This is a genomic window from Bifidobacterium vansinderenii (genome assembly GCF_002234915.1).
GTDB lineage: Bacteria > Actinomycetota > Actinomycetes > Actinomycetales > Bifidobacteriaceae > Galliscardovia > Galliscardovia vansinderenii.
Genome location: NZ_NEWD01000004.1, coordinates 1 through 57,671, shown reverse-complemented (window position 1 = coordinate 57,671; position 57,671 = coordinate 1). Strand labels below are relative to the sequence as shown.

49 protein-coding genes and 1 pseudogene are annotated in these 57,671 nt (G+C 62.9%); 21 read left to right on the top strand and 29 right to left on the bottom strand.

Annotated features, from left to right (window positions below):
• Positions 1–281: 281 nt before the first annotated feature.
• Together Tam10B_RS01270 and Tam10B_RS01265 are read left to right on the top strand one after the other, a co-directional pair.
• A complete protein-coding gene (locus tag Tam10B_RS01270; protein WP_093959471.1) occupies positions 282–1,298 on the top strand; it encodes a hypothetical protein in 1,017 nt (338 codons plus the stop codon).
• 138 nt (positions 1,299–1,436) lie between these two features.
• Positions 1,437–2,426: a cobalt transporter gene (locus tag Tam10B_RS01265; protein ID WP_093959470.1), complete on the top strand. Its 990-nt coding sequence runs from the start codon at positions 1,437–1,439 to the stop codon at positions 2,424–2,426.
• A 76-nt stretch (positions 2,427–2,502) separates the two neighbouring features.
• On the opposite strand, the gene Tam10B_RS01260 is transcribed toward Tam10B_RS01265, so the two are convergent.
• The gene (locus tag Tam10B_RS01260) at positions 2,503–2,907 is read right to left on the bottom strand and encodes a hypothetical protein (protein WP_093959469.1); all 405 of its coding nucleotides are present in this window, start codon (positions 2,905–2,907) and stop codon (positions 2,503–2,505) included.
• Between the two features lie 178 nt (positions 2,908–3,085).
• Here Tam10B_RS01260 and Tam10B_RS01255 point away from each other — a divergent pair, with 178 nt between their 5' ends.
• Complete coding sequence (locus Tam10B_RS01255; RefSeq protein ID WP_093959468.1) at positions 3,086–3,796, top strand: SOS response-associated peptidase; 711 nt, start codon at positions 3,086–3,088, stop codon at positions 3,794–3,796.
• A 71-nt stretch (positions 3,797–3,867) separates the two neighbouring features.
• Here Tam10B_RS01255 and Tam10B_RS01250 read toward each other — a convergent pair whose 3' ends face one another.
• The 4 genes from Tam10B_RS01250 to Tam10B_RS13760 form a co-directional block, all read right to left on the bottom strand.
• The gene (locus tag Tam10B_RS01250) at positions 3,868–4,860 is read right to left on the bottom strand and encodes a CPBP family intramembrane glutamic endopeptidase (RefSeq protein ID WP_158214088.1); all 993 of its coding nucleotides are present in this window, start codon (positions 4,858–4,860) and stop codon (positions 3,868–3,870) included.
• Positions 4,861–5,052: 192 nt separating this feature from the next.
• The gene (locus tag Tam10B_RS01245) at positions 5,053–5,622 is read right to left on the bottom strand and encodes a PIN domain-containing protein (RefSeq protein WP_093959466.1); all 570 of its coding nucleotides are present in this window, start codon (positions 5,620–5,622) and stop codon (positions 5,053–5,055) included.
• 16 nt (positions 5,623–5,638) lie between these two features.
• Entirely contained in the window at positions 5,639–6,040 is a 402-nt protein-coding gene (locus Tam10B_RS01240; RefSeq protein WP_093959465.1) for a helix-turn-helix domain-containing protein, read from the bottom strand.
• A gap of 216 nt (positions 6,041–6,256) precedes the next feature.
• Positions 6,257–6,550: a hypothetical protein gene (locus Tam10B_RS13760; protein ID WP_332881249.1), complete on the bottom strand. Its 294-nt coding sequence runs from the start codon at positions 6,548–6,550 to the stop codon at positions 6,257–6,259.
• Between Tam10B_RS13760 and Tam10B_RS01230 the strand changes: the two genes are divergently transcribed.
• The 6 genes from Tam10B_RS01230 (at position 6,446) to Tam10B_RS01205 (ending at position 11,267) form a co-directional block, all read left to right on the top strand.
• Positions 6,446–7,165, top strand: coding sequence for a hypothetical protein (locus Tam10B_RS01230; protein WP_233133526.1), 720 nt, complete (start codon positions 6,446–6,448; stop codon positions 7,163–7,165). The genes Tam10B_RS13760 and Tam10B_RS01230 overlap by 105 nt on opposite strands.
• Before the next feature lie 205 nt (positions 7,166–7,370).
• Positions 7,371–8,081, top strand: a complete 711-nt coding sequence (locus Tam10B_RS01225; RefSeq protein ID WP_158214087.1) for a LuxR C-terminal-related transcriptional regulator — start codon at positions 7,371–7,373, stop codon at positions 8,079–8,081.
• Positions 8,060–9,280, top strand: a complete 1,221-nt coding sequence (locus Tam10B_RS01220; RefSeq protein WP_143248495.1) for a sensor histidine kinase — start codon at positions 8,060–8,062, stop codon at positions 9,278–9,280. The genes Tam10B_RS01225 and Tam10B_RS01220 overlap by 22 nt, the downstream gene beginning before the upstream one ends.
• A 138-nt stretch (positions 9,281–9,418) precedes the next feature.
• On the top strand, positions 9,419–10,312 hold the full coding sequence (locus Tam10B_RS01215; protein WP_233133525.1) for an EamA family transporter: 894 nt from the start codon (positions 9,419–9,421) through the stop codon (positions 10,310–10,312).
• A 162-nt stretch (positions 10,313–10,474) separates the two neighbouring features.
• On the top strand, positions 10,475–11,008 hold the full coding sequence (locus Tam10B_RS01210; protein WP_143248494.1) for a hypothetical protein: 534 nt from the start codon (positions 10,475–10,477) through the stop codon (positions 11,006–11,008).
• Positions 10,974–11,267: a chorismate mutase gene (locus tag Tam10B_RS01205; protein WP_093959461.1), complete on the top strand. Its 294-nt coding sequence runs from the start codon at positions 10,974–10,976 to the stop codon at positions 11,265–11,267. Before Tam10B_RS01210 ends, Tam10B_RS01205 begins: the two co-directional genes overlap by 35 nt.
• Before the next feature lie 138 nt (positions 11,268–11,405).
• On the opposite strand, the gene Tam10B_RS01200 is transcribed toward Tam10B_RS01205, so the two are convergent.
• On the bottom strand, positions 11,406–12,107 hold the full coding sequence (locus Tam10B_RS01200; RefSeq protein ID WP_198947494.1) for a response regulator: 702 nt from the start codon (positions 12,105–12,107) through the stop codon (positions 11,406–11,408).
• A complete protein-coding gene (locus Tam10B_RS01195) occupies positions 12,104–13,282 on the bottom strand; it encodes a sensor histidine kinase (RefSeq protein WP_158214086.1) in 1,179 nt (392 codons plus the stop codon). The genes Tam10B_RS01200 and Tam10B_RS01195 overlap by 4 nt, the downstream gene beginning before the upstream one ends.
• A gap of 242 nt (positions 13,283–13,524) precedes the next feature.
• On the opposite strand from Tam10B_RS01195, the gene Tam10B_RS01190 reads away from it, so the two are divergent.
• Entirely contained in the window at positions 13,525–14,316 is a 792-nt protein-coding gene (locus tag Tam10B_RS01190; protein WP_198947493.1) for an ABC transporter ATP-binding protein, read from the top strand.
• Positions 14,313–16,847: an FtsX-like permease family protein gene (locus Tam10B_RS01185; RefSeq protein WP_093959458.1), complete on the top strand. Its 2,535-nt coding sequence runs from the start codon at positions 14,313–14,315 to the stop codon at positions 16,845–16,847. The genes Tam10B_RS01190 and Tam10B_RS01185 overlap by 4 nt, the downstream gene beginning before the upstream one ends.
• 75 nt (positions 16,848–16,922) lie before the next feature.
• On the opposite strand, the gene Tam10B_RS01180 is transcribed toward Tam10B_RS01185, so the two are convergent.
• Together Tam10B_RS01180 and Tam10B_RS01175 are read right to left on the bottom strand one after the other, a co-directional pair.
• Positions 16,923–18,044, bottom strand: a complete 1,122-nt coding sequence (locus tag Tam10B_RS01180; RefSeq protein WP_093959457.1) for a 5-methyltetrahydropteroyltriglutamate--homocysteine S-methyltransferase — start codon at positions 18,042–18,044, stop codon at positions 16,923–16,925.
• 161 nt (positions 18,045–18,205) lie between these two features.
• A complete protein-coding gene (locus tag Tam10B_RS01175; RefSeq protein WP_093959456.1) occupies positions 18,206–18,847 on the bottom strand; it encodes an HAD family hydrolase in 642 nt (213 codons plus the stop codon).
• A gap of 221 nt (positions 18,848–19,068) precedes the next feature.
• Between Tam10B_RS01175 and Tam10B_RS01170 the strand changes: the two genes are divergently transcribed.
• The gene (locus tag Tam10B_RS01170) at positions 19,069–19,854 is read left to right on the top strand and encodes a methyltransferase domain-containing protein (RefSeq protein ID WP_093959455.1); all 786 of its coding nucleotides are present in this window, start codon (positions 19,069–19,071) and stop codon (positions 19,852–19,854) included.
• A 163-nt stretch (positions 19,855–20,017) separates the two neighbouring features.
• Positions 20,018–20,323, top strand: a complete 306-nt coding sequence (locus tag Tam10B_RS01165) for a YhbY family RNA-binding protein (protein WP_093959454.1) — start codon at positions 20,018–20,020, stop codon at positions 20,321–20,323.
• 180 nt (positions 20,324–20,503) lie between these two features.
• On the opposite strand, the gene Tam10B_RS01160 is transcribed toward Tam10B_RS01165, so the two are convergent.
• Complete coding sequence (locus Tam10B_RS01160) at positions 20,504–21,160, bottom strand: moaA protein (protein ID WP_143248493.1); 657 nt, start codon at positions 21,158–21,160, stop codon at positions 20,504–20,506.
• Between the two features lie 807 nt (positions 21,161–21,967).
• On the opposite strand from Tam10B_RS01160, the gene Tam10B_RS01155 reads away from it, so the two are divergent.
• Entirely contained in the window at positions 21,968–22,747 is a 780-nt protein-coding gene (locus Tam10B_RS01155; RefSeq protein WP_143248492.1) for a DNA/RNA non-specific endonuclease, read from the top strand.
• 208 nt (positions 22,748–22,955) lie between these two features.
• Positions 22,956–25,895, top strand: coding sequence for a CAP domain-containing protein (locus Tam10B_RS01150; protein WP_093959451.1), 2,940 nt, complete (start codon positions 22,956–22,958; stop codon positions 25,893–25,895).
• 737 nt (positions 25,896–26,632) lie between these two features.
• Here Tam10B_RS01150 and Tam10B_RS01145 read toward each other — a convergent pair.
• The 4 genes and pseudogenes from Tam10B_RS01145 to Tam10B_RS01130 form a co-directional block, all read right to left on the bottom strand.
• Positions 26,633–27,627, bottom strand: a pseudogene (locus Tam10B_RS01145) (IS1249 family transposase).
• Between the two features lie 645 nt (positions 27,628–28,272).
• Complete coding sequence (locus tag Tam10B_RS01140; RefSeq protein ID WP_093959450.1) at positions 28,273–29,529, bottom strand: glycoside hydrolase family 1 protein; 1,257 nt, start codon at positions 29,527–29,529, stop codon at positions 28,273–28,275.
• Between the two features lie 52 nt (positions 29,530–29,581).
• Positions 29,582–32,380: an alpha-L-rhamnosidase gene (locus Tam10B_RS01135; RefSeq protein ID WP_093959449.1), complete on the bottom strand. Its 2,799-nt coding sequence runs from the start codon at positions 32,378–32,380 to the stop codon at positions 29,582–29,584.
• An 86-nt stretch (positions 32,381–32,466) separates the two neighbouring features.
• On the bottom strand, positions 32,467–33,780 hold the full coding sequence (locus Tam10B_RS01130; protein ID WP_093959448.1) for an MFS transporter: 1,314 nt from the start codon (positions 33,778–33,780) through the stop codon (positions 32,467–32,469).
• 258 nt (positions 33,781–34,038) lie between these two features.
• Here Tam10B_RS01130 and Tam10B_RS01125 point away from each other — a divergent pair, with 258 nt between their 5' ends.
• Positions 34,039–34,872, top strand: a complete 834-nt coding sequence (locus tag Tam10B_RS01125) for an IclR family transcriptional regulator (RefSeq protein ID WP_158214085.1) — start codon at positions 34,039–34,041, stop codon at positions 34,870–34,872.
• Between the two features lie 305 nt (positions 34,873–35,177).
• Positions 35,178–36,554 carry a hypothetical protein gene (locus Tam10B_RS01120; protein ID WP_143248491.1) on the top strand — a complete coding sequence of 459 codons (1,377 nt, stop codon included), beginning with the start codon at positions 35,178–35,180 and terminating at the stop codon, positions 36,552–36,554.
• Between the two features lie 418 nt (positions 36,555–36,972).
• On the opposite strand, the gene Tam10B_RS01115 is transcribed toward Tam10B_RS01120, so the two are convergent.
• Positions 36,973–39,462, bottom strand: a complete 2,490-nt coding sequence (locus Tam10B_RS01115) for a hypothetical protein (RefSeq protein WP_143248490.1) — start codon at positions 39,460–39,462, stop codon at positions 36,973–36,975.
• A 344-nt stretch (positions 39,463–39,806) separates the two neighbouring features.
• Here Tam10B_RS01115 and Tam10B_RS01110 point away from each other — a divergent pair, with 344 nt between their 5' ends.
• From Tam10B_RS01110 to Tam10B_RS01100, 3 genes are all read left to right on the top strand, one after another.
• Positions 39,807–40,940: an esterase/lipase family protein gene (locus Tam10B_RS01110; RefSeq protein WP_093959720.1), complete on the top strand. Its 1,134-nt coding sequence runs from the start codon at positions 39,807–39,809 to the stop codon at positions 40,938–40,940.
• A 78-nt stretch (positions 40,941–41,018) separates the two neighbouring features.
• The gene (locus Tam10B_RS13440) at positions 41,019–42,107 is read left to right on the top strand and encodes a hypothetical protein (protein ID WP_233133524.1); all 1,089 of its coding nucleotides are present in this window, start codon (positions 41,019–41,021) and stop codon (positions 42,105–42,107) included.
• Between the two features lie 51 nt (positions 42,108–42,158).
• Positions 42,159–43,082, top strand: a complete 924-nt coding sequence (locus Tam10B_RS01100; RefSeq protein ID WP_093959444.1) for a LysR family transcriptional regulator — start codon at positions 42,159–42,161, stop codon at positions 43,080–43,082.
• A 357-nt stretch (positions 43,083–43,439) separates the two neighbouring features.
• Here the strand turns inward: Tam10B_RS01100 and Tam10B_RS13435 are convergent, their stop codons facing one another.
• The 12 genes from Tam10B_RS13435 to pyrB form a co-directional block, all read right to left on the bottom strand.
• Positions 43,440–43,646, bottom strand: a complete 207-nt coding sequence (locus Tam10B_RS13435) for a hypothetical protein (protein WP_233133523.1) — start codon at positions 43,644–43,646, stop codon at positions 43,440–43,442.
• Positions 43,647–43,790: 144 nt separating this feature from the next.
• Positions 43,791–44,153 (bottom strand): DUF2513 domain-containing protein, encoded by a 363-nt coding sequence (locus tag Tam10B_RS01090; RefSeq protein ID WP_093959443.1) that lies wholly within the window; start codon positions 44,151–44,153, stop codon positions 43,791–43,793.
• A gap of 2 nt (positions 44,154–44,155) precedes the next feature.
• Positions 44,156–44,419, bottom strand: coding sequence for a hypothetical protein (locus Tam10B_RS01085; RefSeq protein ID WP_093959442.1), 264 nt, complete (start codon positions 44,417–44,419; stop codon positions 44,156–44,158).
• Positions 44,420–44,653: 234 nt separating this feature from the next.
• Positions 44,654–45,580: a hypothetical protein gene (locus Tam10B_RS01080; RefSeq protein ID WP_093959441.1), complete on the bottom strand. Its 927-nt coding sequence runs from the start codon at positions 45,578–45,580 to the stop codon at positions 44,654–44,656.
• Positions 45,581–45,876: 296 nt separating this feature from the next.
• The gene (locus tag Tam10B_RS01075; protein ID WP_093959440.1) at positions 45,877–46,131 is read right to left on the bottom strand and encodes a hypothetical protein; all 255 of its coding nucleotides are present in this window, start codon (positions 46,129–46,131) and stop codon (positions 45,877–45,879) included.
• Positions 46,132–46,245: 114 nt separating this feature from the next.
• Positions 46,246–46,944: an orotate phosphoribosyltransferase gene (pyrE, locus tag Tam10B_RS01070; protein ID WP_093959439.1), complete on the bottom strand. Its 699-nt coding sequence runs from the start codon at positions 46,942–46,944 to the stop codon at positions 46,246–46,248.
• Positions 46,945–47,063: 119 nt separating this feature from the next.
• The gene (locus Tam10B_RS01065) at positions 47,064–48,026 is read right to left on the bottom strand and encodes a dihydroorotate dehydrogenase (RefSeq protein WP_093959438.1); all 963 of its coding nucleotides are present in this window, start codon (positions 48,024–48,026) and stop codon (positions 47,064–47,066) included.
• Positions 48,017–48,874, bottom strand: coding sequence for a dihydroorotate dehydrogenase electron transfer subunit (locus Tam10B_RS01060; protein ID WP_093959437.1), 858 nt, complete (start codon positions 48,872–48,874; stop codon positions 48,017–48,019). The genes Tam10B_RS01065 and Tam10B_RS01060 overlap by 10 nt, the downstream gene beginning before the upstream one ends.
• Positions 48,871–49,959 carry an orotidine-5'-phosphate decarboxylase gene (pyrF, locus tag Tam10B_RS01055; protein ID WP_198947492.1) on the bottom strand — a complete coding sequence of 363 codons (1,089 nt, stop codon included), beginning with the start codon at positions 49,957–49,959 and terminating at the stop codon, positions 48,871–48,873. Before pyrF ends, Tam10B_RS01060 begins: the two co-directional genes overlap by 4 nt.
• Before the next feature lie 89 nt (positions 49,960–50,048).
• Positions 50,049–51,470 (bottom strand): dihydroorotase, encoded by a 1,422-nt coding sequence (locus tag Tam10B_RS01050; RefSeq protein WP_093959436.1) that lies wholly within the window; start codon positions 51,468–51,470, stop codon positions 50,049–50,051.
• Positions 51,471–51,625: 155 nt separating this feature from the next.
• Positions 51,626–52,045: an aspartate carbamoyltransferase regulatory subunit gene (locus Tam10B_RS01045; RefSeq protein WP_093959435.1), complete on the bottom strand. Its 420-nt coding sequence runs from the start codon at positions 52,043–52,045 to the stop codon at positions 51,626–51,628.
• Positions 52,045–53,073 carry an aspartate carbamoyltransferase gene (gene pyrB, locus Tam10B_RS01040; RefSeq protein ID WP_093959434.1) on the bottom strand — a complete coding sequence of 343 codons (1,029 nt, stop codon included), beginning with the start codon at positions 53,071–53,073 and terminating at the stop codon, positions 52,045–52,047. The genes Tam10B_RS01045 and pyrB overlap by 1 nt, the downstream gene beginning before the upstream one ends.
• A 240-nt stretch (positions 53,074–53,313) precedes the next feature.
• On the opposite strand from pyrB, the gene Tam10B_RS01035 reads away from it, so the two are divergent.
• Positions 53,314–55,338 carry a cation:proton antiporter gene (locus Tam10B_RS01035; protein WP_093959433.1) on the top strand — a complete coding sequence of 675 codons (2,025 nt, stop codon included), beginning with the start codon at positions 53,314–53,316 and terminating at the stop codon, positions 55,336–55,338.
• Between the two features lie 233 nt (positions 55,339–55,571).
• On the opposite strand, the gene Tam10B_RS01030 is transcribed toward Tam10B_RS01035, so the two are convergent.
• Both Tam10B_RS01030 and Tam10B_RS01025 read right to left on the bottom strand, forming a co-directional pair.
• Complete coding sequence (locus Tam10B_RS01030) at positions 55,572–56,681, bottom strand: ATP-binding protein (RefSeq protein ID WP_093959432.1); 1,110 nt, start codon at positions 56,679–56,681, stop codon at positions 55,572–55,574.
• A 437-nt stretch (positions 56,682–57,118) separates the two neighbouring features.
• On the bottom strand, positions 57,119–57,671 hold a 553-nt coding region (locus tag Tam10B_RS01025; protein ID WP_456297847.1), incomplete at its 5' end, for a [protein-PII] uridylyltransferase family protein.

The window sequence follows — 57,671 nt, the reverse complement described above, 5'->3', positions numbered from 1 at the left end:
CAGCGCACCCCGGCATGCGCACCCCGCCACACAAGGCAATCGTACGCATGTTCTAACCGACGGCTCCCCTCGACGAGGGGAGCCGTTCGCATATCGGAGACAGTATTCGGCACAACGGCTTGCCGAACAGCGAGCAGCATGCTAAGATACGGTCTCGTGCATTGATTTTCATGCCTTCGTTCCCCAATTGGAACGCCTCGACCAGAAACCGAGGGAGTAGTGTACCCACACGCTCTCAAGGGGACTGGAACAGGACAACCAAACAGGAACGAAAGGATACCATGACGACGATCCAGTCGATCAGCCCAGCACACACCACCAGCATCTCCCCCATCAACCTGTCCGCCCTATCCGAACGCCTCCGCGCATCGACGCGCACCATCGAGGTGACCGACATGGGCAACGGGCTCATCGTCACCGACGAACGCACCCCATACCTCAGGACCTACATCCGCCCCGACGGCATCGTCCTGCCCCGCTGGGAATACCCGGCACCCGACCGCCGCGGCCGCATCCGCGGACTCAAGCCCTTCGACGTGCAGGCCGTCCGCCAGCTCGCCTCCCCCATCATCCCCCTCACCCCGTTCACCCTGACCGGCGACACCGGCCAGCAGACGCTGCTCATGCGCCTGCACCTCGACCGGCAGGCCAACCGGCTCGCCCCGCACCAGGTGCACACCATGCTGCGCCTCGACCAGCTGACCGTCTCCGCCAACGCCCGCCACGACGTGTGGGGAGCCTTCCAGCACCTCCTCGCCGACGCGATCGACGCGGGTGGCACCGACCGCCTGTTCGCCGACGACCCGAACCGGGACATGCAGATCCTCATCGACGCCATGGCCTCCCCGGCCGCGCCAAGCCTCATCGCCGCGCTCATCATCGGCGAAGTCGAACGCCTCATCCCCGACAAGGACCGGACGGCCCGCGACCGCGAACTACGGTTCATCATCGACGACATCAGCTACGAGAGGGACCACGACACGCAGGCCGACCAGGCCGAACGGCTCACCGGCATCGCCGTCGAACTCCTCTCCCACACCCGGATCCGCCCCGACCAGACGCGCGTGCGCATGATGCGCGCCCTGCTCACCGGCATCGCCAACCGGCTGCCCGCCAGCGCGCTCGCCGCCTCCGACGTCAGCCGGGCCAGCCTCGGCGGCACACTCATCCTCATCTCCTGGTGGCTGGGCCGCGACCTCGACCGGCTCGCCGAAGCGGCGCTCCGACTGGAGCTCGCCACCGGAGCCACCACCGGCACGCGCGCCGTACGCAACGGCCGGCCCGGCTGGCTCAGCTAAGCCCCTGGCGGTGCGGGTGGCCTCCCCACTACGCCGGGAGGCCACCCGCTCTCCCGTCCCATGGCACGCCCTGCGCGAACGCGATGTCAGCTGCGAATGGCACGATGTGTGGCACGAACGGCACGACACGGAGGCGGCATGGGACAACACGCACACTACGGACAAGGCGGCCGGCGCGGCGGCATCGGCGCGGCGCTCGCGGTGATGCTCACCCTGGTCGCCGCGCTCACCGCCATCGCCATGATCGCCCTCCTGATCAACCTGCGCCGCACGGACACCACACCCGCCCCACGCTCCGCATCCGACGCCTACTGCACGGCCGGAACCGACACCATGCCCCTCAACCCCACACAGGCGGCGAACGCGGCGCTCATCACCCGAATCGCCATCGACCGGGGCCTGCCCGACCATGCGGCCACCGTGGCGCTCGCCACCGCCATGCAGGAATCCAAGCTCACCAACATCGCCTACGGCGACCTCGACTCCGTGGGACTCTTCCAACAGCGCCCCAGCCAGGGATGGGGCACCGTCGACCAGCTCACCGACGAAACCTACGCGGCCAACGCGTTCTACGACGCGCTCGTCAAGGTGCCCGACTGGCAGACCATCCCCACCGAGGACGCCGCACAGGAGGTGCAACGCTCCGGATACCCCGACCTGTACGCGAACTGGGACGGGCTCGCCCGCGCCTGGGCACAGGCCCTGACCGGCGAGGTGACGGCCGGCGCCACCTGCGCGCTCGAACCCGCGAGCGTCTCCGACCGTGACGGGCTCGCCGCCGCGCTCGGCAAGACGTTCCCCACGATCGGTGTCGCGACGGGCGCCGCGAGCGCGACAGGCGGCAGCGCATCCCCGTCCGCATCGGCGTCATCGGCATCGTCATCCCCGGCTTCCTCGTCGGCGAGCGCGGCGGATGATGCGAAGACGCTCAAGCTGACATTGCCGGCCGGCCTGTCCGACGCGGATGCCACGCGCCTGGTCTGGCAGGCGGCCACATGGCTGGTCACGCAGGCGCGCGCGTACGGCATCGACGCCGTGCACGCGAACGGGATGGGCTGGAACCGTACCGACGGCGTGTGGACGGGAAGCGAATCGGGTCAGAGCTCGTTGAGCGTCACGCTCGCGTGAAAACCGGTACCCGTCCCGGCTGGATCGATACCGGACAGGCTCCGGCCGGCGTTCCCGAGCCGTCGGTGGTCAGAGGTCAGCCGTGCAGATCTTCCACGGCTTCGGCGATGTTGCGCAGCAAGCCGAGTACGGCGCTGTTGTCAAGCCTCGTCGGCAGCTTGCCCTTGTCGTGGGTGACAAGGGTGAGCAATGCGAGCGTGTTGTCCAGGAACAGTTCGCCAAGATCGCCCGTCGCAAGATAGTCGTCGAGATCGTCCGGATCCTCGAGGTTCATGTCCTCCACCGCGGAATCGATCTCGTCGTCGGCGAGATCGAGACGGTCGACGGCGTCAAGGCATTGGATGACCAGCGGATCATACGTGACGTGTCCATCCGCGTCCGTCGTGTAGAGGTGGCGTCCGTCCGTAAGCGCGGACTCGAACGGGTCGGCGAGCGCGGCGAGGCTTTCGAGAGTGGAATCGTAGTCGTCGGTGGCTGTCATGATGGGTCTCCCTTTCTGAATGCGGGATCGTGTTCTCCGTTCCTCATCGACGGAGCGTTTTCTCCCGTACTCACGGTGCATGTTCACTGTACATCGTGGAGTGTTCCTTTCCGTGTCTTCGGCGTACCGGTCGTGGGAAGGCGATCGTCATGCGTATCGTATGGAGTGGAGGTGTGGCATGTGCAGGAGGTTCGCGATCGACCTGGATTGGGATGCCGTGGCGGAGCGGTTCGCCGTGGACGATGATGACGTCAACGCTCCGACACTGCCGGCTGTCTCGTATGATGTCGCGCCGGGGCAGACCATTGCGGTCGTGGCACAGGGCGGGGATGGGCGTCGTCGTCTGACCGGCGCACGCTGGTCGCTTGTCCCCCGATGGAGCGCGACCGACGACCTGCCGTATCCCACGTATAACGCGCGCGTGGAGTCGGCCGCATCCAAGCCGACGTTCGCCGAGTCGACGCGGTCCATGCGATGCATCATCCCCGCGTCGGGATACTACGAGTGGCGTGGCATGCGACCGTTCTATTTCCATGCCGCCGATGATGCGCCGCTGTTCATGGCCGGCTTGTACTCGTGGTGGCGGGCGTCCGATTCGATGCCGTGGCTGTTGACGGCGACCATCATCACCTGCAGGGCCGTGGATGGTCCGGCGAGCGTACACGATCGCATGCCCTTGCTTGTGTCGCCTGTGATGCGCGACGCGTGGCTGGATCCGACGGTCGATGGTTCGACGCTGCTGGGGCCGGCTTATGAGCGTGGTCTGGCGTTGTCGCGTGCGCTCGCCTTCCATGAGGTCGCGCCGCTCGACGAGGCCGAGCGTGCCGGTGTTCATGACCGTCGGCTCATCCGGCCCGTCGTCCGTGAGGAGCCGTTGCGCCTGTTCTGAACGGCCCGCCCGGATGAGCGGCGGACGTCGGCGGCTGTGTCACGCCGCGCCGGCGCACGTGATGCGATGATTCACGCTTCGGGGGCGAGTCGTTTCCGACGCGCCCAGTTCGGTGCGATCATACGGCCGTTGCGCTGCAGGTGGATCAGGATGATGAGGGCGAGGCCGCCCAGTAGGATCACCGGGACGATGCTGGCCTCAAGGCCGAAGGATCCGCCGGTCAGCAGGTCCGGGCCGTTCCAGCGTGCGACCAGCCATGACTGCTGCGAGCCGGTGCCGGAGACGACCGAGCCGAAGATCGGGCCTTCGGCGATGTTCCACATGGCGTGGAAGCCGATGCACCACCACAGGGAGCGTGTCGTCAGGTAGATCGCGCCGAACAGGAGTCCCGCCTCGATGGCGATCGCGACGCCTCCCCACAGTGTGCCGTCCGGATTGATCATGTGCAACAGGCCGAACACGAGCGCGGACACGATCACCGCGCCCCATGAGCCGAGCCTCTCCTCTACCAGGCGCAGCAGGATGCCGCGCATGATGATCTCCTCGGCGACCCCGGCCACCAGTCCCACCGTCAGCAGGTCGGTCCACGGATCATAGCCGGCGTTGAAGCCGACGATCCGATACCCGCCGAACAGTGCGATGACGCCGATGCACACGGTGATGCAGGCGAATGCCATGAGCCCGCCCCACAGCAGTCCGACAATGCGGGCCGGCTTCAGCTCCACCGGCGATCGACGTTGCTCCATCGCCAGTACGACGACCGCGTAGGCCGCGAGCGCGCCCGCCAGCTCGCCGATCCTCGCCATCAGCATCTTCGAATCCCCGGCCGTCGTCACGGAGAGGATGACCCCTCCCATGACCTGGACGGTCACCATGATGCCAACGAGCACGGCCGTGAACGCGAGACCACGCATCGGCGCCTTGAGCCGTAACGGTTCGCCCGCATACTGGCGGATCGGATGGTCCTCGGTGAGCAGATCATGATCCCGTATTCGTGAGACATCATCCGCCGGTGTCAGATGGCCATTGCTTCCCCGCCTTGCAGTCTGTCGCATATCGTTCATCGTCATACCCCTTCGTGTGAGAACGTTTCAAACCCTCTTCCAGTATGGCACCGCCACGGGAGAGACGCCATGGGGACGGGCCTTATCCCTACACCCAGACAAGTATTGATGAGATGTCCACGGCGATAGACCATCCAATTTGCCTCCCTACTTGAGTGCAGACAGGACGTTGATGTGGTCTCCGCTCCCGGATTAAATCTGAAATTGCCCGCTCATCAGCCTGCGCATCATATTAGCGAATCCTGGCATGCCGGAATGCTCAAGTCGTTCCAGTTCTTCCTGCATGGTGCGCGGTGGATGTTTCTTTGATGCGACCAGTTCGGTCATGGCCTTGATTGCGCGTTCAGGATATGCCTCGGCGACACCGGTCAGAAACATGTCAGGGTGGCGGGCGGACAATCCGATCTTGGCGAGTTGGTTCGCGGGGAAGTCTTTCAGGTTAAAGGTAACGATCACGTCCGCATCGCCGTTATAGGCGGCGGCCGCTACATGCCGATCGCCGGCGTCCGGCAACACGACCTCACCAGTCAGTTCCGGAATGGAGGAGACAAGATAATACGGCTTGATATTGCGGATGGCGGACAGATAGTGGCCAACCCAAGCAGGATCCTTGCCGAGATCATCGACGAATGCCCGGCGGGCTTCTTCGAGTACGTCGTCGGAGTATTCGGGGTCGAGCAGGTGATGGTCGGCAAACGTGAGCAGCACATCCGTCAGCCAGGTGTGCGGGAAGATGTTCGCGTCGAGAAAGGCGACTACCAACTAGACTCCCCTCGTTTCAGCTGTAACGAGCCAGATAGGCTGAGTAGTCGATGTCGTCCAATCCGCCTTGGCTGGCGGCCTCGCGCATGGTCTCCAACGCCTCGTGGCCGTGGGATTCCGATTTGTCGCGGTAGGCGATGACCTGTGCTCGGGAAACCATGCGGTTGCCTTTCGCGCCGTAGCGGACGAACGGAATCTCGCCGGCGTCAAGCATGCGCGCGACGGTCTTCGCCGATACGCCGAGAATCTGAGCAGCCTCGCCGGTGGTGATCATTTCGGTTGAATTGTCGTGCACGATGGCCGCGAACGCGCGACGCAGCTCCTCCTCATCCAGTGGGTATGCCTTGCCGTCGCCCGTGGTGATGTATGCGGATCCCTTGCCGATCTGGGAAATAGGGATTGCCTCGAATGCGGTCATGGCGAGTCCTTTCCTGAAGCCTTTACGTCCAGCCTACTCCGGACCAGACATTTCGGCAATATCGGACATATCGGACACCATAGTCGGCATGTAGAAACAACGACAGAATCCAGCCACTCGGGACAAGGAAGAGCGGCAGCGAAATAACCAATGCAGCGAGCAAGCGAACCCAGCCCCGGGCCTCCGTCGCATTGACTATCGGAGTATGGCTTATTATCATTCGTCATGAAATCCCCCAATGGGCCTCTCCGGACGGTCTTCGACTGAGCCGTGATGCACTGGGGGTTCTCTTTTATCCCACGAAAGCACGATTTCCGCCCGGAACATGTCAGGCGTGGGGCGGCTGATGTTGAGTCTGGCGCCGATGGCGTCTGCGCAGGCTTTGGCGATGGATAGTCCGAGGCCGTGGCCAGGTCGGTTGGCCATGCGGGTGGCGTCGCCTCGGTGGAACGGTTGGATGAGGTCGGCCGCGGCTTCGGAATGGTCCGATCGTTTTGTGGTGTTGTCGATGCTGATGGTGACGTGCTGTCCGTCGTTGCGGATGGTGCAGGTGATGGCGCCGTGGTCGGTACCCCCACACCCATCAACGCCGGCCAGCAATGGGACGAATGCTGGGCCACCATCAATCCCGCCAACCCCGACGCCGAAGACCTGCTCAACACCACCGCAACCGCCATACCCGGAGCCGCGCCCGCCACCCAAACCAAACAAGCCAACACCATGCTCGGCACCAACCCCGACCTCGACACCCGCCACCAGCAGCGAACCACCCGCATCATGCTCGCCATCACCCCCATCGCCGCGTTCGCCATCGCCATCATGGCCACACGCGCACGACGCATCGAAATAGCAGACGACCTGCACATGGGAATACCCCGCCAAGGCATCCTCGCCACCACCGCACTCGAAACCCTCGCATGGACCCTGCCCGCCATCCTCACCGCCACCGCCATCACCTACACCACGGCACGCTGGACCAGCAGCCACGCCAACGCGCTCACCCTGACCGCCATCCAACTACCCCCACTCGCCACAGCCCTCATCACCGCGCAAATCGGAGCCGCCATCACCATCACCGCCATACACGACAACCAACTCTTCGCCTTCTTCAAGAACAGGCAATGAGCATGAACGAAAAAACGGATGGGAGCTGCGCGATGGAAGCTCACGCTGAACGCGTTCGCCATCATCTTCGCCAACCGCTGATCTGTCAACGAAAACTGATAGCCAAACACCAGTCACACACTTAATGGGACAGTCCCCGGATCAGAGATGGTGCATCGCCACCGATATGATGTCCGTTGACCGGTCCGTTGTGAGGTGGTGTCGTATGTATGACAGGAGGCGTTTCGGCCTTGCCGTGGTGGACAACGATCAGTTGACGTTGACGATGCTGACGTTGCTGGTTCGGAGACTGCTGCCGGAAGTGGATATGAAATGGGCATGTCGGCGCGGCCGTGATGCGATCGAACGTTGCCTGTCGGTCGATTCCCGGCCGGATGTGCTGCTGGTGGATATGTCGCTGGAAGGGTTGAGTGGCGTCGAGGTGTGCCGGCAGGTTCGTGCAGCGACGGCCGACATCGCGCTAATCGGCATCACATCGTTTTCATTGGAGCATTACGCGACCGACGCGTTGGCCGCCGGCGCCCAGTGCGTGATGGACAAGGCACGGGTGAGGGATGTCTGCGCCGCGGCGGTCGCGCTGGCCAACGGTCGTATGCCGCGCACCAGGTACGTGTCCGACATGACCGCCGCGCAGTCGCACGCGTTGCTCACGACGCGAACGGAAGCCGAAACCGGAAACGTTGCCGATGACGGCTCCCCTACCCGGTCGAATGCAGCTGCGGCGGCCGCGTTGCTGACGGAACGCGAGCGCGAGGTCATGTGTTTGTGTGCGCAGGGCAGGAGTTCGCGTGAGATCGGCGAGCTGCTTGGCGTCGGCGAGTCGTCGGTGAAGACGTATGTGATGCGTGCGGCGAAGAAGCTGGGTGCTCGGAATCGGACGCAGGCGGTGGCCGAATGGCTGATGCTGCAGGACTGATCAGGCGCGCGGGCGCTCGTGTCCGTGCCACCGGCGTGGGACCGGTCATGTGGTGCGTCGTGTTGTTATCCGCCGGGTTGACGGTGTTGGAGATGGTCGAGTATCCCGCGCAGCTCGTGGCGACCACGGTGCTGACGGTCATACACATTCTGTGCCTGCTGGTGTTGCCGTTCCATCCGCTGCCGATGAGTATGGCGGTCGCCGTCACGTATGTAGGATGCGCGTTCCTGCCGGATATGAGCGGAGCGAGTCTGTTCTATGGGATGTGGGTCGCATTGGCTGCAGTCGGCCGGTACGGCAGGTCGCGATGGTGGTGGCTGATGCCGCCATTGATCGCCGCTGTGCGTTGGATGGTCGCGGCCCGCGCCGGGGTGCCGTTCGGCGACTATGTGATACTGCTGGTGTCGTTCTTCGTCGTGTACGCGTTCGGCCGCGCGATGTCGTGGAGAGCGACAGCTATACAGGCGGAGCAGGATCGACTGCGTTACGAGCGGGAGCGCGACCGAGTGGAGGCCATGCGCCGCGACGCGCGGGCAGCGAGCAGGATTCACGATGCGGTGACGAACAATCTCACGTACATGGCCATGCGATTGGACTACGAACGGTCGCGTTCAGGGAACGATGAACAACACGCCGCGCTGTTCGACGACCTGTACTCGCGCACGATCGACACGCTCGGCGAAGTGCGCACGGTCATCAGCATGCTCGACGGAAACGATGGCAACACCGAAACCGGAAGTTCAACTGCAACGTCCTCGTCTTGCACATCGTTCCCCGAGCATGCTCGCGACGTGCTGGACCACGGCGACAGATATCTGTCCCAGTTTGGTTTTGTCGGCGATTCCACGCTGATCGACAATCTACCCACGGACAGGTCGACGGATGCGGATGACGTCACTCGCGAACGTGAGTCCGCGGTGATCGACCTGCTGCGAGAACTGTACACCAACATCGCCGTACATGGCGCCCCATCCGGCGAATACCGGGTCGTCGTGCGTCGCAACCGTGACGTCCTATCCATCGATCAGGTCAATGACATCGCCGAACATTCCCTTCTGCCGGACAAACCGCACTCCGGCAAAGGGCTGTCCCTGCACTGCACGTGCTTCGCCGCTCTCGGCGGTTCGGTCAGCACCTCCGCCGAAGACGGCACATGGATACTGCATGCAACCTTGCCGTACATTCCATCACCGGAGTGATCCTGCTGCTCCGATAGCCATGTCATCCATGGTTGACGTCAGACACCGCGCTTTCCCGACGGTCATTATCATTGACGGCGTATGGGGCCCATGCGGGAATGGTCGAATTCGGGGGAAGCGCTATTGGAAAAGCATCAAATGCTGCGTTCTGAACGCGGCCACGTGGTGGCTGCGGCCGGCATGGTTATGGTCGGTTCACTAGGCATTCAGACCTCGTCGTCCCTGTCGGCGTCCCTGTTCGGCGCGTTGGGGCCGATTCCGGTCAGTTCGATGCGCATGCTCGGCGCTGCGATCGTCATGCTCGTGCTCATCCGCCCAAAACTCACGGGCCGGTCGAAAGGCGAATGGCTGGGCATCGTGGTCTACGGGCTGGCGATGGCGGCGATGAACATCTGCCTGTACTCGGCCATCGACCGCATCCCTATGGGCGTGGCCGTCACCCTGGAGTTCCTCGGCCCGTGTGTGGTCGCCCTGGCCGGATCTCATCACTGGCGCGAGGGCCTGTGCGCGGTGGTCGCGCTGGCGGGTGTGGGATTGATTTCGTTCACACCGGGCGGCTATTTCAACCCGTCGGGTTACCTGTTCGCACTGGGGTCGGCCTTCTGCTTCGGCCTGTACACGCTGTTCGCGGACAAGGTCGGCAAGGCGGGCACCGGACTGGACGGGCTCGCCCTGTCGGTCACGGTCGCTGCTCTTGCCACGCTGCCGGTATCAGTCAGCCATGCCACGCGTGCGACGCCCTCCCAATGGGGCGTCATCGCCGCGTCGGCCGTGCTGGGAATGGCGATTCCCTACACGATGGACACGCTGTCCGGGCGCATCACGTCGGCGCGCGTGGTCGGCACGCTGTTCTCCATCGATCCTGCCATGAGCGTGATCATTGCTGCACTGATCCTGCATCAGACCATTACGCTCACGGCCGTGTTCGGCGTCATCGTCGTCTCCCTCGCCGGGGCCCTGCTCGTATGGGCCTCCGGCGGCAATGATGCAAACGGGGAATCACACGAAGCATCTCCCAAGGAAAAGCAGTGAAAGAACTGCCATCAAAGACAGTCTGGAACCCAATGAGCTGCGCATCTATTCGCTTCATGTCGTCTTTAGACGACGTGATTCCTGTCTAACTGGTCTGATTCTTCTTTTACGGCCATCATGGATGTATGGGAAAGGAGCCGAACCTCGAAGAGGAGGATGATTATGGTCGATAGCACCGCGCAAGACTCTATTAACAGACATATAGGCGTGAGCGAAGGGCGGTGGCGTCTGTTCGCGGCGGCCGGAACCTGTGCTCTGTATTCCGTCGTGCTGGCCGTATGCGGTCTCATCCGATACGGATGGAATGCGGAATGGTTCCGGGGTTCCGGATCTCTGGCAATCACGTTTCTGCTACTGGGTGCCGGCTCGCTCGCCGCGGGAGGATTCGCATATCGAGACAAGACGGCCGAACGGCTGGAGCCGAATGATCATGACCGGTTACTCGCCGATAAATCCGAGGCTATCGCCGCGAAGATAACATTCATCATCTGCATCAACCTGTGCGTCAACATGTTCACCATCGCCTTGGTATTCGACATTCAGCCGCTGCAGTATCTGGCGTGGGGCCTGACATTACCCTGCGTGCTGTATGTGGTGATTTCGATCGCTTCAAGATCGCGGAATGCTGTACGAATGCCGCGGAATCAGGTAAGAAGCTCGGATGAACCAGATACAAACTTGCAACAGCCTCGATGACGTACGCGCCAATATCGACCGCATCGACGCTCAGCTGGTCGATCTGATGGCCGAACGCGGAGCCTATGTGGCACAGGCCGCGCAGTTCAAGAAGAACGCGGACGACGTCAAGGCATCAGCTCGCGTGAACGCGGTCATCGCCAAGGTACGCAGGTTGGCCGAGACATCCCACGCCGACCCGGATCTGATCGAAGCAGTCTGGCGCACAATGATCGAGCACTTCACCAAGGCGGAGATGAAGGATTTCATTCGTCGATAACCGACTCATTCCTTTGACCGATGGATGATACCGACGATTCGGTGAGGGACAATGATCAGCAGGAGAACATGCGGAAATATCATCCGAAGATGACACATGCAACAGTTTTCGCTGCAGTCTCTCTCCGATAGAGGGTTTTCATATTCCGCGAAGGTGGCGTGCGGCCCAGACGATGAGACGCACACGGTTGGTTTGGCCGGTTTTTCTGAGGATGTTGCCGATGTGGGTTTTGACGGTGGATACGCTGATGCCAAGGCGTGCGGCGATCTGCTCGTTGGAGTCGCCTTGGACGATACGAGCGAGGACGTCACGTTCCCGACCGGTGAAATCGGGAAGATCTTCGTTCCTCCGATCCAACACCTCGTCGTCCGGCGCTACCGCCCGGACCGAACCGGCGGAGAGGCGCCGGTTGAGGCGGTTCATGGTGGTGGTGTCCATGACGGTGTTGCCCGAGACGGCGGCTCGTATGGCGTCGAGGAACCGTTCGGCGTTGGTGTTTTTGAGGAGGAAGCCATTGGCTCCGGCGTCGAGCATGCCTATGGCGTAGTTGTCGGTGTCGTATGAGGTAAGTCCGATGATGCGTGTTTCCGGCAGATCGTGGATGATGGTGCGTGTGGTTTGGATGCCGTCGAGTCCAGGCATGCGCACGTCCATGAGGATCACGTCCGGTTTGGCCTGTCGGGCCGTGCGTATCGCGGTTTCGCCGTCCGTGGCCGTGGCGGTGACGCTCATGTCGGGCTGCGCATCGATGATGCGCGCGAATCCGTCGAGGATCAGCGTCTGGTTGTCGACCAGCATCACGCGGATGGGCCGTGCTCCGTCCGCATTTGTCATCGTCATTGTTGCCGTTCTCCTTGCCTGTGTCCGTTAGCGGTCTCGTTCAATGCCGCCGCCAACGGTTCCCGCTGGTAGGGCAGCGGCCAGACGGCATCAATCGAACAAATCCCATCCGTCATGCTGACGCTGGCGCGGCCATCGTATTGCTCGCACCTCCACCGGATGCCGTCAAGACCGTGTCCGCGTCGTTGTCGTTCGGTGATGTCGGTGTGCGGGAGAGACACGTACGGGTTTTCGCAGTGCAGTCGGATATCGTCGCCGGTGATGGTCAGGGACAGGTCGACGCAGCGGGGTTGCGCGTAGCGCAGCGCGTTGGTCAGGCATTCCTCGGCCACCCGGTATATGGCGTGGGACAGTCCCGTCGGCAGATACGGCGGCTTCATGTCCTCCTGGTGCAGGTCGATGACCAGTCCCTGTTTCCGGTATCCGGCGATGAGTTCGTCGAACTGGTCGAGCGTGGGTTCCGGCAAGCGGTCTTCTCTCGTGTTGTCGGATAGCAGGGTCCGTAAATCGGCGACGGCCTCGCGCGAGGCTTGGGAGATGTCCGTGAACACCGTGCGTGATGCGGTGTCGGTGGTGGTCGTTCTGCCGCTTTCGGCTTGGACGGTGATGCCGGTGAGTGTGTGGGCGAGGATGTCGTGCATCTCGTGGTTGATGCGCATGCGTTCCTCCAAGACGGCCAGCCGCGCACGCATGTCGCTGTCATGTTCGGCCATGGTCCGGCGTTCCTCCTCCGCCTCAAGTCTCATGTCCTTGGAACGGTTGAGCCGGCCCGCCTGCCATGCGGCCAGCATCAGACTGCCCGCGAACAGTCCGGCCACTGGCATCGTCCAATCCGGGGCTCGGACGATCGCCAGATGCAAGCCGAACGCGATCACGGGCGACAAAGATGATGCCAGCCCGATCAGCCGGCAACGCTTTACCCTATTTGCTCCGCACAGGAACGCGGCAATTACGGCCATGAGCTGGCCGATCAACGTGAACGAACCGTAGATAGTTGTGTATACAGCGGGGACGACAGCCGCCAATACGGCGAACACGGCGAACCGCCGTCGCACGAACACGATGGAGGCGACGGCCACGCCCGCCCATACCCAATCGCCCATGCCCGCCGCACCGAACAGCAAGCACAACAACACGCCGAACAGGGCGATCGCATCCTCCACACGAACCTTCATACCAACGACGTTACCCGCGCCGGCTGGCCGATACCATGATTCGCAATGATGGTTTCCCGCATCCTCATCCCATGGGAGTTCATACCCAGGTACCATGCCGCTCGCACTCCAGTACCGCTCACATGAAACGTGATTCGTTCGGACGATACCCTGCATGAGGCCATCCCCGTAGGTTGTTGTGTGAATGGGCGATTCGATGTATCGACAGCCGAATCGCCCGTGGAACACAGGAAGGGGCTGGCATGACAGACATAGCAGGAACGAGCAGCGGCATGACCGTGTACCCGGCGGCGGTCGAAGTGCTTGACGTGCGCAAGACGTACGGTTCCGGTATGGCCGAGACGGTTGCGGTGGCGGGTATCACGGCCCGGTTCGAGAAGGGCCAGTTCACGGCGATCGTGGGACCGTCGGGGTCGGGCAAGACCACGTTGCTGCATCTGCTGGCGGGTTTGGATACTCCTACTTCCGGCCGGGTGATTATCGATGGCGTGGATATTTCGACGTTGTCGGATGATGCGTTGTCCGATCTGCGGCGTGACCGGATCGGGTTCATTTTTCAGGATTTCAACCTGTTGCCGTATCTGACGGCGGAGCAGAACATCGAGCTGCCGTTCACGCTGCGAGGCAGGCAGCCCGACCGACAGACAATACGTGGGATCGCGCGTGAGTTGGGTATCGAGAACCGGCTCGATCACAAGCCGCAGGAGATGAGCGGCGGGCAGCGGCAGCGTGTGGCGGTCGCCCGCGCGCTGGCCGGGAATCCCGCGGTGGTGTTCGCGGACGAGCCGACCGGGGCGCTGGACGTGAAGTCATCTCGCCAACTGTTGGCGATTTTGCGGGATATGGCGTCGCGTCGCGGGCAGACGATCGTGATGGTCACGCATGACCCGAACGCCGCCGCCTATGCCGACCGTGCGCTCGTGGTGCGCGACGGGCTGATCGCGGCGGACATTGCACATCCGGTCGCAGTGGACGTGGTGCACGTGCTCGAACAAAGCGTCGAACCGGCGAATGCGGAAGCGGGTGCGCGATGATCCGGGTGGCGTGGGCGCAGATCAAGCATTCCCCGTCCCGACTGCTCGCCGTGTTGTTGGCGGTGGTCCTGTCGGCGGCGATGCTGGCGGGCACGATCGTGTTCCAAGGCACGTCCACCGCGAGCATGACCACGATCACGGCCGCGCCGTTGAAACCCGTGGACGTCATCATCGACCCCGGCGACACCGACGTGAAATCATTGAAGTCCTCATGGGCCGAGGACGTGCTCGCCAAGGCGAATGTCAGCGGCAAAGTGAAAGCGACGGCCCCGTATTATGCGGCCACGGTCACCGCATACGGCATGGATGCGCGTGGCACGGCGAACGTGTATTCCGTCGCCCGCGACCCGTCCCTGCGCTGGTTCGGATTGGAGTCCGGCGACTGGCCACGGTCCGCCGACCAGATCGTCATCTCGCAGGATACGGCCGGCAAGCTCGGCGTGCGGGTCGGCGGCACGGTCACATTGAAATCGTCCGACGGTACGAAGAATGCGGTGACGGTAAGCGGCATCAACGATGTGCGGTTCAAGCCGATGACCGGCACTGATTACGCGATCTACGCCGACCCGTCGTACTTCGGCGACATGACACCGGGTGAACTGTTCGTCAAACTCAACGACCCCTCCGACATCGATTCGGTCACCCAACGTCTTGCGACGGCCGCCCAGCCGGATGGTGTCACGGCGGTCACGGGAGTGGAGATGATCCGGCAGGCGTCGGCGATGATGGCCGGCGGCAGCACGCAGCTGACCGTGATCATGGCGGTGTTCGCGGTCATCGCCCTGTGTGCCGCGATGATGGTGATTTCCAGCACTTACCGGACGCTGATCGCGCAGCGTACGCGGGACATCGCCATGCTGCGTCTGATCGGAGCACGACGCGCGAACATTCGTTCGCTCGTGCTGTCCGAAGCGCTGATCACCGCCATAGCCGGCACGCTCGTCGGAGCCCTGATCGGTGTAGGCGGCGGGTACGCGGCCATGACGGTGATGGGTCAGGCATTCGGTGGATTCGCCGCCAACCCGATGTTGCTGGCTGGAACGTTGCTGCTGACGGTTCTGGCCACGGTATTGACCGCATGGACGACCGTGCGCCACGCCACACGCATCCCACCCGTCCAGGCATTGGACGGAGCAGTGCAGTCTGGCGACGGCAACAACGACGCGAAGACGAGTGGCAAGACGCATGACGGCGGTGTTTCGTGCATCGTGTTCGGCGCAGTGTGCGCGATCGCCGGAGTCGCGTTGCTGTGGATCGGTGCGGCCGGCTTCCACATGCCCGTTGCATTGGCCGGCGGTCTTGCTTTGGCGCTCGGTCTGGTACTCGCCCTGCCCGGACTCGCCGCACAGATCATGCCCGTCATCGCCACGGTCTTGTCCGTATACGGGCTGTCTGGCAAACTGGCTGCGGCAAGCCTCTCGGCGAACGCGCGACGCGCGGGCGGCACCGTCACCGCGGTCGCATTCGGCATCAGCCTGATCGCCGCGCTCTCCTCGGCCGCGGCCACCGGAACCGCCACCATCAACGCCGACCTCGACCACCGATATCCGGTCAGCGCCGCCCTCTACACGCCGGACAACAGCACACTCGCCGACAAGGTCCTGCAGCATGCCAATGAAATCACCGACGCGCAAGCCTCCTACCCGGTACGAACCATCGCCATCGACCATGCGCCGGACGGGACGAAGACCACGCCCCGGATACTCGACGTCATCCCCGACAACGCCGCCGCCATCTTCGCCAAGGACGACCAGTGGCGCGCCGGCGAGGAGAACGGCATGCCGGTCGCGCTCGTCCACCCGCGCTACATGAGCACCATCGGCATCAAGGAAGGCGACACGCTCACGCTCACCATCGCGGGCATTCACGTCACGGTCAGGGCGCATGCCTCGCAACTCACCGAATCACCGAAACTCGCGGTCATCATCACCGACGACCAACTCGCTGCGCTGCCGCACACTGACGCCATCGAACCGGCATTGAAGACCAGCATGATCTGGTTCAAGGCCAAGCCCGGCATCGACCGAGCCAGGCTCGCCAGTCAGGTCAACCGGCTGGCCGTGGCCGACCCGAACGCCACGGTCGGCGGCGGCATCGCCGAAAGCAACGATATCCTCAACGTGCTCAACATGTTGCTCATGCTCTCCTACGCGATGCTCGCCATCACCGTCATCATCAGCCTGACCGGGCTCGCCAACCAGCTCGCCTTGTCCGTCATCGAACGCACCAACGAGATCAGCATGCTGCGCGCCCTCGGCACCAGACGCGGCGTCATCCGCACGGAAATCGCCATCGAAGCGCTGACCCTGACCTTCATCGGCACGTTTGTTGGCCTGCTGGTCGGACTGCCGCTCGGCATCGCCGGCGTCAAAGCCCAGATCGGCGGCATGACCAGCCAATTCACCACGCAACTGCCGTGGACGCAGATCGGCGTGCTCATCCCCGTCATCCTCATCGCGGCACTCCTCGCCGCGGCCATTCCCACGCACAACGCCACCAGAATCCAGCCTGCGCAAGGCCTCACGCATTAGAAAAGCCCGCCGGCCGTATGTATACGGCTGGCGGGCTTCCTCAGCAATCAATGAGCAATCACTGGCAGTCGGCGATCAGTTGCCCCATACCTCGTCGGCGATGGACTTGACGAGGGCGATCTTGGCCCACTGCTGGTCCTCGGTGAGCTTGTTGCCCTCCTCGGTGGACGCGAAGCCGCACTGCGTGGACAGGCACAGGCGCTCGAGCGGCACAACCTGCGCGGCCTCCTCGATGCGGGCCTTGATCACGGCCGGATCCTCAAGCTCGGGGGTCTTCGACGTGATCAGGCCGAGCACCACCTTCTTGTCGCCGGACAGTTCGGCGAGCGGCGCGAAGTCGCCGGAACGGTCGTCGTCGAACTCCAGGTAGTAGGCGTTCACGTTCTCCTTGCCGAACAGGTTCGCGGCCACGGGCGCGTAGCCGCCGGAGGACAGCCACGTGGAGTGGAAGTTGCCGCGGCACACGTGCGTGTTGATCACCAGGTCGTCGGGCTGGCCGTCGATCACCGCGTTGATGATGTCGAGGTTCTGCTGCTGCAGGCGTTCGGCGTCCTCGTCGCTCCAGCCCAGGCGCTCGCGCACGGCCGGATCGCACAGGCGGGTCCACGTGCAGTCGTCGAACTGCACGTTGCGGCAGCCGGCCGCGTAGAGTTCGGCGATGGTCTGACGGTACGCCTTGACGATGTCGGCGGCCAGTTCCTCGTCGGTGGCGTAGAACTCGTCGTACGGGTAGGCGGTCTTGTTGCCGGTGAGCACGAACAGGGTCTGCGCGGGCGACGGCATGGTCTGGCGGGCCACGGTGTTCTCATCCTCGAACTGCTTGACGAACTTGAAGTGCTCGACGAACGGGTGGTTGTGGCCGTCGAGCCTGCCGGTCACGGCGGCGGTGTCGGCGGGGGTCACCTCGTCGTGGAAGGCGACGCGGTGGGCGGCGGCCTTGTGCTCCACGCCGGCGAAGCCCCACATGAAGTCGAAGTGCCACCAGCGGCGACGGAACTCGCCGTCGGTGATCACGTGCAGGCCGGCCTGCTTCTGCCTGGCGATCAGGTTCTCGATGGCCTTGTCCTCGACGGCCTTGAGCGCCGCCGCGTCGATCGTGCCGGCCTCATAGTCCGCGCGGGCCTGCTTGAGGGCCTCGGGGCGCAGGTAGCTGCCCACCACGTCGGCGTGGAACGGTGCGTTGCTCGCGTATGCCATGGTTATCTCCGTTTCCTCGGGTTGCTTGCATTGCCGTCGCGCCCGGCTGGGCCGGTGCACGACGTTGACCTTGGTACCTTACCGCGATTTTCCGTGTCGCGTGGAGGCTGCCCTCATCCCGGACAGTCCCCGGCACCGGTTTTCGCTCGGCGCCCCGGCGTTCAGATCCTCACGCCCAGCGATGCGAGGTCGCGGCGCGCCTGGGCGGCGTCGGTGAAGAGGAACGCGCGGATGCCCGCCACCTCGGCGCCGGTCACGTTGCGCCTGGTGTCGTCGAGGAACACGCATGAACCGGCGTTCAGGCCGAACCGCTCCAACGCCAGCTCGTAGATGTCGGCGTTCGGCTTGTGCATCTTCTCCACGCCGGAGACCACGGTGCCGCCGAGCAGCTCCTCGATCTGCGGGAACTTCTCGAACGCGAGATGGAACGTCTCGTGCGACCAGTTCGTCAGACCCCACACGCCGTAGCCGGCAGCCTTCAGATCGCGCAGCAGCTGCTCCATGCCGGGCAGCATGCGCGGCAGCGCGTCATCGTAGTGGTCGATGTAGTAGCGGAAGATGCCGGCGATCTGATCACCCTGTTCGCGCACCACGTCCGGATAGATGTCGTCGAAGTCCTCGCCGGCGTCCATGCGATCCTCGTACCGGTAGAACCCGTGCGGGTCGTCGTCCGCACAGATCGCGTCGACCGTCTTCTGAGGGAAATGCCCCTCGAGGCATGCGCGGCACTGCCAGTCGAGCAGCACCCCGCAGAAGTCGAAGATAACGTCGGTGATGGGGGAATCGTCGTTCGTGTCGCTCATTCGGGCTCCTCTTCTGTCGGCCGACCGGATGCCGGCCGATTCGGTATGACGTCTGTCAGTGTAATGCGAAACATCGGCGCCGCACTCCTCCGTTCCGAGCAGTGGGCCGCACGGGACACGGCCCGACCCTTGCTACCCGTCTTCGGACGATGGCAGGGGGTAGAGTTAGGGAAAGCATGCCAAACGAACGGCATTGGGGCCGAAGGAGTGTCTAGCCCATCATGTCCGACTGGAATTCAGCGCAGTATCTCAAGTTCGAAGCCGAACGCACACAGCCATCCGTCGATCTGGCGCGCCGCGTCAAGCAGATCATCCCGGGGCCCAACATCATCGCCGATCTCGGCTGCGGTCCGGGCAACAGCACCACGGTGCTGCGCGAGGAGTTCCCCGGCTCGCGCCTGTTCGGCATCGACAACTCGCCGAACATGATCGCCAGCGCCAAGGAGAACCATCCCGGCATCGACTTCATCCTCGGCGACGTGCACCACCTGCACGGCCGCTACGATCTCATGTTCTCGAACGCCTGCCTGCAGTGGATCCCCGGTCACCGTCTGCTCATCCCCCAGCTCATGGAGTCGCTCAACCCCGGCGGCGTGCTCGCCGTGCAGATGCCGATGGTGGGCCGCATGCGCCTGTTCAATATCATCAACGAGGTGGCGTGCGACCCGCGCTGGAATCTCGGCGACATGCTTGACGGCCGCAACGGCACGCTGCAGCCCGACGAATATTTCGACATCCTCGCCGCCGTCAGCGCGGACTTCGTCCAATGGGAGACCACGTACTATCATCGCATGCCGTCCGCCGACGCGCTCGTGGAATGGGTCAAGGGCGTACGCATGCAGGTGTACCTGCACGCGCTCGACGAACGCGATCCGAGCGGCGAACTGTCGAAGCAGTTCGAACGCGAGGTGGCATGGCGGGTGAACTCCGTATACAAGCCACGCCCCAACGGCGAGGTGATCCTGCACTTCCGCCGCTTCTTCTTCATCGCCACCAAACGCTGGTAGCGCGGTGGACCGGAGGAGCCCGTGAGTGCAAACCGCATACATGGCATACGTTATGCTCGTTATGCTATTGCAGAGTTTCACGTCGTACAGGACGGCAGAACAGTAAGGATGCGGGACCGCGTTGCATGCAGGGACGCCCGCACATGAAGGAGACCACGTTCATATGGCATTGACCAAGAAGCAGATCAAGCAGCTGCGCGCCATGGGCCAGCAGCTGAACCCGGAACTCATCGTCGGCAAGAACGGCATCACCGATGCGTCCGTCGCCCAGGCCGACGAGTGCCTGGAATCGCACGAGCTGATCAAGTGCACGCTGCTGGAGGGCTGCGGATACACCGCCAAGGAGGCCGGCGAACTGTTCGCCGAACGCCTGCACGCCGACCTGGTCCAGGTGATCGGCCACCGTTTCGTGCTGTACCGTCGCAGCAACAAGGACGGTGTGAAGAACATTCGCCTCGTACGCGAGTAGCGGATCGGAGCGGCCACGACACCGGCGGCCGCCCGACCGAGCTGATCACGGAATCGCATGATCGGCATGGAAAAAGGGTCCGGCATGACATACGCGTCATGCCGGACCCTTCATCGTATTCGCGCCCGCAACGGAGAGCGGTGATATGGTCCTCGTTCGTCTTCGTCGGGCTCCGCGGCCTCAGCCGGGAATGTGCGAGAGCATCGTGCCGAGCGAATCCAACGCGTCGGACGCCTGCGCGGCGGAATCCTTCGCCTGATCCACCGCGTCGGTGACCTGCTGGACATGCGTTTCCGGCAGATCGTCGATGGTGGTCTTCACCCGCGCCATGACGTCGGCCGCATCCTGGATGTCCGTCTTGGCCTCGTGGATCCTCGGGATGGACAGCGTCCCATCGCTCCACGACGTCCCCTGGAACAGGCTGCCGAGATCCGTGTCGACGAGTGTGCCGTCGGCGGCCGATTCGATCTTCGGCAGCGCGTTGGCGGACGCATCGGCACCGGCCGACAGCAGGCCGCGCACGGTCGTGACATCCGACCCGTAGTACGGTACGACGGACGCGATACGCCAGATCGGCGTCTCCGCCTCACGGTGCGCGTCCTCCACGCTGGCGCCGGCACGGTCCAGCTGTTTGAGCGCCGTCTTCAGATCACCGTCCTTGAAGCTGGACTGTGCCTGACGTGCATAGCCGCCCGCCTGACGCACGGACTCCCCCACCGTCGCCGCCGAATGCCAGAACATCAGTCCGAGTGCCACGATCACCGCCAAGACGATGCCGATGACAGAGATCACAATGATGGGCGCACGACTGCCGCGCGCACGAGTGTTTGCTCTCATGCCGCCCATTATCCCCACTCCTACGGGACAACGAAGAGCCGGCGAAACGGCAATGATTCCAAGGGGTGCATCCGTATTGTGGCATGGGGTCATCCGCGGAGGGGTTGTGACGCGGGAGCATAAACGAGACCCCGGAGCTAGTGTTTCAAACCCCGGGGTCTCATGGCTGATTTGTTTCCATATCGCCTTTCCTTCAGTTATTGGACGAGCGGTCTCGTCCGTTGGATTATCCATATTCAGTTATCGTCGGGCGTCCTTGCCCGGTCATCCTCCGCGCGGCCTCACATATCCGTTCATCTGCTTCTCGTTCTCCTCGTTCGCCGCGCCTCATGCCGTCCGAATCATCCATTCATTCTCATCGCGTTGCGTGGACGGCTTCCCTGTTCTGTTATCTGTTCCATTATCCTCATTCGCCGCGTCCTCGCGGGTTCCGGAAGATCGGAAAACCAACCATCCTTGGACTCAAATCGAACACGTCATCATGTTCGATTTTCCTTGGTTGATCATTTCCAACCTTCGCTTTCAGTATAGCACATCTTCTCAAATTAGCAATCAGAAAACACAATGTTTTCAACGATTTATCGAGCATTCTCCAGATATCGAAAAACGCTCAACACCGATCGCCAACGTCCGTCGATTCGCACATAGGTCACCGTATTTCTCACATTTTCTATCATCGATCTCCACACCGTCGCAGTCGGGTGATGGCATGCTTATACGTGAAGGAACCGTGATGTTCGAAAGCCCGGAAACATCCATCCACCTAGACTTACTCGAATGCACATCTCCAATCATGTACGATCCATCATGACGCGCGCGGTCGCGTCGATTCTATCCATCGCATTCCTGTTCGGCCTGGCGGGATGCTCGGCCGACACGGATTCCGTCAGCCGGGGCCTCGACGAACTTACCCAGTCGCTGTCGTCCAGCAGCACGCCGACGCTGTCCGACAACCAGTCCGCGGACTCCCCCAACGCCATCGTCTGGTCGCAGCAGCAGTACCCCGACTACTACGTGGTCTCCGGCAAGGCCGACTTCGCCAACGCCGGCACCATGCCCGCCAAGGGCGAGATCCGCTACACGGGCCTCGACTCGTACGGTCGCGCCGGTATGGTCGTCGGCGTGATCGACAAGCAGTTGCGCGACAGCGGCTCCGCCCGCGAGCGCGACATGCCCGAGACGATCGCCGGCTACCCCCGTCCCAATCCGAAGGTGACGATCGATCTGGGCGGCGGCAAGTCGTATCGCGGTTATCTGTTCAATCGCAGCCATCTGCTGGCGAAGAGCCTTGGCGGCGAGGATGCGGAGAAGAACATGGTGACGGGCACGCGAACCCAGAACGTGGGCAAGAACCAGCCGGCCGGCGGCATGGCGTACACGGAGACCGAGGCGCGTGACTGGCTGGACGACAATCCGAACGGCACCGTGGAGTACATGGCCACGCCGAACTATGAGGGCTCCGAGCTGCTGCCGCGCACGGTGAGCGTGGACATCCGCACGTCCGACGGTTCGATCGACCAGCACGTGATCGTATTCAACACCGCCAACGGCTACAACATCGACTATCAGAACGGTGGAGTGAAGTAGTCCGCCGTAACGTCGCAAATGACATATGGCTCGCCGGCACCGTTTACGGGGTCGGCGTTTTTGTTTGCCGCTTTCATATGGTGAGATTATGTGGTCCACTCCCCCTTGTCCGTCATTAGGGGGGGGGTATGTTGCTGATTATGCGTGCAATGTCGGACGTCTGATCGACATGTGGTGCGCGCATGAAGAGCAGTGAAAGGAAGCGGACATGAATAAGACGCTGAAGATGTCGGTGGCGGCGACGGTTGCGGTCGCCTCTCTGGGTGCGCCGACGATGGCGATGGCCGACGAGGTTTCCTCCGAACAGGATTCCCAGGTCGCGGCACAGTCCACGAAGACGACCAGCGTGGCCGACGCGCAGGCGAAGGCCGATCAGGCGGCCGAGAATCTGAGCAAGGCGCAGTCGGGACTGGATCAGGCCCAGTCGCAGGCGGATCAGGCGTCGCAGGCCCAGTCGCAGGCGAAGCAGGAGAATACGGCCGCCCAGCAGAATCTGCAGCAGGCGCAGCAGTCGGCCGAATCGGCGCAGAAGGCGGCGGACAGTGCGGCCGCGAGCGCGGCCGACGCCCAGCAGCGCATCGATCAGGCGCAGTCGGCCAAGCAGTCGGCCGAGGGCGAGAAGCAGTCGGCCGAACAGGATAAGACGGCTGCGGAGTCGGATCGTCAGGCGGCTCAGGCGGAGTCGGATCAGCATCAGCAGACCATCGATCAGTCTCAGTCTCAGGCCGATCAGGCGCAGTCGCAGGCCGAGCAGGCGTCGCAGGACAAGGCGAAGGCCGAGGCCGACCAGTCGCAGGCCGAGCAGGATAAGGCGACGGTGGATCAGACGGTCGCCGAGGCCGAAGCCGAGCAGAAGACCGCCGAAACGGACAAGCAGAACGCCCAGACGGAGGCCGACAAGGCCACTGCGGAGAAGACCGAAGCGGACAAGACGGCCGCCGACAAGCTCGCCGACCTGAAGACCGCTCTCGACAATGAGAACACCGCCAAGGCGGACAAGGATGCTGCCGACCAGAAGGTCGCGGATCTGGAGAAGGAGGACGGCGGGCTCGCTGACCTCGCCGCCCAGTTGGAGGCCGCCAAGAAGTCCGCCAGCGAGGCCGAGCAGGCCCAGTCCGATGCGGACGCGGCTCAGAAGGCGGCGGACCAGGCGAAGGCGGACAAGACGGCCGACGCGTCGGCCAAGCAGCAGGAGGCCGACCAGGCGCAGGCCACGGCGGACGCGAAGAAGACGGTCGCCGACAGCGCGGATCAGAAGCTGCAGCAGGGCGCCAGCACCTACTATCTCGACAAGGACGCGCAGCACGCGTACAAGATCCTCACGGACGGCACCTACACGCAGTACCTCCAGTTCATCCACAACGGCGACAAGAACGACGCCACCTCGATCGACAACATGCTCAAGGCGTTGGAGTACATCAAGAAGTGCAACGAGATCCGCGCCTCCGAGGGGCTCGAACCGTTGAAGGTGTCGGACACGCTCATGGCGATGGGCCAGGCCAACGCCGACTACGCGCAGACCCATGTGGGCTACCATTCCCAGCAGTACAACCGCTACAACGTGGGTGAGAACCTGTACTGGGGGTACGGCACCTCCCCGGATTCCGCATTCGCCGGATGGTACACGAAGGAGAAGGCCACGTACGAGCAGGCCGTCAAGGACCATCCCGAGATCAAGGGCCTGACCGCATACCAGCTGTATCAGAAGTATCCCGACATCTATCAGAACGTCGGCCACTATCTGAACATCATCAACCCGTCGTACACGATCACCGGCACGGGTGTCGCCGGCGGCGTGAATGGTGGCTACGAGCCCGCCAGCCAGGAGTTCCATACCGGCTCTCAGGGCAGTCTGGCCACGTCGGACCGTGTGATGAGCGTGGATGACTACATTGCGGATCTGACCGCGTGGAAGGCCGCGTTGGAGAACGCGAGCGGTGATTGGAAGGCCGCGCAGGCCACCGCCGACAAGGCCGCCCAGGCGGCCGAGCAGGCCAGGGACGAGGCCGCCAAGGCCACGGCCGAGGCGGAGAGCGCGAAGGCGACGCTCGCGGAGAAGACCCAGGCCGCCACGACCGCACGCGAGAAGCTCGCGGCCGCGCAGAAGGCGTACGACGAGGCCGTCAAGGCCAACGCCGATAAGGCGCAGGCTTTGGAGAAGGCCAAGGCCGACCAGAAGTCGAAGGCCGAGGCGTACGAGAAGGCCAAGACGGCGTCTGAAACCGCCCGGAAGGAATCGGATCAGGCCACGACCGCCGCCAAGAACGCCCAGACCAAACTCGCCCAGGCGAACGGGAAGGTCGCGGACGCGCAGACACGCATCGACCAGGCCAAGGCCAAGGCCGAATCCGCCAAGGAGGCGGCCGCCACCGCCGACCAGCGCATCAGTCAGGCCAAGACCGCGAAGGCGGACGCCCAGAAGCGTCTCGACCAGGCCACCGCCGACAGGACGGCCGTGCTCAAGACGCTCGAAGCGGCCCGGACGGCGAAGACCGTGTCCGACGAGAAGGTCGCCCAGGCGCAGGCGCGCGTGGACGCCGCCCAGACACGCATCAGCCAGGCCCAGACCGCGATCAGCACGGCCGACCAGCAGATCAGCCAGGCGAACACGGACCTGAGGAACGCCGAGACCGCGAAGACCACGCTCGCCCAGGCCAAGACGGCTCTCGCCAAGGCCCAGACCGCCGCCGAGAACGCCCAAACCAAGCTCGATCAGGCGACCGAGGCCAAGGAGCAGGCGGACAAGGAGCTCGAGACCGCGAAGACCGCGTACGCCAAGGCGTTGGCGGACAAGACCGCGTCCGACGCGGAACTCGACGCCGCCAGGAAGGCCCAGCAGGATGCCCAGCACAAGGCCGACCAGGCCGAGCAGGACAGGAACCAGGCCCAGACCGACGCCGACAACGCGCAGCACGCGCAGACCAGCGCACAGTCGAAGGTCGACAACCTGACCGGCGGCACCACGAGCTCCACGGCCGCCACCGGCAAGAGCGAAAAGACCGTGGATGCACCCACGACCGTCATCAAGGAATACGGTCCGCTCGCCGCCACTGGTGTCACGTCCGAGGCGATGCTCGGTCTCACCGCGATCATGATGCTCGTGGGCACCGGATGCGTGCTCACCCGCGTCCGCTTTGATCACGAGTAATCCCGCCTGACCATTACCCACCCGAAGGTTCCGCTCTGTCATTTCGCAGGACGGAACCTTCATTCATATTCGACGACCATCCTCCCCCATGGCCGGCGCGGCTGCGCGTATGTCGGTTCGGCGTGACGATACTCCGAATCTTCCGGTAGACGACGCTTGTCGCCACGATCGCGCTGGTTACAGCCGATCATACCCGGCCGGTTCCAGCGCGTCCTTCTGCAGGTAGGTGGTCGGCCGGCAGCGCTGACCCTCGCGTATCCGTTTTGAGACACTTTTTCCCGGCGTTTCGGAGACGGAAACCGGTTCGGCCGAACAGTGTCCGTAAACCTCCGTTTTCGAGTGTATTGTCTCGGGGCATGCTTGACGCATGTCTCGAGACAATACACTCAGGAATTTGGGGGGCTATAGGAACTTTTGTGGTGTTTTAGGTTTGTCTTATCTCCGTTCTGAGTGACGGCCACGTCCTGTCCTTGCATGGCGTTTGTTCCTGTGACGGGCACTGTGGCGGGCGGGGTGTTTGCCTATCTCAAGGAGCCGGAGGACAAACAGCAGCGGTTCCGTAATAGCGGCGACGAGTGGCAGCCAGTGTCCGCCGGTGATGCCGTTACCGAATGCCTCGGCAAGATTGGATGAGATCTGGACGAGCTGCAATAGCGTTTCGATAATTTGCGTCATGCCGGCGTCTATGCGTCCAGTGCGCATGACGCCGGTTCAGAGATACGTGGAAGCCGCGATGGTCAGTAGTCGAATCGCCGCTCGGCATGGGTGTGGAACTCGTCCCAGCTGACCCCGGTGCCGTATTTTGGTGCGCCGTCGTCGTCGCCGTCCTCTTCGGCCGGTGATGGTCGTGCCGGACTCCGGTGTTCGGGGCTGATCAGCGACTTGGGGTCCGGGGATCCGCTTTTCATGTAGCACACCCATTCGCAGGCACGTCTCATATGCTCCTCGGGCAGCCCGTGGTGGTCGAGGAGCACGTGCTTGAGCGGCGAGTTGACGCCGCCCTCAAAACGGTTCGTGGTGCGCGCCACCGGGCCCGCGGCGGTCAGCGAGGGCTCCAGGAACGCGAACAGCCTGCCCTCGCGGAACAGTCTCTCCAGCCGCCGGTAGCAGCGTCTGACCTCCTGGTGGGTCCACCACCACTCCCGGCGCGTGGCCTTCGGGTTCGTCGGATCGTCCTTCGCGAAGGTACGCTCGTTGATGAAACCGCCCCACCTGAGATGCCATGCGTTGAGCGCCTCGCCCCACCGGGCCGCCCGCTCGGCGTCATGGACCCTGGTGAGCCGGTCGGAGAGCTTCTTGAGCTCCTTGCCCGCATCGAGCCTGGGCCTCGATGTGAGATCCGCGCGGGTGTTGCGCTGCACGTGCACCAGACATCGCTGGATCCTCGTATCCGGCCATACGTCGCCACAGGCCGTCTCGGCGCCGCGCAGCCCGTCGGTGATCAGCACGTCCGGGGCGGGGATGCGCGAGAACAGCGCCATGTAGGCGGCCCTCGACTCGTGCGCGCACCACTGGAAGCCCAACACCTCGCCCGTCTCGCCGTCGACCGCCACGATCAGGCACCAGCCGTGGTTCATGTACGTGCCGTCCGCCATCACCGTGTGATGCCTGACGATCGGCGGCGGCAGTCCGTGCATTTCCAGCGTTGGGAGCCGGCCTTCGTTCTTCCGTTCTTCCTCATCGGTTTTCCGCATACCGGGCACAGCCGGTCCCTCTTCGACTTCGTCCTCATGCACCCATCGAACAGGCACCGGACGGCCGGACCGGCGGTCTTTAACACGACAACGCATTAAAACCACCCCGACACGCCTACTGCTACAAGGCCAAACCCCGGTCATAAACACCACGTTTGGTTCCTATAGCCCCACAAGGCATCCCCAAGGGGTGCCGGTTTTTTGTTGCTCATCGGGATATCAAGATGCATGGGCCGGCGAGCGCCGAACGCGCTCCGAGAAAGCTGTTAATAGACGTAAGGGGCTTCCGTTGTTTCTGCGGTTCAGTCACTCGCTTCTTCCCGACTCACCCCCAGGCATCAATAAAAGCCGGGAATCGGTGGGTCCGGCAGGATGAACGTCTCTCCCGCCCGTTCTCGAATGATTTGATCAGAGTGGATCGCACGGAGGTGTCATCGTCGGGAGAATTGCTGCCCGTTTTGCGACGATGAACGACCTTACGGCTCAGACGACGGTACGCGTCGTCTGAGCGTAGGTTAGACATTATCGAAACTTCCAGCCATGAAAACGATTGTTCGCATCGTGCGGTGGCCACGTCATTCCATTGTCGAAACCCATAACGACGTAAGGCGTGGCAACCGTTGGGATATCGGTGATATCCCAACGGTTGATTGGCGCGGCTTCGCGGGGAGTGTGGGCTGCGGTCAGAGCACGGTGGTTTCGACGATGTGCTGGTAGACGGCGAAGCTGGGCTTGGGCGTGCGGGCGAAGGTGCCGTTCTCGCGGTCTACGGAGCACAGGCCGAGTCGGGAGTCGTAGGCGGAGATCCATTCGAAGTTGTCCATGAGGGTCCAGTGGAAGTAGCCCTTGACCGGTACGCCGTCGCGGACGATGTGGGCGAACTGGGCGAGGGAGTCCTCGATGAACTTGCAGCGCAGGGTGTCGTCGTCGGTGGAGGCGCCGTGTTCGGTGACCACGATCGGCAGTCCGGTCAGTTCGTGGATGTAGATGACGGAGTGAGCGAGGGATTCGGGTCGGAATGCGGTGCCCATGCCGTTGACGGGCTCGCCCGGGGCGGGCGGGATGATGCCGTCGTCGCCGAAGACGAGCTGCTCGTAGTTCTGAACGCCGATGAAGTCGTCGCCCTGAACGGCGTCGACCCAGGTGCCGTAGCAGGCGTCGCGCTTCTGCCGGCACAGTTCGCGGCCGTGTTCGGTCACGTAGGTGTCGTCCATCACGGACAGGGACAGGCCGACCGGGACCGTGGGTGCGACCGCGCGGATGGCGGCGACCGCGGCGCGGTGGGCCTTCTTGAACCCGTTCTCGAGTTCGTCGAATTCCTCGGGGATGGCGACGTTGCCGGCGCGGTAGCGTTCGACACCGGCCTTGGCGGATGCGGCGTCGAGGCAGGCGCGCTGCAGTTCGATGGCCTCCGGGGGCAGGCCTCCCATGGCGAGGATGTGGGGCAGGTTGGGCTCGTTGAAGGTCACGGCGAGGGCGACGCGGTCGCCGATGCGCCGCATGACGCGGGTGCATTCGTCGGCGAACCAGTCCGCGGCCTGGGGGTTGAACCAGCTGCCCCGGCGTGCGAACCAGTCGGGTGCGGTGAAGTGGCTGAGCGTGATCGCGGGGGTGATGCCGCGTTCGAGGCAGGCGTCGATCTGACGCTCGTAGTGGTCGAGGGCCGCCGTGTTCACCTTGCCCTGTTCGGGTTCGATGCGGGACCATTCGATGGAGAACCGGTAGGCGTTGAGCCCGTGGTCCCGGATGAGGTCGAGGTCGGTCTGCCACATGTTCCAGCTGTTGTCGGCGAGGCCGGCGGGCTCCTTGAAGACACTGGGGGTGACGTGTTCGAGGAAGGTGGTGTCGGCGTGCTCGTCGCCGCCGTCGATCTGGTGTCCCGCGGAGGATACTCCCCACAGGAAGTGGTCGGGGAACTGTGCCGTGCTGCCGGTGGTCATGATTGGTGCTCCTTCTGGTTGTGTGTCGTCTCTGATGTTCTGGTGGGTTGGGTTACAGGTGATGTTCGGCCATGAACCTGTCGGTCGCGTTGACGATGAGGTCGGGCATCGGGCAGTAGCCGCGTGCCGAGGCGACGGTGGGCAGTTCGCTGACGGGATCGTCGAGGTAGGCCCTGGCGTTGGCGGCGAATACCGCGTCCGCGTCGTCGCCCGCGTACATCGGGTTGCCGCACCGGCGCAGTGCGTCGCGCAGATCGTCGAACAGGGGCCTGTCGTCGATCAGATCGCGGATCGTGGCGACGTGGCGTTCCGGCCTGATGAACGGGATGGTCCACGTGTGGGTGCCGTGGCCGACCGTGGCGTGGGTGCCGTCGGGCAGGGTCACCTCGGCGGTGATGCCGGCGGGCAGGGTGATCGTCGCGCTCATCGTGTCGTTCTCGACTCGCCATGCGGTGTCGATCGTGCCGTACGGGGTGGTCTGGCTGGCGGTCGCGTGGCTGAGGTCGCCGGTGGGCCGTGGGGTGAATCCGACCGTGCGGTATCCGGGTTCGATGATCGACAGGCCCGCCACGCCGCTGATGAGCCATCCGGCGATGGCGCCGAGCGCGTAGTGGTTGAACGAGGTCATCTCGCCGGGGTTGATGTCGCCGTTGGGCAGCATGGAGTCCCAGCGTTCCCACACGGTCGTGGCGCCCATGGTGACGGGGTACAGCCAGCTGGGGCATCCGCGTTCGAGCAGCAGTCGCATCGCCAGGTCCATGTGCCCGCTCCTGGCGAGGGCGGGGCAGACGAGCGGGGTGCCGAGGAATCCGGTGGATACGCGGAACGCGGTCGTGCGCACGATGTCGGCGAGCCGGTCGGCCGCACCCGTGGACTGGCGGCCGGGTTCGAGCAGGTCCCATGCGATGGCCATCGCGTACACGCTGGCGCAGTCGGACAGCACGCGTCCGCCGGCGGTCACGTATTCGTCGCGGAACGCGCGGGCGATCTCGTCGGCCAGCTTGGCGTACCGGCGGGCGCCTTCCGTGTCGCCGAGCGCTTCGTGCGCGCGGGCGACGAGACGCGTGGAGTGGGCGAAGTACGAGGTGGCGACCACGTCGGGGTCGGCCTTAGACCCGCCGGGGTTGTCCGGCGGGGCGGTCGGATCGAGCCAGTCGCCGAACTGGAATCCACCCGCCCAGATGTGCGTGCCTCCGGTGAGGGCGTCCACGCCGTCGATGAACGCGTCCATCATGGCGATGTTGTCGGCGAAGACCCCGGTGTCGCCGGTGGTCTCGTAAATGGCCCAGGGGACCAGCACCGCGGCGTCGCCCCATCCGCAGGTCAGCTGCGGGCCGTCGAGCACCTGGGGCACGACGACGGGAATGCCGCCATCTTCACCTCGGTCGGATTCCACGTCGGTCAGCCATGAGGCGAGGAATCCCGCGCAGTCCATGAGCCGGGTGGCGGTCGGCGCGTAGACGGCGATGTCGCCGGTCCATCCAAGGCGTTCGTCGCGCTGCGGGCAGTCGGTGGGGATCGTGATGAAGTTGCCGATGGTGCTCCACACCGCGTTGAGGAACAGGCGGTTGACCTGCGGGTCCGAGCAGTCGAACCTGGCGAGCCGGTCCATGTCCGCGGACAATACGCGCAGCGTCGCGTCCTCGGGTGCGAGCCCGGTCACGCCCTGGATCTCGGCGTAGCGGAAGCCGTGCTGGGTGAGCTGCGGTTCGAGGATCTGTTCGGGCGAGCCGTCAAGGATGAACGTGTCGGTGGCTTTCGCACCCCGCAGGGGGCGCACGCCCAGTTCCCCGTGTTCGAGGACCTCGGCGTGACGCAGGGTGACCGTGTCGCCGGCCCTGCCACCGCGTACGGTGAGCCTCACCCATCCGGTCGCGTTCTGACCGAAGTCGATGATGGTCCTGCCGGACGGCGTGGTGATGATCTCCTGTGCGGGCAGTTCGTCGATGATGCGTGCCGGCGGGACCGTCCGTGGCACGATCCTCGCCTCGGGCATGGGCAGCGCACGCACCGGCCGCTCGTCGTCGGGATCGCCGAGAGGCGGGCGACGGGTGTCGGTGTCCTGTCCCTGATACAGGTCGTTGGCGAGAATGTTCGATGCGCGCCACGTCCAGGTCTCGTCGGTGCCGACCGCGTGCGTGCCGTCGGCGTCCGTCCACCTGAGGTCGGCGAGCAGCCACAGGTCGTCGCCGTACACGTTGGTGCGCATGGCCCAGGTGAGGTTGCCGCGCCACCAGCCGTTGCCGAGCACGACCGAGATCTCGTGCTCGCCCGGCGTGAGCATGTCGGTGACGTCATGGGTGGAGGCGGTGATGCGCTTGTCGTATTCGGTCCATCCGGGCGCCAGCTCGTCGCGACCGACACGTCGGCCATCAATGTAGGCGATGAGGATGCCGCCCACGGTGATCGTCAGTCGCGCGTCACGGGCGTCCGGCCCAACGGTGAACCGTCGGACCAGCACCGGTGCGGGATCCTCCCGGCCGACGGACGGGCTCGGGGTGACCGGCACGGCGCGCCAGTCCGCCTTGTCCAGTAGCCCGCATTCCACGGTGGCGGGATCCGACCATGCGGACCATGCGCCGTCGGCATCGAGGGCACCGATCCTGACCGTGGCATGCTCCAGCGGGGAAAGCGGGGCCGCTGGCCACGGCACGTGCACGCCGTCCGCGTCGTCGATCTCGTGGACGCGCGCGTTGCCGTTCCGATCGGTCACCTCGATCCTCGCCCGTGTCGGGTGCCAGCCGGCCGGCGCGTCCTGCACGCGCCAGGACAGGGACGGCGTGGGGTCGTCGAATCCGATGACCGTGTCGGATGCGCGATGGTGTCCGAAGCGTACGTCCACGACCTTCATGAGAGTGTTCCTTTCCGAAGCGGGCCCCGCACTGGGCGGGACCCTGGTATTCGTTGATGTCTGATTGTCCGCGGTGGGCTGGGTGTTTACTTAACGCCCTTGACGAGGGGCATCATGGCGGCGGCGACCAAGGCGAGGACCGCGGCGACGCACCAGTAGAGCAGGTAGTTCTGTCCGGCGCCCATGTTGATGAAGAACGGGGCGCAGGCGGGGGCGGCGGCCTGACCGATGGACAGGGCCACCGAGAACATGGACATGTCCTTGCCGGTGTCCTTCTTGTTCGGCAGCACGGCCACGCACAGCGCCAGATCGACGGTGAGGTACATGGCCTGACCGACCGCGAACAGCTCCCAGGCGATCGCGAACTGCACGAATCCGTGGGAGGTGCCGGCCAGCACGAGGGCGACGGCCATGCAGATGCCGGCGATGACGACGAGGGGCTTGCGGCGGCCGATCTTGTCGGAGATCCAGCCGGAGACGGTGAAGAAGATGACGCTGACCGGCGCGGACATGAGCGTGAGCGTGCCGGCCGCGGCGCCCACCGAGGTCAGCGGGGTGTCGAGCTTGTCGATGAGGTAGTAGGTGAAGTAGCTGAACAGCGCGGCGATCGTGAAGCCGGACAGCACGCGGGTGATCCACACGAACATGTAGTCGCGGGCCTTGAAGCCGGAGAACAGGCCACGGAACACGTCGCTGGCCCTGCCCGCAGGCACTTCCGCCCGGGTCTTGTGCGGGTCCTTGTACAGGACGAGCAGCGGGATCGAGGTGATCAGTCCCAGGGCGACCGGCGTGGCCATGAGCAGCATCGGCCAGCGGACGAGCGCGCCGGCGAGGTAGGAGCCGAACGAGGTGGCCAGGGCGCCGAACATGCCCATGAATCCCATCACGCGGGCGCGGTACTTGTCGGGCACGCCCTCGGCCGGGATGACCGAGTAGATCGAGAAACCGCACTGCATCATCATCAGACCAAGGCAGTAGCAGATGCCGATGCCGATCGCGTTCGTGAACAGTCCGACGCCGAGCATCATGATCACCGAGACGATCAGGCAGCCGGCGATCCATGGCTTGCGGCGTCCCCAGCGACTGGTGGTGCGGTCGGACAGGGCGCCGATGAACGGCTGGGCGACGATGTTGATGGCCGCGCCGAGCGCGGTGATGGAACTGTAGATCGTGTTGCGCGTGGCGTCGTCCATGGCGTTCGGGCCGTCGGCCAGCGCGGCGATGCGCAGCGACAGACAGGTTCCCAGGGACATGCACATGATGTACATGCCGATGGCGGCGATGAGGATCAGCGCGATGGTGCGCTTCGGATCGCCGTACTCGGCGACCACGCGACGGTAGTCCTCCTCCTGCGCCCGGTGGATGGCCTCGTTCTCGGTGACGGTTGACGGTGCAGCCATGATGCGTTCTCCTTCGTCCGGACATCATTGTTCCTGCGACGGATCGACGCCGTGTCCGCCTGTGGCGTGGACGGCGCCGCCGTTTCGGATACGCCCGACGCGGTCATTGCATCGGACGCGGATTATGCGTTTCAGCTGTTGACTCCGATTCTGCCCGACCGGCAGTCAGCAAACGGCCCCGGTTTCCACTGGATGGGAAAAGACCCGATTTTCCCACCCAGTGGAAAACCATGGGCGATGCGACTAGACTCGAATGCCATGGGAACAGACAACGAGGCCTACAGGGACGATGGACGCCGCACGCGCTCCGGAATGGTGGACCGCGTGTTCGCGATCCTCGACTGCTTCACCTCCGAAACCCCACGACTAAACCTCACCCAACTGGCCTCGCGCTCCGGTCTGCCGGTCAGCACGACCAGCCGCATCCTCGCCGATCTGGAACGCCACGGCGTGGTGGAGCGACTGCGCGGCGGCGAGTACTCCATCGGGATGCATCTCATGGAGCTCGCCCAACTGGCCCGACCCCTGCTGTCCATCCGCGAGGACGCCTCGCCCTGCCTGGACGAGCTGAACCGGATCACCGGCATGCACGTGCAGCTCGCCGTGCTCGACGGCCCGAACGTCACGATCATCGACCGCCGAGACGGCAAGCAGAAACTGCCCATCTACTACCACATCGGCGACTCCATGCCACCCATCCCGACCGCGGTGGGACGCGTGCTACTCGCCTACGCGAACCCCGCGCTGATCAGCGAGGTGGTCGACCACGACGACTTCACCTGGCCAAGCTTCGACTCCCCACGCCCCAGCGTCGCCGCGGTCCATCGGGAACTCGACATAATCCGCCGCAACGGCGTGGCCCTGTTCACCCCCGACGGGGCGCCCGTGCACTCCGTGGCCGCGCCCATAGTCGACAAAACGGGCGCGGTGGTCGCCGCCATCGCCGTCGTGATGAATGCGGAGTCCATGCCCTCGGACCGGGTCGTCGCCCTGGTGAAGGGCGCCGCCGTGGCCATCACCAAACGCCTCGCCGCCCCACCGGCACAACGAGTGCTGCCCTCATGGGAGGAGGCCAACATCAGCATCCGGTAAGCACGGGGTACATACGCGGTTCCCGACAAGCGGGAATAAGTCTGTCTTTCCAACACAACGATGGTTATCGTGAGACCATCACGGCTTCCGTATGATGATGCGCCAACTATGACATCGTCACCCATCAAGGCATTGGATTGAAAACCAGCCCACAGAATCAGGCTCTGTTCATCTGCTGATCTACGAGTCCACTACCGCGGACCATTGAGGGATAATAGTCCCGATATTTCCGGCAAGAAGAAAGGCCTTCCATGCCCAATCAGTATTCCGATTTTCTTCGGTTCGCTTGTACGCAGGAGACGTGGGTGACCCGTCTGACGGCGAGTGTGCTCAATAGCAATGATGAGTATGCACATCTTCTTCTGGCTCGTCTATCGGATCGTGACAAGTCAGGATTGGAAATTCTTGGTGCGAAACCGGAGATTTTGGTCGAATACGACAAGCCCGCATCCGGACGGGGCAAAGGGAAGAGCGTCCGGTTTGATGTGGTCTGCGTCTATCGCGTGGATGGCGATCCTATGATTCATGTGCTGATCGTCGAGGGCAAGTGCGGGGCACGACAGAACGACTACGACGGCAAGACGCAGACCGAGCTGTACTGTAAATTGTGTGATCGTCAGGATGGCGCCCTGCTGCGCGACGCCGCTCGTCAGACGTATCCCAAGTTGGCAGACGATACACCTCTTGACTGGTCAGGCACACTACTCACATTGGTCAAGGAGTCGGAAGATGAAATTTTTGACTTCAGACAGTGTCGGTTCGAGGATCTCGATCCAGATGGTCGTCTCGGGGAACTCGCCCAAAAAGGTGAGTCTTTGGATGAGAAATTGCTGTGTGCGCTCATCGATCTGTACTGCCATGACACGGTCGGCAGTTGGCTGAAACGTATCAACGAGGTCTGGGATGACGACGGCACGGCCAGACATTTCGCGGAGACCTACACGCAGCTTTGCGATAATACCGAACTGGACGACAAGACCAAGAGTATGCTCGAACGCCTGTGCATCCACGCCTATGGCACCATGACGGAAAAGCTGCTGCGCAAAGAGCTGAGACAGCGTGAACCAGAAACGTGGCACGTCGGTGATGCTCGCGACAGGAAACCGTTCCAGATGTACTTGAACCGATTGCACGGCCCGTGGATCGTGGAGAAGCTTCCCGGCAATCCGAACGTCGGTGCGGTCGCGTTGAAGACGATCGTCGAATCGCAGCTCATCAGGACCTCCGGCAAGGTCCATCTGTCAATCCAGCTTGATTCAGACATTCAGCCCGAGGAGGTCGCACCTGCCCTGCAGGGCGTGGACATGGCCGAATACAAATCGGCCGGCAAAATGACCACAACAGAATGGAATGCCTATCTTAAATGGCACAGTGCAGTGTATCCGAGAACGCGCGAAATACTAAAGAAGCGTCTTCTGGACCTGTTGAACGATGGGCATAAGGACGATCCGCACGGGTGGACTCTCCGTGAAAATAGGAAGCTTCCCAGTACAGACAAAGACAAACGTGTCGCCCAGCTTGCCGCGATCGAGTTCTATCCCGGCGGAGACCCACAATGGGCCACCAAGCCGTACAAAAAGGTCATGGAACAGTTTGCCGATGATCTTGTTGGCATCCGCAAGGCCCTAGACACGATTATCGCCGAGACATGGCCCGACAGGGAGAAGTCCTGGACGAAATAGCGGCGTTATGCCAATAACCCGAGGACAAGCATAACGCCTAGGAACTTGGCCTAAGGTATCGCCGTCCCTCACGAGCGGACGATACACTGGAATCAGTAGGCAAGGCGCCGGCTCTTGTTAAACAGGTGAGTCCGATCTATCGCGGGAGGGTCAGTGTCAGATGGCTCTCCTTCACCTCCTGCACCTAGGGACTTCCCCTCCTCCCATCTCCTGAATACCCTGACACCGCCGGCAATCATGGGGATCAGCGACCGCCTCGGGACAGGGACCGATGAGGAGGTTCACGGTACACGCAACTCTGGGGATACCTAGCACCTAGGCAACACCCAATCCGATGAATGTTGATGGGATGGAATGCGACACACCGGCATGGGCTCATCCGTCATGAGCCCATACTTCCGCGTATCGCAGGACGGATCTAGGATTGCTCTCCCTGTGTCCGGAGTTCCCGCAGTCGTATGCTGGCGTCGTCGAGCAGGGACAATACGAGGTTGATAGTGTCGGATAGGGAGTCCTTTTCCGCGAAGTCGTCGGCAGAGTCGTTTTCGTACCGTGCCTGTTGGAACAGCGTGTACGTGTCCTGGAGCTTGTCCTGAAGCATCGCGGCGAGCCCATCCTGGCCGGGCTTTCCTCTGAGCGCCTCGACGACTTGGTCGGGTGTGTCGGCGAGGATCACCAGCATGTCCAGCAGGTCTTGGGTGCGCCATGGCTCCTTGTCGACGGGACCGTATTCCGCGAAACTCTGGGCGACTGATGCGGCATCATGCCGGTCCGATGCCTCGAAACCGGGGTTGATGTGTTCCAAGGTGTCCGTGAGGAGTCGCATCGCCAGCCCGTGATCGGGCCGGGTATGGCATTCCTGCAAGTCCGGTTGCGGCTCGTCCCGGAGCAGGCTGAGCGCGGTTCGAATGCCCGTGTCGGTTTCGGACTGGTGGAGGTCCATGAACCCGGCGGCGTCGATCATACGCTCGAGCTCCTGCTCCACAAGCTGTTTCAAACCTTTCGCGGCAAGGCACCGGGACAGACGGGACACCCACTCCGGAACTGTGCCACTGGCGCGGAGCACGTATTCGGCGGCGCACAGGCCGAGCTGGCCGACCGTCATCCGACGCCATTTCGCCTTCTGGCCGATGGTGAGCGCGGGAAGGAACAGGTCGGACGTGTCGAACACGGTCCCATCCAGACCATACCGGTCCCCATACATCATCCTCAGTCGCTTGTCGAGATCCACGCGCAGGGCGGCGACATGATCCGTCCGCTCGGAGCCGACGTCCGGCATAACCTCATCGTCGAGTCCTTCCCTGATCGCGGTCTCAGTTTTCCGCTGTTCGAGTCGTTCGACAAGCCTAGCTTGGATGATCTCCAGATCCTTGTCGTAGTCACCTGTCAGAGGCGTGCCGTCGACCGCGTCTACCCAGTGCAGCGCCTCTCGGAAGTCCCGCGGCCGCTCGCGCCGCAGCGTCTCCCTGTCGACCGGCGCCGTGAAGATCTGAAGGTCGTCCTCGACAATGAACGTCCGCGCCAACGGATCCGCATACGATTCCATGCCCTCGAGCGCCCTGCCAAGGATCGCGCGCCGTCTTTTATCGAGATCCCCCTGACTGGTATCCGCACGGATGATGGCGATCAGGTCACGGCACATTGTCGCGCGCCCCACATCATCGAAGCGTCGTTTGACGGTGAGGCGGAACATGGCCTTCGATCCCCTGGCCGCCGCTTTGAGCAGTTCCACGCAGTCGGCGACGATGGGATCCACATAGCCGTTCACCGACAACATCGGCACGAGCTTTTTCACTTTAAGCCGGAACATGTCCATGTCGAGGTCCAGCCTGTCGTCATAGCGTTGCCGCCAGTCACCGACGCGCGCTCGCAACGATTGCTCATATTCCGGGTGGTCGATCGCGATGGTCTCCCGAAGCCGGTCCACGCAATCCCTATCCACGTCACGGATACAGTCGCAGTAGGCGGCGGCCTCGTCGGACAGGCCGAACACGCGCAGCAGATGCTCATATGCCAGGTTCGGCAGGTCACGACACTGCTTGTCCTTCGGCGGCTTGTAGCAGCGGATGATCTCATCGACCAGCGCATTCAGCTTGGAATCCGCCTCACGCGAGCCGGACAGCATCCAACGCAGCCGATCCACGTAGCGCACGTCCTGCGGCAGACTTCCCTGCGCGATATACACCGCATACAGGCGGGACAGCCGGTCCACGTCCCCCAACAGCTCGTACATGCTCTCCAGCAACGTGAGCCAGCCATGCGGCAGCACCCCGTCAAGATCGGGACTCTCATAGCGCGGCCAAGACGTACTGTCCATGTCGATCAGATCGGTGACCGATGGCAGACAATTGCCCAGCAGGCCGCTGAACCGCCCATTGGACAGCCACCGCTCCCACAACCAGTCGACCCCACCGTTCCAGGAACGCCGCTTCAACCCCAGCAGCAACTCCAAACCATCGGCCACGGCCCCCGCCTCATTGTACGGCGGCCACGAGTACAGGCGGTCAGACACATACCGTTCCACCATCGGCGTGACCTCACGCGGCACGATCACTTTCCCATGGGAACGATACCGATGCCGGTAGAACAACAGGAAACACAGCGCCTGCGCATGCACGCACCTCGGCACTTTGTCTCCCGTACAGGAGCACGCCATGCCCGTGATCATCCCGTCCGCTACGCGCACGGCCACCCGCTCCAACACCCTCATGCCATGACCCGGATCGACCACATCCGCGCGCCAGACGCCATCCGTCTCCGTCGCATGACGCAACCCGCCACGCTCATACAGATCACGGCTCCGGCGGAGCAGATCACGCTCTCGGTCCCAGTCCTCATCCCGGAACAACAGACTGAACTCCATCACCGACACCGGCTCAACATCGAACACCGTCATACCCAACAGCATAGCCCTCATGCAGGAAGCGCAACCTCGGCAGAAGAGAGGCTGTTCTGGAAAGTGTGCAACTGGTCTTGATCACCGGTTGTGAGGCCGCGGAATCGCAAGACATCGGAAGCACTCCCGACGAGAGGGCCACCCTGAGATGCCCGTACCTGACAGTCCAGCCGCTGGACTCGACCGGCAAGAGCCAATAACCAAACCATCAGTTACACACTGAACGAGACAGTCCCTCATTGCCCTTGCGCAACGGTAGGATGAAGATGTCGATGAGGTAAGGGGGACGTGTGGGATCCTCGAAGACACAAGTTCGAATTCCGGCGAGATTGCATATCTGCCGGTTCGGCGTGACGATGCTCCGAATCTTCTGGTGGACAACGCTTATCGCAACGCTCGCGCTGGTCGTTGCGGCGTTCGTGATGCTGCCGCATGACTGGCCGGCATGGCTCGGCTCGTTAGCGGCCGTGGTGGCGATCGAATCGGTTATCTTCTGGATCGGTATCGTCACGGTGTACCTGACGAGCGTGCAGCTGGGATTGAGGATCCGTGTCATCGGTGTCGTCTGCGGGTGGATCCCGATCGCGAACCTCATTGCCCTGCGGCTGATCATCCGCACCGTACGCGAGGAGGTCCGGTTCGAGACGGCCAAGGAACAACTCAACCAGTCCCGTGCCGCCGAACGGGTATGTGCCACCCGGTATCCGATCCTACTGGTGCACGGCGTGTTCTTCCGCGACACCAACATCCTCAACTACTGGGGTCGAGTGCCCGCCGAATTGGAGCGCAACGGCGCAACCGTGTACTACGGGAATCATCAGTCCGCCGCGTCGGTCGCCGACAGCGCGAGGGAACTTGCCGAACGTATTCGTCAAATCGTTGAACAGACCGGTTGCGGCAAGGTCAATGTCATCGCGCATTCCAAGGGCGGGCTCGACATGCGCTGGGCGATCGCGCGAGAGAACGTCGGCAAGTATGTGGCCTCGCTGACCACGATCAACACGCCGCATCGCGGCTGCGGGTTCGCCGACTATCTGCTGGGATCCATTCCCAAGGGCGTGCAGCATCGTGTGGAGGCCTCGTACAATGCGGCCGCATCCAGGCTCGGAGACTCCAACCCGGATTTCATGGCCGCCGTGCACGATCTGACCCAAGCCGGCTGCGAGCGCATCAACCGGATCATCGGACTGGATTCGTTCCCCGGCATCGTGTGTCAGAGCGTGGGCTCACGACTGTTGCATGCCACCACCGGCAAGTTTCCGTTGAACTTCACCTACCCGTTGGTCAAATGGTTTGACGGTCCCAATGACGGTCTGGTCTCCCGTCCGTCGTTCCCGTGGGGCGACCGGTTCGTCTGGATGGAGCCGTCCGGGGATCGCGGGATCTCCCATGCCGATATGATCGATCTGAATCGTGAGAACATCGCCGGCTTCGATGTGCGCGAATTCTATGTGGGACTCGTCGCCGATCTGAAGCGGCGGGGACTGTAGCAGGCGGTATTGTGGAAGCGGATATGGAAGGCCGGAGCGTCCGTTTGCGTTGAAACCACCGGTCGGAAAGGACGGCTGATGGCCCGCCTGTCGAGATCCCGGATCGTGGGATTGTGCATACTGCTTGTAGCGGTGATCGTGCTGTGTGGCGGCATCGCGTGGAAGGCGACGCGCCCCAAGCCCGTGCAGACCGTGTCCGTGACCGGCTATCTCGGCGGCGAGAAGACAGGCCTGTTCGATGACGCCGATTTCCAGACGCTGGCGAGGAACGCCGGCCTGGAGGTGTCGTATCGCAAGGCCGGCAGTCTGGACATGATGGACGCCGACCGTTCCGGCATGGATTACCTGTTTCCGTCCAGTCGCACGGCCGTCGAGTATGGCAAGAGCCGGGGCGTGGACGTGAGCCGTCAGGATATCGTGTTCAACAGTCCGATCGTCGTCTACACGCATCGTCAGGTGGCGGATGCGCTCTGCTCCACTGGTCTCATGTCGAAGGATGATTCTGGCGTGTACCGGTTGGACATGAATCGTGTGGTGGACGCCATGCAGAACAACCGTTCATGGACCGATGTGGGTTGGCCGGACGGGTATGGCGTGTTCCATATCGAGTCCACCGATCCGGTGAAGTCCAATTCGGGCAACGAGTATGCGGCGCTGCTGGCCACGGTGATGAACGGCGGTACGCCCGCCACGGTGGACAGTGTCAACCGTGATCTGCCGGTGCTGCAGGACGTCTTCCGCAAGTCGGGGTGGATGGAAACCAGCAGCGAGGACAGTTTCAGTCAGTTCCTCACGCTTGGTGTGGGTTCCAAGCCGATGATGGTCGGCTATGAGAGTCAGATCCTCGATCTGGCGGCCACCCAGCCGGACATGTACGCGCAGGTGAAGGACGATCTGGTCATCGCCTATCCCACGCCGACGGTGTGGAGCACACACGTGTTCATTGCACTCGACGATAAGGGCAGCAAACTGCTTGATCTCATGCGGTCGAACGATGTGCGGAAACTCGCGTGGGAGAAGCACGGATTCCGTTCGGCGAACTATTCCGGCACGGACGGCATCAGCCGCTTCCATGTGCCCGGCACGGTCGATCAGGTGCAGCAGGTGGTGGAGCTGCCCGCCAACGACGCCATGCAGACGTTGATCGACGGGTTGAAGCAGCAGTGACCCTGATATAACCGCAATCGATGACAATACCTCTGGGTATCATAAAATTTTATGACACTGCTTCAGCTTAAGTACATCGTCAAGATCGTCGAATGCGGTTCGATGAACGAGGCATCCCACGAACTCTATATCTCCCAGCCGGCGCTGTCGTCCGCCGTCAAGGAGCTGGAGAAGGAGATGGGTATCGAGATCTTCACCCGCTCCTCGCAGGGCATCGCCCTGACCGTGGACGGCGCCGAATTCCTCACCTACGCGCGTCAGGTGCTCGACCAGACCGCGCTGCTCGAGGAGCGCTACAAGAACGCCAAGCCGCGCAAGCAGCTGTGCCAGGTGTCCACGCAGCATTACATGTTCGCCGTCGAGGCGTTCGTGGAGCTCATCAACTCCATCAAGTCCGACGAATACGAGTTCACCATCCGTGAGACCCGCACCAAGGACATCATCAACCAGGTGGCCAACATGCAGTCCGAGGTCGGTATCCTCTACCTGTCCGACTTCAACAAGGACGTGATCGGCAAGCTGCTGCGCGAGAAGCATCTGGAGTTCCATCCGATCTTCCGTGCGGGACTGCACGTGTTCCTCTCCCGGTCCAACCCGCTCGCCACGCGCAAAAGCCTGACCATGGAGGACCTCAAGCCCTATCCGTGGATCCAGTACGAGCAGGGCGAGGAGGGCAGCTTCTACTTCGCCGAGGAGGCCGTCTGGCCCGAGTACTCCCCCAAGCAGATCAACGTGACCGACCGTGCCACGATCCTCAACTTCATCGTGGGTCTCAACGGCTACACGGTCTGCTCCGGCATCGACAACGAAGATCTCAACTCCGAGAAGATCGTGACCGTGCCGCTCGAATCCGACGAGAAGATGCTGGTCGGCTGGATCACCAACGAGCGCACCAAGCTCTCGCAGGCCGCCGAGATCTACCTCGAAAAGCTCAAGTCCGTGATCGCCAACCACGGATACACGCTGATCGACTAATCGCCCGTATTTGATCTTTGATCAGACGATCGTGTGAAACCGCATGACGGTTTGTACGATCGAAATACAAATTCGATATGAATCACGTATGCGAATGTCTGGGGATTCTCTCATCACAGGGATCCCTAGACATTCGCATATCATTCGACCGCATTATTGACAACTTTAGCGGCGGTGCAGATGCGTTTCGTGGAACGTAGGTTTTCCGGCAGCACCGTGCCGTTGGTGGGCGCCAGGATCCTGATCCTTGGAAGTTTGAACTCCGCGTAGTCGCTAAATGGCCTCGAGACTGTCGCCCACGATCAGCACGGCGGGCAGTCCGGTCTCCTCGGTCACCTGAGAGCGCTATGCGTTGGACTACTTCTTAGCCTTGAACACGTCGAGCTTCTTCTGGAGTTTCACGGTCTTGGCTGCAGCCTTCTCCGCGTCGCTCATCTGCGACTGCTTGAGCCGTTCCAGCTCGTCGGCCGCGCTCTTGTTGGCCTTCGCACGCTTCTCCCACTCACGAGAGTGGGCCAGCGTCTCCTCGTACTGCGCCTTCCAATCGACCTCCGGGACCTGCACTTCGCCATTCGACTCGACCGCAGACTGCTAGGATTCGGTGGATTCCTCGGCCATACTTCCTCCTTGGAAAATGGATTGGGTCCCGTTCCGGGTATAAAAAACCACCCATGCGGGTGGTTACAGACAAGAAAAACGGTTATATGGCTATAGCCCCAGAGCCTGGGATGCGAATCTAGTCGCCACGGTCTTGACCAATTCGAATGCCACGCTACCGACCGTCGTGGCTATCTTCTGTTTGGTTTTCGACCATATCGTGTCGGAGCGGACCGCGTCTAAAAAATCGTTGCCCTCCCAGGTCAGCGATAGGATATCAGCCCGGACAATGCCCCCGTCAAAAGTGCGGATGATGTTTGCCTCGATCAGTCCTGCAGACTGCATGATCTGCACGTGATAGGCGACCAGATCGAACGAATGGGTGTCATCAACGAATACACGAGCACCCACAGGCTCTGGTGAATCCGCACACGTCTTCAGAATCGTGCGCACCAAGTCAAGGTCACGGCGCATGATCACTCCCCATCAGGTAGAGGCAGATCCCTTTCGGTGATGCTGTCCATGAGTTCAAATGCTTCAGAGAACGGAATGGCGACAATTTGCACATGTCCATCCTCGAATACAGCCAAAGGGTGAGGGCCGCCGGGGATGGTAATCCCGTCCTCTCCACGTGACTGTCGATACCCGAATACCCAGCCATTGGGGATCCTACTGGCCGACGCAACTGGCGATGACTCTTTCGACTGGGCGATCTGGTAGGCATCCTCATATGAAATCATGGGTCATACCTCCTTTGCTTGATCCCGTTCTTCGACGATATCATCAATGAACCGCTCATCTATTCAGTTCTAGCCACACGGAACCGGGTCCCGGGGCGTCGATGATTGAAATAGCTATCGCATCCAATCCAACCGATCTGAGGATCAGAATAACTGATTCCGGTTCGGGTTTTCTCGAATAAGGCAACGCTGCCCGCACACCGTCATACCGTGCGGGCAGACCGGAAAACCATGTCAGAACAACGTCAGCTGCTCGCCGATGCTCCGATGCTCATGAACCCTGACGATGGAAACGTACCGCGTCATAAGTCGATTATTCTCATCCAACGACTTCTCCACGCGCATATCAACACGATAAATATCATTGGCGCGCATGGCTTCATCGCCATCAAGCACACGCTTCTTGAACTGCTCGTCCTCAATCGTCACGAACTGCGTCTTGATACCGTCGGTGATACGCCATTTGCCGTTCTCACGGAAGGACACATCCAACGCCTGAATAACGATCTCCACCGTGTCCTCGCTGCTCTCCCTAGCAGCAGGATCATAATGGGAAATGGCATCGGCCTCCTCCGTCCTAACCGTCTCATCGCGAGTGCCAGACTGGAACTGCACGAGATCGATGCCATCCTCCAACGTCGGAGCAAAGACCCCCTTGACGGCCTTCACGAGCTCCGGATTCCTCAAAGCATCCACGGATGCCTTCAACTCACGCATTCTCGATCCATCAGGGAAGGTGATGTCCACAAGATCAAGCCCGTTCTCATCCTGTCCGGCATCCTCCGTCTTCGCCGGCTTGACATGTAGCGCAAACCGCTTGATAAGCCTCACGGCACCGAAGTATATGGCCATCAGACCGGACGCATTGAGCACCGCGGTCACATCATCCCCCGTGAGCAGCCCCTCCGCCTCGTTGACGAAGTGGAGCAGCAGATCAATGGTGAACGACCCTTCACGGGTCGCCTGTGCGTTGAGTCGCACGCGAGCTTCCGGCGCCACACCCTTCTGCATGATGTCGAACGCCTTCGCAAGCGACAGCAGCGCCGGCGCAAGCTGCTTCACGTCCATCTCATGGGTTCGCAGCGCCTCACCGTCATAGCGCACATACAGGGTGTCCACGGCAGTATCGGGCTTACGCTGTGCAAGATCGGTTGATTTCATACCGTCCACGATATCCGTAGATCAGTCAGAAACATGCGGGCCAAGCCAAAATCCACAAAACATACGAGACAGAACAAAGGAAGGAAACCCGACCACACATCCACGAAAAACACGGATTCACCCGAAAAAAGATATCTAGGAATGTCTCACCCAACACACCGTCTTCGGCATCCGTCGCAACACACACCGAAGAAAAACATGCCCAAAACGTGCCCAAAACACAAAAACCGGGCGTCCGCCACACGGCGGACACCCGGCAGAAACCCTTACGGGAGAACGTCTCAACGCCATCACGCCTAGCGGCGACGCAGGTGCGTTTCGCGGAATGCGTCCTTCACTGCGATCTTGGTGATCGCGTATTGCAGCCACACGCCTACGGCGATGCTGGCCACGGTGATCGCGCCGGTGATCAGCGCGGGGACGATCATTTCCTTGTTCGCCTTGAACGGGCAACGGCAGGCGCGCGGCTCGTCATCGTCGAAAAGCTCGGCGTCGTACACGTCATCGTCGTACGTCTCATCGGGGTCCTGGATGGTGGTGTCGTCAATCATGTATCCTCCTTTGCATAGCGTGATCTGCAGTTTTCAGTCTACTGCGATCACGCCATGCCGGAGGTGATCGAAACGCGACGCGTCCGATCTCGGGCGTGCTCAGACGAGGCGCGCTCAGGCGCCGTACTGGTCGAGGTAGGCGTCGGCGGCGGCCTTGATCTCGTCGGTCACGTACGGTTCGCCGCTGGCGGTGGCGATGTGGCGTCCGGCCTCGAAGATCTCACGCACGTTGGCGATGGCGAACACGGGGAATCCGAATTCGGCCTCGACCGCCTTGACTGCGGAGGTGTCGGAGTCCTTGGTCTTCTCCATACGGTCCACGGACAGCACCAGACCCACCACTTCGACGTCGGCCTCGGCCTTGAGCTTGGGGATGACCTCGCGCACGGCGGTGCCGGCGGTCATCACGTCGTCCACAAGCAGCACCTTCATGCCGTCGGTCAGCTGGGTGCCGACCATCATGCCTCCGTCGCCGTGGTCCTTCTTCTCCTTGCGGTCGAAGGTGTAGCCGATCTCCATGCCGTGGGCGCTGGTCAGCGCGATCGCGGTGGACACGCCCAGCGGGATGCCCTTGTAGGCGGGGCCGAACACGGTGTCGATGTCGGCGGGCAGGTTGCCGGCCTTGATCTCTTCGGCGATCTTCTCGGCGTAGAACGCGCCGAGCGTGGCGATCTTACGGCCGTCGTTGAACGCGCCGGCGTTGATGAAGTACGGGGACTTGCGGCCGGACTTGAGGGTGAACTCGCCGAATTTCAGGGCCTGCGAGTCGAGCAGGAACTCGGTGAAGCGATGGTCGAGGGATACGTTGGTCATGATGCTCCTTATTGTGGTGGCCTTGTGTGATGCGTGTGATGCCTTGGGTGTGTCCGGGACCGCCCGTCGGCGTCGGAATAGTCCGAATAATCTGAGAGACGGTCCCGGGAAGTGAGCGCTCAGCGCCAGGTCTTGCCGGCGGCGAGCTTGGCGGCGAGTTCGGGACGCTCGTCGAGCAGCGCGTCGAGCTCGCGTGCCACGCGCAGCGGCGCGATCGGGTCGAACAGCGCGGCCGCGCCCACCTCCACGGCGTTGGCGCCGGCGTACAGGTATTCGAGCGCCTTCTCGCCGGAGTCGATGCCGCCGAGGCCGATGATCGGGATGTCAGGCAGCGCGGTGCGCACCTGCCAGACGCGGGCCAGACCGATCGGCAGCACGGCCGGACCGGACACGCCGCCGGTCACGTGGTCGATGATCGGCTTGCCGGTGCGGGTGTTGATGCGCATGCCCACGATGGTGTTGATCAGGCTCAGCGCGTCGGCGCCCGCCTCGACGGCGGCGCGGGCCGGCACAGTGATGTCGGTGACGTTCGGCGTGAGCTTGACGATCATGGGCTTGTCGGTGAGCTTGCGCAGACGGGTGATGAGCTTGCTCAGCGCAACGGGGTCGGTGCCCACGCTCATGCCGCCGTGGCTCACGTTCGGGCAGCTCACGTTGATCTCGAGCATGTCGGCCGGGGAGTCGGCGAGCTTGGCCACCACCTCCGCGTAGTCGTCGTCGCAGCGACCGGCCACATTGGAGATGACGTTCGCGCCGATCTTCTTGAGCTTGGGCAGGTCGTCGACGAGGTAATGGTCCACGCCGGGGTTCTGCAGGCCCACGGCGTTGACGTTGCTGGCCGGACCCTCGGCGGTGCGTACGCCGGGATTGCCCTCCCACGGCACCGGGGAGACGCCCTTGGTGCACACGGCGCCGAGCTGGCTGACGTCGTAGAACCAGCGGACGGCGGCGAACTGGAACGTTCCGGAGGCGGTGCCCACCGGGTTCTTCCACGGCACGCCGGCCACCACGGTGGGGTGCTTCCACTCGTACGGCTCGTACAGGTCGATCGGGGTCGTATCGCTCATCGTCATCACTCCCATCCCAGCTGTTCGCGGGTGAATACCGGTCCGTCGGCGCATACCTTGAGACGGCCGTCCACGGTGTCGGTGGTGCACAGCACGCAGGTGCCGTAGCCGCATCCCATGCGCTGCTCGAGGCTGAACTGGCAGGGGATGTCGCGCTTGGCGGCCCACGTGGCGATGGCCTTCATCATCGGCATCGGACCGCAGGAGAGGATGACTGGCGGCAGGTCGGACGCCTTCAGCTCGTCCTCGATGCGGTCGAGCACGGTGATCACATTGCCCTCGGACTCGTCGATGCTGTGCACGGTGTCCGCATAACGGGCCACGATGTCGTCGGCGAAGTGGTTCTTCCGGTAGCCGAACACGGCGGTGGAACGGGAGCCTTCAAGCCCGGCGATGTGCTGGGCGGCGGCGATCACGGGCGGCACGCCGAGGCCGCCGGCCACGAGCACGTAGTTGGCGTCCTCCTTGGTCCTGAACGGGCGGCCGAGCGGGCCGAGCACGTCGATCACGTCGCCGGCGCGCATGGCGGCGAACTGGCGGGTGCCCTCCCCCACCACGGCGAAGATGAAGCTCACCTCGTCGCCGTTGATCTCGCCGATGCCGAACGGACGCGGCATAAGACGCATGGGGTCGTGGGTGAAGAAGTCCACGAACTGTGCGGGACGACCATGCTGCGCGATGTACGGATCGCGGATGGTCATGCACATCACGTTCGTGTCGAGTTCACGCATGCCGGTGATCTCCACCGTGTGGCGCGGCGGGAACCAGCCGTGGCTGACGGCCGAGGCGACCAGGGCCTCGCTGTGCTCCAGCTTCGCCCGGTCGGCGGCGGAGACGGTGGGGATGAACGCGTCCGTGGTCATCGGCGGGCCTCCTTCAGGGCCGAGTTCAAGTCCTCGCGCATGGCGAGCGCGGCCGTGCGGGCGCTCTGCGCCACGATGGCGAGCGCGTCGTCGATGTTGAGGTCCTCGTTGTAGTCGGGGTTCTTCTTCCATGCACCGATGATGCCGCGGGAGGAGTTGACGATGGCGCCGGATCCGTTGGCGTCGAACATGCGTGCCACGTCGGCGGCGGTGCCGCCCTGGGCGCCGTAGCCGGGGACGAGGAAGAACGTATGGGGCATGCGTTCGCGCAGTCGTGCGCCTTCCTCGGGGTGGGTGGCGCCGACCACGGCGCCGGTGCGGGAGTAGCCGTGGCTGCCGATCGTGTTGGCGCCCCAGCCTTCGACTAGGTCGGCCACGTGCTCGTAGACGCGTCCGCCGTTTGCCAGTTCGAGTTCCTGGATCTCGCTGCTGGACGGGTTGGAGGTGCGTACGAGGATGAAGATGTCCTTGTCGTGGGTGGCGGCAGCGTCGACGAACGGAGTGATGCCGTCGGTGCCGAGGTACGGGTTGACGGTGACGGCATCCTCGTACCATTCGGAGCCGAACTGGAATTCGTCGCCGTTCTCCTCGGCGTCGTCGATGCCGGCGGCGTTGGCTTCGGCGTTGCGTTCCACGTTTTCGACCTCGTCGGGGTCGGCCACGTCGGAGAATTTCAGCGGGAAGCCGCTCAGGTGGTGGGCGTAGGCTTCGGCGGTGGATCCGATGTCGCCGCGCTTGATGTCGCCGAGCACGTACAGGCCGTTGTCCTGCGCGTACTTGCAGGTGCGGGCGTACATCCACAGTCCGGCTTCGCCGAGCGCCTCGTACATGGCGATCTGGGGTTTGACGGCGGGCACGATGTCCTTGACGGCGTCGATGATCGCCGTGTTGAACTTGAGGTACATGGCGGCGAAGTTGATGGACCATGCGGCTTCCGCGCCCATGGGGTTGCCCATTTCGCTTTCGCTGATGGTCGCCTCGCGGGCGTTGTCGATCAGCTGCTTGGGCAGCAGTGCCGGCTTGGGGTCGAGGCCGACCACGCTGGGATTGTCGGCGGCGCTGATGGCGTCAATGAGTCGATCCACGGTGTTCCTTGGTTCCTTTCTGTGCGTCTGTTCTGTGTACGCTTGTGGCAGTTACGTGTGTGCGGTGCTTGTCTGTGCGGCGTGGTCGTCTAGCGCGCGATACGGCTGAAGACGAGTCGGGTGCCGATGATGGTGGCGAGGGGCCGTCCGGTCACGTGCCAGCCGCCGAACGGGGTGTTGCGCGCCTTGGAGTGGAACTGTTCGGGGTCTACCGTCCAGGCTTCTCCGGTGTTGAGCACGGCCAGTCCGATGCCGGCGGCCGTGGCCGTGTCGAGTGCGCCGAGGTCGAGCGTGCGCTTGGCGCCGGGCTCTCCGTTCCCGTTCTGTTCGTCGAGCAGCGCGGTGACGTCGGTGGGCTCGTGGCCCATGAGGCGCATGGGTTCGACGCTCATGAGTTCGATCAGGCGCTTGTCGGAGATGTGACCACCGTCGACGAGCACCTTGTGGCATACGCCGTACGCGCATTCCAGGCCGATGATGCCGTTGGGGGCTTCGAGGAAGCCGAGCTTCTTCTCGTCGAGCGTGTGGGGCGCGTGGTCGGTGGCGAGCAGGTCGACGGTGCCGTCGGCGATGGCCGCGATGGTGGCCTGACGGTCCGCCTCCGAACGCAGCGGCGGGTTCATCTTGGCGAGCGTGCCGTATTCGAGCAGCGCCTCGTCGCACAGGGCCAGGTAGTGCGGTGCGGTCTCGCAGGTGATCGGCAGGCCTTCGGCCTTGGCCTTGCGGATCGCGTCGAACGAGATGGCGGTGCTCACGTGCTGGAAGTGGATGTGCACGCCGGTTTCGCGCGCCTTGGCGATGTCGCGTTCGACGACCTTGAGTTCGGTGTCCTCCGGGATGCCGGGCACGCCGAGCTTGCGGGAGACGGGGCCTTCGTTCACCGCGCCGGTGTCGTGGTGTTCGCAGTGTTCGATCAGGTAGAGGCCGGATTCGCGGGTCATGGCGAGCACGTCGTCGAGGATCTGCGGGGTCACGGCCGAGCCGTCGTCGCTGATCGCGGTGACCGGGTGGGCCAGCTGATAGCGGTCCTTGGACTCGTCGTCCTGGCCGGGCATGTAGCGGCGCCAGTGGTCGAGCTCGGTGGCCTCGTGGCCGACGCGGCCCTTCGACGCGCACACGCACAGGTCGTAGCGCACCGGCAGGTCGACCTTGTGGATGGACTCGTAGTGCTGCAGGTAGTCGATGACGTTGTCGCATCCCGCGTCGAGCACTTCGCGGGCGCCGGGCGCCTCGGGGTCGGCAAGGGTCTCGCCGTCCATGGCGGGCACGGTGTTCGGCATGATGAGCACGTCGGTGTAGCCGCCGGAGGCCGCCGCCTCGCATCCGGAGACCATGGACTCCTTGTAGGTCTGGCCCGGATCGCGGAAGTGGACGTGCGGATCGGCGAATCCGGGGGCGAGCGTGAGCCCCGTGGCGTCATAGTCGCCGTCGGGCATCGCCGTGCCCTCGGGAATCGTCAGGTCGATGGTCTCGCCGGTGTCCCACACCGTGATGTCGCGCAGGGTGATCATACGTCGTCCCTTTCCTTGGTGGTCGTCAGTCGAACAGTAGTCGGTCGAACAATAGTCGGTCGTCTTCGGTGATCGTCCTCATGATCGGAACGACTCCGTCGCGCCTGCCACCCCGCTCGGGGTTCGGTATGGCGCGACGGAGTCGAACGGTCTTCTCAGAGCTTGGCTTCCTCGTCGCAGTAGTCGCAGCGGTATTCCACGCGCTCCGAATTGGACAGATGGAAGCGCTGCTTGATGCCGCGCTCGATGGTGGTGACGCAGCGCGGGTTCACGCAGGTGATCACGTTGGTCACGTGTTCGGGCAGCGTCGGGGAAAGCTTCTCCACGATGCGTCCGCCATGCACCACGTCCACGGTGGCCTGACGTGCCACGAGGCCGAGCACGTCGAGATCGATGTCCACGTCGCCCTCGATCTTGATGATGTCCTTCGACTCGTACTGGTGGCTCGTGGCGTTCATGATCAGCGCCAGACGGGTGGTCGCCGGATCGATGTTGAGATAGTTGAGCACCTTGAGCGCCGTGCCGGCCGGTACGTGGTCGATGATGATGCCTTCGCTAATGCTGGTCACCTCCATCAGGCGGCCACCTCCTTCGTGTTGACTGCGTCGATTCCGTCGGGGTCGAAGCCGGGCAGTTCGTCGCCCAGCACCGAGCACTCCAGGGCCATGCGCATGAGCATGCCGTTCTTCACCTGTTCGAAGTATGCGGCGCGCGGATCGTTGTCCACGTCCACGGAGATCTCGTTGACGCGCGGCAGCGGGTGCAGCACGGCCATGTCCTTCTTGGCAAGACGCATCTTGTCCTCGTCGAGGATGTAGGTGTCGCGCAGACGCAGGTAGTCGTCCTCGTTGAAGAAGCGCTCCTGCTGCACGCGGGTCATGTACAGCACGTCGAGGTCGCCGATCACGGAGACCAGGTCCTTGACCTCCACGTACGTGCAGTTGTCGGTCGCGTTGATGCGGTCGATCACGTACTGCGGGGTCTTCAGCTCGTCGGGGCTGATGAGCACGAAGTTGACGTTGCCGAAGCGGCACAGCGTCTCGATGAGCGAGTGGACGGTACGACCGAAGGTCAGATCGCCGCACAGGCCGACGGTGAGGTTGTTGATGCGGCCGAAGCGCGACTGCAGGGTGCACAGGTCGGCCAGCGTCTGCGTGGGGTGCATGTGGCCGCCGTCGCCCGCGTTGATCACGGGGATGTTCACGGCGTGGGACGCGACCAGGGCGGCGCCCTCCTTCGGGTGTCGGATGGCCATCACGTCGACGAAGTTCTCGACCGTCTTGAGCGTGTCGGCGATGGACTCGCCCTTGCTCACGGAGGCGAGCTGCGCGCCGGCGAAGCCGATCACCTGACCGCCCAGACGCAGCATGGCCGTCTCAAAGCTCAGACGGGTGCGGGTGCTCGGCTCGTAGAACAATGTGGCGATGATGCGTCCGTCGCAGGTGTGGGACACGAGCTTGCGATTGGCATCGATGTACTGCGCCTTGCGCAGCAGCAGTTCGATCTGCTCGGTGGTCAGATCATCGAGCGTAACCACGCTTTTGCCGATGAAATCCTTGCTCGGAGATGAATTGGAGCTGGCTTGAGCAGCTGATAATGACATGCGCACGCCTTTCTGAAAACGTAGAATCAAGGCGGCCACAACATCGTCGCGACCTAATCAAGTCTAAGCTGTAACGGGGACGATTGGCGCGAAAACCGGACACGCGTTGTTCAGCTTGGGTTTACGCGGCGTTTCCCGTAAGCCAATGACGAATTCATCCGACGTTTGAAACATCAGGCTGTTAGAGTCGAAACGTATAAGGTTTTACTCTACGAAGAGACAAGAGGGATTCTTTTCGCCATGGCTGTGCTCACGTTGGTACTGGAGATTCTGATCGCCGTTCTGATTTCCTCGGCTCTCAGCCATTTCATACCACGCGTATCCACGCCTCTGGTTCAGATCGCGCTGGGTGTCTGCTGGTATTTCACGCCGTTCCTGCCGAATCTGGAACTGGATTCGGAACTGTTCATGGTGCTGTTCATCGCGCCGCTGCTGTTTCTGGAGTCCCGCAACGTGCCCAGACGTGAGGTGGCGAAGAACCTCGGCCCGTCATTGTCATTGGCGATCGGCCTGGTGCTGCTGTCGCTGGCCGTGACCGGCGTGACCCTGCACGTGCTATGGCCCGCCGTGCCGCTGGCCGCCGCCCTGGCGCTCGGCGCCGCGCTGGGACCGACCGACGCCGTGGCCGTGGCGTCGCTGGGCAAGGAGGCCAAGCTCACCGACCGCCAGCTCAACGTGCTGAGAGGCGAGAGCCTGTTCAATGACGCGGCCAGCATCGTCGGCTTCCAGTTCGCCTGCGCCGCCGCGCTCACCGGCACGTTCTCGATGTCCGAGTTCGCCAGCGGCATCACCGCCAGTTTCTTCGGCGGCGTGACCGTGGGCGTGATCATCGGATTCCTGTTCAACCAGCTGGTGCTACTGCTGCGCCGGTACCGCATGGAGACGATGACGCTGCGCATCGGCATCGAGATCCTCATCCCGTTCACCGCGTACGCCGCCGCCGAGCATCTGCACGTCTCCGGCGTGCTGTCCGTGGTGGCGGCCGGACTGATCATCACGTTCCAGCGCTACGGCTTCGGCAGCGACATCGCCCGCACGAATCTGGTGTCCAACTCGGTGTGGCAGTTCGTGGAGTTCACGCTCAACGGCTCCGTGTTCGTGCTGCTCGGCATCGAACTGCCCATCGCCATGCGTTCCAGCTGGGAGAACGCGGCCGTGAGCAGCCGCATGCTGGTGACCGCCGTGGTGGTGCTCACCGTGGTGTCGCTGGTGCTGCGATTCGCGTGGATGGCAGGCATGCTGCGCGTGACCAAGGACGCGACCACCGGCAAGCGCCGCAAGATGACCAAGGACCGTTGGCACAGCGCCGCGGTGATGACGTTCGGCGGTCCGAAGGGCACCATCTCGCTCGCCCTGGCGTTCACGCTCCCCTACGGCATCGACGAGGCCACGCACATCCCGCTGCGCAGCGCCCTGCTGTTCATCATCTCCGGCTACATCGTCGTCTCGCTGGTACTGGCCAACGTCGTGCTGCCGCTGCTCGCCCCCAAAGACGACGACGCGCAAGGCGAGGAGTACGCACGCGTGAACGTGGAGATGCTGCGCCGCACGCTCACCAAGATCGCCGAGCTCGACACCCCCGACACGCACGCCGAGGTCCGCGCCGTGATGCACTCGTACGGCGAACGCATCGACCGCGTGAAGCTGGCCGTGCCGCAAGAGACGGTCAAGCGCGAGCAGAAGGTGCGTATGACCACGCTGGAGTGGGAGCGCGTGTGGCTGAACAATCTGATCGAGGAGCATCCCGAGAAGGAGGAGGCGGCCGAGGAGCTGCTGAGCCGTCTGAACACGTCGCTGAATCATATGGCCGGCCCGGATGGTCATCATATTCAGATCCGTCAGGCCAAGCCGCGCCGTCAGCTCGCGATCCTCATGCGTCGCGCATGGGCGGCCATCGCACGCGTGGCGCCCGGTCTGAGCTCCAGCAAGGTGGACATGATGCGCGCCATTCAGATCGAACTGTTCAAGGCGACGATCGCGCACCTGCAGAAGGAGGTGCTCACCGACGTGGAGAACGCGGAGATCATCGCCCGTCTGATCGGCGAGTACCGTGCCGCGCTGAGCAGTCTGCACACCAAGACGTCGTCGCTGGTGAGCCTGCAGACGCTGCCGTCTCGTCAGGGCGTGGCCGACATTCGTACGCAGACGTTCCGTCTGGAGCTGGAGACGATCCGCGAGATGCTTGACGAAGACGAGATCACCCGCGCCCAGGCGAAGATGATGCGCCAGAACGTCTACCTCATGCAGGCCGACGCCGTGCTGTAAGCCCCCTCCCTTGGTTTGGTTCTCCCTCCAAGGGAGGGAGATGTCCCTGGCGATCGCCAGGGACAGAGGGAGGGCTCCAACACCGAAAAAGCCTCCTATCCCCTACTCCACCCGAGAATAGCTCACCGTAAAGTTCTTCACCGGCCGCAACACCGGCATGCGCAGCAGCGGGCTGAACCAATCAGCGTCGTAACGTGAGAGTTTCAGTACATCCCGAATCATCGTCGTGGCAATCACGCCGCGGTGCGACGCAGATATTCGCGAAGGAACGGCACGGCGAAATCAACCTCGCCACGTTCGGTCTCACGGATCACGTAGGCGTCAAGAAGGCGCTTGCGGTAGGTGGCGGCATAGTTCGCGCTTTTGCCCATGCGTTCGGCAACCTCCGCGGTGGCGACGGGACCATCGGATTGGGCCATCGCCTCCAGATACTCCCTGTCCCGCCTGGACAGTCCGTGCAGCTCCGGAATGCAGACGGCGTTGTCAAGGTCCTTGCGCGCCTCGGCCAGGCCATCGCTGACATCCCGGTCGGAGATGACGTCGGAATCACGCAGGTCTGCAGCATCCCAGATGTGGTATCCAACCAACTGGATCATGTACGGGTATCCTTCGGTCGCCCGAGCTGCGGTCTGAAGCTGTTCTCCGGTAATGGCCATGCCTGACGCCTCGAATGTCGTCTCGAACGCCGCCCGCACCTCGTCGACCGGAATGTCGGTGAGTACGTTCGTCTTCGCCCGGCGCAGGAACGCGATCACCTCGTCGTTGAACAGGTCGGAGACCATCTGCGGCAGTCCGGCAAACACGATGGCGATGTTGCGACGTTCACGAATCTGGTGCTGTATCGCCGTGGCTATGGCAATCATGTCGGAACGGTCCGCGGCCTGCGTCTCATCGATCGAAATGAGCAGACCGGCATGATGCTTCTCCAGCGAAACCAGTCGCTCCGCCATCGCCTTGCGCAGGGTCTCCGGCATGCGTTTCGGGGAAAGCTCGGCTTCGCCCAAACTGACTCCGACTCCGGCGAAGCTCAATGACGGGCGGATGCTGAGCCGGTCCAATGCCGTATCCCTGGCACGTAGTTCATTGACCAGACGCTCGCACAATCCTTCCGAAGCCGTCTCCTCGATGACGTCCCATTTGCGAGCGCGCGCCCTGTCTCCGAATACGGTGAGCATCACCGTCTTTCCGGTTCCTCGGGCTCCCGTGATCAGCATGATGCGTCCTGGAGCTCCCACGCTGTTGTCAAGGCCCTTTTCGAAATCGCGGATGATTCGCTTACGTCCGATGAGCAGCGGCGGCTCCCCTCCCGCCGTGGGCTTGAACGGGTTTTCCTTGGATCTCATGCCGTTCCTTTCCACATGTATCAACCTTGATTCGTCTCGATATCAAAAATATCAAAAGAATCAAAACCGCCGGAATCGCAATCCCGCCGATTCGCGAATGGCACACTACCGGGAGGCATTGTTGAATCACAACGTACGAAGCACCGTACGGAAAGGGAGACTCATGAGCGACAAGGCCATGACCGCTTGCGCAAGTGTGGGGATGATGACATCGCTGATCTGGTGGGTTCACTGGCGGAGTAGGCAGTTACGGCTCGTGGGAATCCGTCCCCTGTCTAGGAGAATCGTAATTGAACTGTAACTGGGTGTAAGCGGATCATAAAGAGGTCGAAAACACGCTCCTCATGATCCGCTTATGCCCAGATCCATCACTGTCTCCACTATCGCCGATTCAGCATGTTTGCTGATCGAACGAATCCAATCAGGATACTGCTTCCCTACTCGCCTTCCTTGCCGTAGAAGAGGCGATCGGTGACTTCGCGGCAGCGGCGCATTACGCCAAGCAGCTCGTTCTCGAAGTCTTGTCCGCGGTGGGCGGGACGCTTGAGCACGGCGGCGATGCCGCCCAGCGAATAGGCATCGTCGGGCAGTACGTCGGCACGGTTGGCACGGCCGGACCACAGGTAGTTCGCGTTGCGCGCGTTCGTGGCCATGGTCCATGCCTTGCGCAGCGTGGCGGCATCATCGGCATTGATCTTTTCGAGCCGTTCGAGTGCGTCGAGCGCCGGCAGCGTGGAGACAACCTGCAGTTCGGGGTGCTCGTGCGCGTTCTGCAACTGCAGCAGCTGCACGGTCCACTCCACGTCGGACAGGCCGCCCTTGCCGAGCTTGAGATGCCGTTCGCGGCGTACGCCTCGGGGCAGTCGTTCGGCCTCCACGCGCGCCTTGAGTCTGCGGATGTCCATGAGCTCGACGTCGGTCAGCTGGCCGGCCGGGTAACGCAATGGCGCGGCGATGATCTCGAGGAAGTCCTGAGCCAATGCCTGATCG

Coding starts and splice junctions, on each gene's coding strand:
- Tam10B_RS01270 (WP_093959471.1), top strand. CDS start 282: ATGACGACGATCCAGTCGATCAGCCCAGCACACACCACCAGCATCTCC.
- Tam10B_RS01265 (WP_093959470.1), top strand. CDS start 1,437: ATGGGACAACACGCACACTACGGACAAGGCGGCCGGCGCGGCGGCATC.
- Tam10B_RS01260 (WP_093959469.1), bottom strand. CDS start 2,907: ATGACAGCCACCGACGACTACGATTCCACTCTCGAAAGCCTCGCCGCG.
- Tam10B_RS01255 (WP_093959468.1), top strand. CDS start 3,086: ATGTGCAGGAGGTTCGCGATCGACCTGGATTGGGATGCCGTGGCGGAG.
- Tam10B_RS01250 (WP_158214088.1), bottom strand. CDS start 4,860: ATGAACGATATGCGACAGACTGCAAGGCGGGGAAGCAATGGCCATCTG.
- Tam10B_RS01240 (WP_093959465.1), bottom strand. CDS start 6,040: ATGACCGCATTCGAGGCAATCCCTATTTCCCAGATCGGCAAGGGATCC.
- Tam10B_RS01225 (WP_158214087.1), top strand. CDS start 7,371: ATGTATGACAGGAGGCGTTTCGGCCTTGCCGTGGTGGACAACGATCAG.
- Tam10B_RS01220 (WP_143248495.1), top strand. CDS start 8,060: ATGGCTGATGCTGCAGGACTGATCAGGCGCGCGGGCGCTCGTGTCCGT.
- Tam10B_RS01215 (WP_233133525.1), top strand. CDS start 9,419: ATGCTGCGTTCTGAACGCGGCCACGTGGTGGCTGCGGCCGGCATGGTT.
- Tam10B_RS01210 (WP_143248494.1), top strand. CDS start 10,475: ATGGTCGATAGCACCGCGCAAGACTCTATTAACAGACATATAGGCGTG.
- Tam10B_RS01205 (WP_093959461.1), top strand. CDS start 10,974: ATGAACCAGATACAAACTTGCAACAGCCTCGATGACGTACGCGCCAAT.
- Tam10B_RS01200 (WP_198947494.1), bottom strand. CDS start 12,107: ATGACGATGACAAATGCGGACGGAGCACGGCCCATCCGCGTGATGCTG.
- Tam10B_RS01195 (WP_158214086.1), bottom strand. CDS start 13,282: ATGAAGGTTCGTGTGGAGGATGCGATCGCCCTGTTCGGCGTGTTGTTG.
- Tam10B_RS01190 (WP_198947493.1), top strand. CDS start 13,525: ATGACAGACATAGCAGGAACGAGCAGCGGCATGACCGTGTACCCGGCG.
- Tam10B_RS01185 (WP_093959458.1), top strand. CDS start 14,313: ATGATCCGGGTGGCGTGGGCGCAGATCAAGCATTCCCCGTCCCGACTG.
- Tam10B_RS01180 (WP_093959457.1), bottom strand. CDS start 18,044: ATGGCATACGCGAGCAACGCACCGTTCCACGCCGACGTGGTGGGCAGC.
- Tam10B_RS01175 (WP_093959456.1), bottom strand. CDS start 18,847: ATGAGCGACACGAACGACGATTCCCCCATCACCGACGTTATCTTCGAC.
- Tam10B_RS01170 (WP_093959455.1), top strand. CDS start 19,069: ATGTCCGACTGGAATTCAGCGCAGTATCTCAAGTTCGAAGCCGAACGC.
- Tam10B_RS01165 (WP_093959454.1), top strand. CDS start 20,018: ATGGCATTGACCAAGAAGCAGATCAAGCAGCTGCGCGCCATGGGCCAG.
- Tam10B_RS01160 (WP_143248493.1), bottom strand. CDS start 21,160: ATGAGAGCAAACACTCGTGCGCGCGGCAGTCGTGCGCCCATCATTGTG.
- Tam10B_RS01155 (WP_143248492.1), top strand. CDS start 21,968: ATGACGCGCGCGGTCGCGTCGATTCTATCCATCGCATTCCTGTTCGGC.
- Tam10B_RS01150 (WP_093959451.1), top strand. CDS start 22,956: ATGAATAAGACGCTGAAGATGTCGGTGGCGGCGACGGTTGCGGTCGCC.
- Tam10B_RS01140 (WP_093959450.1), bottom strand. CDS start 29,529: ATGACCACCGGCAGCACGGCACAGTTCCCCGACCACTTCCTGTGGGGA.
- Tam10B_RS01135 (WP_093959449.1), bottom strand. CDS start 32,380: ATGAAGGTCGTGGACGTACGCTTCGGACACCATCGCGCATCCGACACG.
- Tam10B_RS01130 (WP_093959448.1), bottom strand. CDS start 33,780: ATGGCTGCACCGTCAACCGTCACCGAGAACGAGGCCATCCACCGGGCG.
- Tam10B_RS01125 (WP_158214085.1), top strand. CDS start 34,039: ATGGGAACAGACAACGAGGCCTACAGGGACGATGGACGCCGCACGCGC.
- Tam10B_RS01115 (WP_143248490.1), bottom strand. CDS start 39,462: ATGCTGTTGGGTATGACGGTGTTCGATGTTGAGCCGGTGTCGGTGATG.
- Tam10B_RS01110 (WP_093959720.1), top strand. CDS start 39,807: ATGCTCCGAATCTTCTGGTGGACAACGCTTATCGCAACGCTCGCGCTG.
- Tam10B_RS13440 (WP_233133524.1), top strand. CDS start 41,019: ATGGCCCGCCTGTCGAGATCCCGGATCGTGGGATTGTGCATACTGCTT.
- Tam10B_RS01100 (WP_093959444.1), top strand. CDS start 42,159: ATGACACTGCTTCAGCTTAAGTACATCGTCAAGATCGTCGAATGCGGT.
- Tam10B_RS01090 (WP_093959443.1), bottom strand. CDS start 44,153: ATGCGCCGTGACCTTGACTTGGTGCGCACGATTCTGAAGACGTGTGCG.
- Tam10B_RS01085 (WP_093959442.1), bottom strand. CDS start 44,419: ATGATTTCATATGAGGATGCCTACCAGATCGCCCAGTCGAAAGAGTCA.
- Tam10B_RS01080 (WP_093959441.1), bottom strand. CDS start 45,580: ATGAAATCAACCGATCTTGCACAGCGTAAGCCCGATACTGCCGTGGAC.
- Tam10B_RS01075 (WP_093959440.1), bottom strand. CDS start 46,131: ATGATTGACGACACCACCATCCAGGACCCCGATGAGACGTACGACGAT.
- pyrE (WP_093959439.1), bottom strand. CDS start 46,944: ATGACCAACGTATCCCTCGACCATCGCTTCACCGAGTTCCTGCTCGAC.
- Tam10B_RS01065 (WP_093959438.1), bottom strand. CDS start 48,026: ATGGGAGTGATGACGATGAGCGATACGACCCCGATCGACCTGTACGAG.
- Tam10B_RS01060 (WP_093959437.1), bottom strand. CDS start 48,874: ATGACCACGGACGCGTTCATCCCCACCGTCTCCGCCGCCGACCGGGCG.
- Tam10B_RS01050 (WP_093959436.1), bottom strand. CDS start 51,470: ATGATCACCCTGCGCGACATCACGGTGTGGGACACCGGCGAGACCATC.
- Tam10B_RS01045 (WP_093959435.1), bottom strand. CDS start 52,045: ATGGAGGTGACCAGCATTAGCGAAGGCATCATCATCGACCACGTACCG.
- pyrB (WP_093959434.1), bottom strand. CDS start 53,073: ATGTCATTATCAGCTGCTCAAGCCAGCTCCAATTCATCTCCGAGCAAG.
- Tam10B_RS01035 (WP_093959433.1), top strand. CDS start 53,314: ATGGCTGTGCTCACGTTGGTACTGGAGATTCTGATCGCCGTTCTGATT.
- Tam10B_RS01030 (WP_093959432.1), bottom strand. CDS start 56,681: ATGAGATCCAAGGAAAACCCGTTCAAGCCCACGGCGGGAGGGGAGCCG.